Raw genomic sequence first — 52,960 nt, forward strand, 5'->3', positions numbered from 1 at the left:
GCTCATCGGTTGAATTGTCGGCCGCGTAAGACGTTGGGTTTTGCTACTCCTGCGGAGCGGATGGCGGAGCTGTTAGGTTTAGCTGAAAGCTAGGAAATGTTGCAACGACCCCTAGAATCCGCCGACTAGCAGGCACGCGAAAAGCCCCGGCCGGGGCCGGGGCTTCAATCGTCGTTAAGCGGGAAGCGCTTAGGAAGCGTTCTTCTCCTCGACGCGCTTGATGGCCTCGTCAGCCACCATCTCCTGGATGCCCATGTCGAGCTCGGAGGTGAAGCCGACGCAGGAGCAGTTGATCTCGCCGAGGACGTAGGTGTCCTCGCCGGTCTCGTCGTCGTCGGCGAGCATGAAGTCAGCGGTCCAGATCAGCGGGATGTTGTCGCCGCCGAGGTTCTCGGCGATGACCGGGCGGACCTCGGCGAACATGTCGACGAGCTCCTGCCACTCCTCCGGCTTCTGGTAGGTGTACTGCGCACCGGAGAACAGGGTTGCGGAGAATGCGTCGCCGCCGGCGGCCGGCTTCTTGTGCACCACGAAGACCGGGTGCGGGCCGACGAGGAGGATGCGGATCTCGCCCTCGACGATGCGCGGCATGAAGCGCATGTCGACGAGCATGCCGTTGTCACCCACGATGTACTGGTCGCAGAAGTCCATGAACTCGCCCAGCTCGCGGTCCTCGGTGTGGTTGTCCACAGCCTCGGTGCACTTCAGCTTGGTGTCGAGCGGCAGCGCGGTGCCCGGCTCGACGGAGTTGGCCAGCTCCTCGTCGGCGAGGCGGACGCGCCAGATGCCGGAGCCGGTGGAGCCACGGTTCTGCTTCAGCACGCGCTCACCGTAGGAGAGGGAGGTCGGGAAGGTGTTGTGGAAGGTCTCCACGTCGTAGTACGCGGCGGTGTCGGAAGGAACCAGGTCGGTCTGGTTCAGCTTCACCAGGGCGTCCTTGGCACCGTAGGAGACCATCTCCTCCGGGGTGGACATGCCCACAAGCCCTGCCTCGGAAAGGCGGGTGAGCAGGTCGAAGTAGCCCTTCTCGCCGCCCGGGACGTTACCCGGGTTCACGCGGGAGATGTAGCCGTCGAAGTTCTCGGAGACGTACTTGAACAGGTCACCGGCCCACTCCGGGCGGAAGTAAACAACCTCTGCGTGCCAGCCCTTGTCCTTGATCGCGTTGACGATCGGCATGGTGTCCTTGCGGTGGCCGTCGAAGTACTTGTCGGAGCCGCCCTCAACCTCGAAAACAACAATTGCCTTGTGCACTTAAGATCCCTTTCGGTGTAGATCGTTGCAGTGTTCGCCGCGCCTAGCGGCGCCGGGATTCTGCCCGGCGGAACTGCGAAGCAGGCCTTGCGTCAGGCCCGAAAATTCCGGCCGTTCCTTAGAAAAACTGTACGGTGTCCGGCGTGAATCCACCCGGCAAGCAGCACGTAAGTGGTAGAACTCACACACGTTCGGTGGACCCCCAAAACGCCGTCCCCGGAAGGCCTCGCGGCGGTATCGTTGATGGTGATATTTCGCTTGCACGCCAGAAAGATCCCAGGAGGCGCCCACGTGGGAATTGAGCTGGAGAACAACCCGCAATTCAAAAGTTTCGCGCACCCGGAGAAGTTCGTCTCCGCGGCGTGGCTGTCGGCCCGCCTGGGCACGAAGGGGCTGAAGGTTGTCGAGAGCGACGAGGACGCCTACCTCTACGACATCGGCCACATCCCGGGCGCGGTGCGCATTGACTGGACGCGGGACCTCAACGACCCGGTGGTGCGCGACCTGATCGACGGTGAGGCGTTCGCCGCCCTGATGCGGTACCGCGGCATTTCCCGCGATGACACTGTGGTGGTCTACGGCGACCGCGCCAATTGGTGGGCCGCGTACACGGCGTGGGTGTTTGAACTGTTCGGCCACCCGGACGTGCGCCTGCTCGACGGCGGCCGCGATGCCTGGATGGGCGAGGAGCGCGACACCTCGTTTGCGGTGCCGGAGTACCCGGCCAGCGATTACCCCGTCGTCGAGCGCCGGGATGCGCCGCTGCGCACCTTCGCTTCCGAGCTTTTCGACGTCAGCGATATCCAGCTCATCGACGCCCGCGCGCCTGAGTTGTACGCCGGTGAGGAGGTGCCGGCGACGGCCGCCACGCAACGCGCGCCGCAGACGCTGCGCTCCGGCCACATCCCGGGCGCGGTGAACGTGCCGTGGGGCCGCTCGGTGTTCCCGAACGCGCTGTTCAAGGGCATCGACGACATCGCCGCGATTTATGAGGACTTCGATCCGTCGGCACGCACGGTGGTGTACTGCCAGATGGGCGAGAGTTCCGCGCACACGTGGTTTGTGCTGAACCACATCCTCGGCTTCACGGACGTCTCGCTGTACGACGGCTCGTGGGTGGAGTGGGGCAACATGGTGCGCGTCCCGATTGAAACGGGAGCGGGTTCGGCGACGAATTAACCTACGGTGCCGTAAGTTAGGGCGGGTTTGAGTGTCTTCGGGCCCGCCCCGCGCTGTACTATGAACCGACACAACCGATATATGTTGGTGCACCTATCTATCTAGCGAGAGACGGGAAGTATTTGTGGCTACTACCCCACTGACCAAGGTTCTGGTTGCCAACCGCGGGGAGATCGCCGTGCGCGTGATCCGCGCAGCGAAGGACGCTGGCCTGGCCTCCGTCGCGGTCTATGCCGAGCCCGACGCGGACGCGCCGTTCGTGTCGCTTGCCGACGAAGCGTTTGCCCTCGGCGGCACGACGGCAGCCGAGTCCTACCTGGACATGGACAAGATCTTGAAAGCCGCCGCAGACGCAGGCGCTGACGCGATCCACCCGGGCTACGGCTTCCTGTCCGAGAACGCGGAGTTCGCCGCGAAGGTCATCGACGCCGGCCTGACCTGGATCGGCCCCTCCCCTGAGGCGATCGCCGCGCTCGGCGACAAGGTCACCGCCCGCCAGATCGCGGAGAGGGTCGGCGCGCCGATGGCGCCGGGCACCAAGGATCCTGTCTCCACCGCGGATGAGGTCCTCGCGTTCGCCGACGAGCACGGCCTGCCCGTCGCCATCAAGGCGGCGTTCGGCGGCGGCGGCCGCGGCATGAAGGTCGCCCACACCCGCGAGGAGATCCCGGAGCAGTTCGAATCCGCCACCCGCGAAGCTACCGCCGCCTTCGGCCGCGGCGAGTGCTTCGTGGAGCGCTACTTGGACCGCGCGCGCCACGTCGAGGCGCAGGTGCTTGCCGACGCACACGGCAACGTTGTTGTTGTCGGCACGCGTGATTGCTCCCTGCAGCGCCGCTTCCAGAAAGTCATCGAGGAGGCGCCGGCGCCGTTTTTGACCGACGAGCAGCGCGCGCGCATCCACGACAGCGCCCGGGCGATCTGCAAGGAGGCCGGCTACACCGGCGCCGGCACCGTGGAGTACCTCGTGGGCTCCGACGGGCTGATTTCCTTCCTCGAGGTGAACACCCGCCTGCAGGTTGAGCACCCGGTGACTGAGGTAACCGCCGGCGTGGACCTGGTGCGCGAGCAGTTCCGCATCGCCGCAGGAGAACCGCTGCGCTTCACCGAAGATCCGGCGCCGCGCGGCCACGCGATTGAGTTCCGCATCAACGGCGAGGACGCCGCGGCGGGCTTCATGCCGGCCCCGGGCACCATCAAAACGTATGTCGAGCCGGCCGGCCCGGGTGTACGCGTCGATTCCGGCGTGCGCGCCGGTTCCGTGGTCGGCGGCCAGTTCGACTCGATGCTGGCGAAGCTCATCGTCTCCGGCGAGGACCGCACGGAGGCGATCCAGCGGGCGCGCCGCGCGCTGGCGGAGTACACGATCACCGGCCTGCCCACCGCGATCCCCTTCCACAAGGCGATGGTGGAGCACCCGGCGTTTGTCGGCGACGATGAGGGCTTCGACGTGTACACGCGCTGGATCGAGGAAGAGTGGGTCAACGACCTGCCGTCCGCCGAGGACGCCGACTCGGACGAGGATGCCGAGGCAGCCCAGAACCGCATCTTCGCCGTAGAGGTCAACGGCCGCCGCATCGAGGTGGCGCTGCCGCAGTCGCTCGTCTTCGGCGGCACGCAACGCCCGCGCCAGAAGAAGCGCCGCTCCAGCCAGTCTAAGGCGGCGGCCTCCGGCGATACCGTGGCGTCGCCGATGCAGGGCACCGTGATCAAGGTCAACGTCGCCGAGGGCGACGAGGTTGCCGAGGGCGACGTGCTGCTCGTCCTCGAGGCCATGAAGATGGAGAACCCGGTCAAGGCCCACAAAGCCGGCACCGTCACCGGGCTCGCCGCCGAGGCCGGCACCCAGGTGAACAAGGGCGCCCCCCTGCTCGAGCTGAAGTAGTTAGCGCGCCCAGCCGCGCACCGTCTCAATCAGCTGCACCAGCGTCGGCGTGGCGGCCACCAGCACGCCCATCACGATCGCGGCGATGACCGGCAGCGTCCCCGCCTGCCAGTCGCTCTCCGCACCGCGTGCCGACGACCGGTCCATCCACCGCTGCTCCACCCGGCCCGCAATGTTGGCGGCGGCGTCGGTGGCGCTGACGATCGGCGTGCTCACAATGAGCCCCGCGGCTTGGTGGTCGCGGTAGAAGTCGGAGATCAGCGCAATCTCTTCGTCGGCAGTCGGTGCCGGCCTGTTCGTCGGCGCGGCGGCGCGCAGCACCGTGTGCTCCCCGCTCGGGCTGCCGACGACGCTGTGCCCGGACAGCACGCCCATGAAACCGCGGCGCCCGTCGACGAACACGGCCCCGCCGGAATCCCCCACCGTCGCCGGCGACTGGTCCCAGTACACGTTGCCGCCGAGCGTGCCCGCGTACGCCCCGCAGCTTGGGGCGGCCGTCGCTGCGCCGTACGTGCAGATCCGGTCGCCGGCCTTCAGCTCGGAGGGGGAAATCCGAGCGTCGCCAGTAATCCGGTTCTCGCCGAGCGCCACCTCGTCGTCCCAACGGATGAGCGCCCAGTCATTGCCGGACACCGACGCGCCGTACGCCGTCGACGGGTACAGCGTGCCGGCCTCACGGAACTCGCCGCCGACCTCGACCGCCACCCGATCCCCGCCGCGGCCGCAGTGCGCCGCAGTGTAGCCCACACGCGCGTCGCGGTCGTTGAACCCGAGCGTGCAATACGTCGACTCCCCGATCCGGATCCGGTCGCCCTGCCGCGCCTCAACCTCCGCAGCGTGCGCCGGCGCCGCCACCGCCGCCGCGAGCACCACCGCTCCTGCCAGCCCTGTCCATCGCATGCGGGTCAGACTACCCCTTCAGCTACGATCGGCCGCATGTCGCACTTCGCTTTCCGACGAGCAGATGAATCCGACCGCACCTACCTCCAGCGCCTGAATTACCTCGCCGACGTGTTCGGCGACGAGACGGCCGAGGTCGGCCCCAACCAAGTCGCCGATGCCGCGCGCTACGTCGGCGATTGGGACCCGGAGCGCGACGGCGGTGTCATCGCCGTCGACGAGTGGCGCGTGCCGGCCGGCGGCGTGTGGCTGCGTTACTGGTCCGACCCCGCCGACGGCCACGCCAACCTGGACCCCGAGACGCCGGAAATCGCCATCGCCGTGGAGAACCGCTTCGCCGGGCAGCGCCTCGGCGCACAGCTGCTGGAGCAGGTCGTCGAGCTCGCGCGCGAGCAGGGTGCGAAGCGGGTGGCCCTCTACGTCGCACCGGACAACCCGCGGGCGCGCCACCGCTACGAGGAGTTCGGCTTCGTCGACCACCCCGAGATCGATGACGTGATGACGTTCGAGCTTTAAACCGCACGAGACGACGAAAGCGCCGGCGCTCCTGGGTTGGAGGCCGGCGCTTTAAACGTCGTCAAGCAAAGTGCCCTTAGGCGATGACCACCACCAGGTCGCCGCCCTCAACCTTCGTCGCCTGGGACAGCGCGACGCGCTCGACCTTGCCGTCCTTGGTCGCGGAGATGTTCGCCTCCATCTTCATGGCCTCGATGGTGGCGACCGGGTCGCCGGCCTTGACCTCGTCGCCGACCTTCACGGTCACGTTCACCACACCGGCGAACGGCGCCGCGACGTGGCCCGGGTTGGAGGAATCGGCCTTCTCCACCTCGGCAACGGTGGACTCGGCGTTGTTGTCGCGCACCAGCATCGGGCGCACCTGGCCGTTGACGGTCAGGATCACCTGGCGCATGCCCTTCTCGTCCGGCTCACCGACGGCGTCGAGGCGGACCACCAGCGGCGGGATGTTCGCGTCGATCTCGCCGTAGTAGATCATCGTCTCCTCGCCCTCTTCGAGGCCGTAGAAGAAGGTCTTGTCGCCGAGCTGGTCGGTGATGCCGTACATGCGCTCGTGCTCGAGGAACTCGGCGTACTGCTTCGGGAACAGCAGCTTGTCTAGGGCCGTGCGGCGGGTCTCGTGGTCGTCGCTCTCCAGATCCGGCGCGAGCTCGGCCGGCACCTGCACGGTGTGGTCGACCTCGCCGCGGTTCTCCAGCGCCTTCTCGCGCAGCAGCGGCCAGCCGCCCGGAGGCGTACCAAGCTCGCCCTGCAGGAAGCCGATCACGGACTCCGGGATGTCGTACTTGCGCGGGTTCTCGGCGAACTCCTGCGGGGTCACGCCCTGGCCCACGAGCTGCAGCGCCAGGTCGCCGACCACCTTGGAGGACGGGGTCACCTTCGTCGGGCGGCCGAGGATCTCGTTCACGCCGGCGTAGTAGTCCTCCACCAGCTCGAACTGGTTCGCCAGGCCCAGCGCCTTGGCCTGGGTGCGCAGGTTGGACAGCTGGCCGCCCGGGATCTCGTGCTTGTACACGCGGCCGGTCGGGCCCGGGATGCCGGACTCGAACGGGGCGTACACCTGGCGCACAGCCTCCCAGTACGGCTCCATGTCAGAGACGGCCTGGAGGGAGATGCCGGTGTCGCGCTCGGTGTTGGCGAACGCCGCCACCAGTGCGGACATCGACGGCTGGGAGGTGGTGCCCGCCAGCGGCGCGGAGGCAACGTCGACCACGTCGGCACCGGCCTGGGCAGCCGCCAGGTAGGTGGCCAGCTGGCCGCCGGCGGTGTCGTGGGTGTGCACGTGCACCGGCAGGTCGAAGCGCTCGCGCAGCGCTGTGACCAGCTTGGATGCCGCCATCGGGCGCAGTAGGCCAGCCATGTCCTTCACCGCCAGGACGTGCGCGCCAGCCTCGACGATCTCCTCGGCGAGGTTGAGGTAGTAATCCAGCGTGTACAGGTCCTCGGCCGGGTCCAGCAGGTTGCCGGAGTAGGCCATTGCGACCTCGGCGACGGTGGTGTTGGTCTCCAGCACAGCTTCGATGGCCGGGCGCATCTGGGAGACGTCGTTCAGCGCGTCGAAGATGCGGAAGATGTCGATGCCGGAGGTCGCCGCCTCGTTCACGAACGCGCGGGTCACAGACTCCGGGTACGGGATGTAGCCGACGGTGTTGCGGCCGCGCAGCAGCATCTGGATGTTCACGTTCGGCATTGCCTCGCGCAGCTCGTCCAGGCGCATCCACGGGGACTCGTGCAGGAAGCGCATGCCCACGTCGAAGGTCGCGCCGCCCCACGCCTCCACGGAGACCAGCTCCGGGGTCAGGTGGCCGACGTGCTTCGCCGCAGCCACGAGGGTGTTGGTGCGCACGCGGGTAGCCAGCAGGGACTGGTGCGCGTCGCGGAAGGTGGTCTCGGTAACACCCAGCGCGGTCTGGTTGCGCAGCTTCTCCGCCCACTTCTTCGGGCCGAGCTCGAGCAGCTCGTCGCGGGAACCGCGCGGGGTCTCGCCGTACTCCAGCTTCGGCAGCTTCTTCGACGGCTGGATGTTGGTCGGGCGCGGGCCATTCGGCTTGTTGACGGTCACCTCAGCGAGGTAGTTGAGGATCTTACCTGCGTCGTCGGCGGCATCCGGAGCGTCCAGCAGGTGCGGGTGGTCCGCGATGAAGCCGGTGTTGATGCGCTCGTTGCGGAACTCCGGCTCGGAGAGCAACGCGCGCAGGAAGCCGATGTTGGTGGACACGCCGTCGATGGCGAACTCGTTGAGGGCGCGCAGCGCGCGATCCACCGCAACCTGGAAGTTGCGGCCGCGGCAGGACATCTTCACCAGCAGCGAGTCGAAGTTCGGGGTGATGGTGGTACCCACGTGGACGTTGCCGTCAAGGCGCACGCCGGCGCCGCCCGGGGAGCGGTAGCCGGTGACGGTGCCCGCATCGGGGCGGAAGCCGTTCTTCGGGTCCTCGGTGGTGATGCGGCACTGCAGCGCCGCACCGTGCACCTCGATCTGCTCCTGCTGCAGGTTAAGGTCGGCCAGGTTCGCACCGGCAGCGATGTACATCTGGTTCTTCACGATGTCGATGCCGGTGACTTCCTCCGTGATGGTGTGCTCCACCTGCACACGGGGGTTCATCTCGATGAAGACGTGGTTGCCCTGCTCGTCGACGAGGAACTCGACGGTGCCGGCGCCCTCGTAGTTGATCTCCTTGCAGAAGTTCACCGCGTCCTGGCAGATGCGCTGGCGCTGCTCCTCGGTGATGTGCTGCGCCGGGGCGATCTCGACGACCTTCTGGTGGCGGCGCTGCACGGAGCAGTCGCGCTCGTAGAGGTGGACGACGTTGCCGTGGGAGTCAGCCATGATCTGCACCTCGATGTGCTGCGGCTTGATCACGGCGCGCTCGATGTACACGCTCGGGTCGCCGAAGGCTGCCTCCGCCTCGCGGGATGCCTCGGCGGCGAGGCGCTCGACGTCCTCGATCTTCTCGATGAAGCGCATGCCGCGGCCGCCGCCGCCGGCCACCGCCTTGACGAAGATCGGGAACTCGAAGTCCTTGGCGAACTCGGCGAGCTCTTTCGGGTCGGAGGACGGCTTGGAGTCCTTCAGCGTCGGCAGGCCGGCGCGCTCGGCGGCGAGCACGGCCGCGGACTTGTCGCCGGTCAGGTCGAGGGTCTCGGCGGACGGGCCGATGAACTTGATGCCCTCCTCCGCACAGCGGCGGGCCAGCTGCGCACGCTCGGAGAGGAAGCCGTAACCCGGGTAGACAGCGTCCGCGCCGGTCTGCTTCGCAGCGCGGATAATCTCCTCGATGTCGAGGTAGGCCTTCACCGGCTGGCCCTCAACACCAATCTGCACGGCCTCGTCTGCGAACGGGCGGTGGAAGGAGTTGCGGTCCTCGCGGGGGTAAACGGCAACGGTCTTCGCACCGGTTTCAAACGCGGCGCGGAAAGCACGCACGGCAATCTCGCCGCGGTTCGCTACCAAGATTTTCTTGAAAGCAGGAAGTTCAACAAGGCGCTCTTCCACTATTGGTCCTTTCGGAGGAACGTGATTCCGCAGGTCATTATGTGTCCTGGGTTACGTTGGGTGAGTTTGGCGGACAATACAACTTTAACGCACGCAGTGTGCGATATTTCTGGTATTACCTTGGTTGGTTTTTTGGGCAGGTACCCCCTACCCCCGAAGCGCCGAAGCCCGGCCGGCTCGGGGACGAGCAGGCCGGGCTTCGCAAACGTCGGCAAGCGAATTAGCGCTCGACGTGGCGCTCGTCCGGGCCGTTGTAGGCGGACAGCGGGCGGATGAGGGAGTTGTTCTCGAACTGCTCGATGACGTGGGCGGTCCAGCCGGTGATGCGGGACATCACGAACAGCGGGGTGAAGAACTCGATGTCGAAGCCGAGAATGTAGTACGCCGGGCCGGACGGGAAGTCCAGGTTCGGGCGGATGTTGATGGAGGTGTTCTCGTACATGGTCTTCGCCATGATGTCGTACATCTCCACCCACTTCTGGGAGTCCTTCTCCGGGTGCTCGGCGGCGAGCTTCTTGAAGGCCGCTTCCATCGTCGGCACGCGGGAATCGCCCTTCTTGTACACGCGGTGGCCGAAGCCCATCACAAGCTCCTTGTTCTTGAGCTTGTTCAGGCACCACTCCTCAGCCTTCGCCGGGTCGCCGATCTCCTCCATGTGGTGCATGACGAACTCGTTCGCGCCGCCGTGCAGCGGGCCCTTCAGCGCGCCGATGGCGCCGGTGATGGCGGACCAGCCGTCGGACATGGTGGAGGCGATGGTGCGGGCGGTGAAGGTGGAAGCGTTGAAGGAGTGCTCCGCGTAGAGGATCATGGTCTTCTCGAACGCCTCGATGTCGCTCGGGATGTTCGCCGGGGACTTCTCGTCGTCGCCGAAGACCATCCAGAGGAAGTTCTCGGAGAAGCCCTTCTCCTTGGACGGAGCGATGTACTCCTTGCCCTGGCGGCGGCGGATGTCGGTGGCGACGATCGTCGGCAGCTTCGCCAGCAGCTGGCGGCCGATGGACTGCAGGTGATCTGCGCTGGTGGTGAACTTCTCCGGGTCGTGGGTGCCCAGGTAGCTCACGGCGGTGCGCAGCACGTCCATCGGGTGGCAGTCCTTCGGCAGGAAGTTGATCACCTGGACCAGTTCCTCGTCGATGTCGCGGTTGGCCATGCAGCCGCCGCGGAACTCCTCGAGCTGCTCCGGGGTCGGCAGCTCGCCGTTCCACAGGAGGTAGGCGACCTCCTCGAACGTGCAGTGCTCAGCCAGCTCCTGGACCGGGTAGCCGCGGTACAGCAGAGAGTTGGTCTCCGGGTTGACCTTGGAAACGGCGGTGTAGTCGGCGACGACGCCGTTGAGGCCCTTGCGGATGTCCTGCTCAGTCATGTGATGTGCTCCTTGTCTCAAAAATGGGTGGGGTTACTTCACGTCGTCCGAGTTGGCGACGAAGGTCTGCTGGTACGTGTCCTTGGAGTAGGTGAAAACGGACTGGTCGAACTGGTTGTATTCGTCGTAACGCACCAGTTCGTAGAGGCGGGAACGGTGCTGCATCTTCTCCAGCCACGGCTCCTGGGTGCCGGTTTGGGCGATGTCGCGCAGCATCTCTTCCGTCTGGCCCATGGCGAGGCGGAAGGTGGTCACCGGCCAGATCACGGCGTTGTAGCCGAGCTCCTCGAGGCGCGGCGCCGGGATGAGGTCGGTCTTGCCGAACTCGGTCATGTTGGCCAGCAGCGGGGTGTCCACGGCGGCGCGGAACTTCTCGAAGTCCGCCTCGCTGTAGAGCGCCTCGGTGAAGATGAGGTCGGCACCGGCGTCGGCGTACGCCTTAGCGCGCTCGATGGCTTCGTCGATGCCCTCGATGCCGGCGGCGTCGGTGCGTGCGCAGATGACGAACGCGTCGTCGTGGCGCTCGCGGACGGCGGCGGTGATGCGGCGGACCATGAGGTCGCGCGGCACGACTTCCTTGCCGTCGAGGTGGCCGCAGCGCTTCGGGTTGACCTGGTCCTCCAGGTGCAGTGCGGACAGACCGGCTGCCTCGAACTCGGCGACGGTGCGGGCTGCGGACATGGGCTCGCCGAAGCCCGTGTCGGCGTCGATGAGCACCGGCAGGTTGGTGGCGCGGGCGATCTGGCCGCCGCGGTGCGCAACCTCGGTGAGCGTGGTCAGACCGATGTCCGGCAGGCCGAGGTCGTTGGCCAGCACGGCGCCGGAGACGTAGACACCGTCAAACCCGTGAGCCGAATCCCGGCTCACGTCCTCAATGAGGCGCGCGGTCAACGGGTTGAACGCGCCCGGGAGCTTGGTAATGCTTTCCGACGTCAGCGACTCGCGCAGCGCCAAACGGCGCTCGTGCGGGGTCTTCTCGGGTGCGAACATTAGAAGATGCCCCCCGGGATCTCCGGAGCCTGCTCGCGGGCAGCGTCGTTGACCACGATGTTGAGCTCGGAGAGGTCGGTGAGGTTCTCCAGGTTCTGCACGGCCTCGAGGAAGCGGTCCTGCTCAGCCTGGTCGACGATGCCCTCGGCCAGGGTGCGGAACTTCTGGATGTAGTTCTCGCGGACGAACGGGCGGGCGCCGAACGGGTGCGCGTCGGCCACAGCCATCTCGTCCTCGATCACGGTGCCGTCGTTGAAGGTGATGACAGCCTTGGCGCCGAATGCCTTCTCGTTCGGGTCGGTGGAGTGGTAGCGGCGGGTCCACTCCTCGTCCTCAACGGTGGAAATCTTGTGCCACAGCTCCACGGTCTCCGGTCGGCCTGCGCGCTCCGGCAGGTAGGAGTCGACGTGGTGCCAGGAGCCGTCCTCGAGGGCGACGGCGAACATGTACATGATGGAGTGGTCGAGGGTCTCGCGGGAGGCCTTCGGGTCCATCTTCTGCGGGTCGTTCGCGCCGGTGCCGATGACGTAGTGGGTGTGGTGGGAGGTGTGCAGCACGATGGACTCGATGTCCGCGGTGGACTTGCCCATCTCCTCGATGGTGGCCTTAATGCGGCGGGCCAGGTCGATCGGAGCCTGGGCCTGGTACTCGGCGGAGTGCTCCTTGGTGTAGGTGTCCAGGATCGCGCGCTTCTCCTCGCCCTCTGCGGGCAGCGGGACGATGTAGGTGCGGTCCGGGGAGTGCAGCATCCATGCGATGACGCCGTCCTCGCCCTCCCAGATCGGGGCCGGTGCGCCCTCGCCGCGCATGGCGCGGTCAACTGCCTCGATGGCCATCTTGCCGGCGAACGCCGGGGCGGACGCCTTCCAGGAGGAGATCAGGCCCTTGCGGGACTGGCGGGTTGCGGTGGTGGTGTGCAGCGCCTGCCCGACAGCCTGGTAGATGGTGTCCACATCCAGGTCGAGCATGGTGCCGATGCCAGCGGCCGCGGACGGGCCGAGGTGTGCCACGTGGTCAATCTTGAACTCATGCAGCGAGATGCCCTTGACCAGGTTCACCTGGATCTCGTAACCGGTCGCGATGCCGCGGATCAGCGCCTTGCCGTCGAGGCCCTTGTGCTGGGCAACAGCGAGGATCGGCGGGATGTTGTCGCCCGGGTGGGAGTACTCGGCGGCGAGGAAGGTGTCGTGGTAGTCAAGCTCGCGCACGGCGGTGCCGTTGGCGAAGGCGGCCCACTCTGCGGAGTAGGAACCCTCCACGCCGAAGACCTGCGCGCCGTTTTCGGTGACCGGGTGGGCCTGCGCCATGACTCGGGCGGTGGCGACCGGACGGCGGCCGTAGGAAGCGACAGCCACCGACGCGTTGTCGATGATGCGGTTGATGATCATTTCCTTGGTGTCTTCCGGGACCTCAACCGGGTCCGCGGCAACCTTGGCGATCTTGTAGGCCAGGTGCTCCTCGATCGGGAACTCCTCAGCAGACTTCCTGGTGCGTACTTCGTGCTCAATCATGCAGCGTTCAGCTCCTCACATATTCGCTTGTCAACTCCCCGGCCCCATCCGCCGGATGTTGCAGCTCATACTAGGGCCATTTGTGTGCGCTAGGTCTCGATCCAGTTTGTGTAAAAATGTGTCACGCAACGATACACTTTGTAAAAGTTGTAAATCCGCAGCGTGCGGGGTTCCTCACAGGAGGTTCTACGGTGGCTAAGCACTTCGCGGGGGCACAGATCCACACACTTCGTATGAATCGCGGCCTGACGCAAGTGGAGATGGCCCGCAAACTCGGCATCTCCACCAGCTACCTCAACCAGCTCGAGAACGATCAGCGCCCGCTCACCGTCACCGTGCTGCTCCAGCTCACGCGCGTGTTCGGCGTCGACGCCTCCTACTTCTCCCCCGACGCGCAGCAGCGCACCGTCCGCGAGCTCGCCGAGCTGTTGCCGGGCATCGGTGACGATGAGCTCACCGAGTTCGCGCTGCGCTTCCCCGCCGTCGCGCAGGGGGTGCGGGACATTCCCTCGCTTTTCGACGCTTCCTTGGCCAACCCCCACATCAGCGTCCGCGACTTTTTCCAAGACAACGAGAATTACTTCGACGACCTAGACACCGCCGCGGAGCGTTTCGCGCTCCAGGCGCCGTCCCGGCAGTTGCGGTTGACGCGTTTAGCTGCGGCGTTCGACCGCGAGCACGGGTACACCGTGCGGTTCAACCAGCACACGGCGGGTGCGCGGTCGATCGTCGATACGCACACGCGCGAGATCCGGCTGCGAACCGGGCTCACAGAAGCCCAGCAGTGCTTCGAGCTGTCCTACCATTACGGGTTGATCGAGCATGCCAGGTTGATTGAGACGCACGTGCGCCCGCTTGCCGACGCCACCGCGCGCCAGCTCGGCCGCCACGGACTCGGCCAGTATTTCGCGGCCGCGGTGACGATGCCGTACGGCGAGATCCTCGCGGCGGCGGAGGCCACGCGCTACGACATCGACATGATTGCCGCCCGGTTCGGCACCGGCTTCGAGTCGACGTGTCAGCGCTTGGGCACGCTGCAGCGGCCCGGCGAGCGCGCCGTGCCGTTTGTGTTCGTGCGCACCGACCGCGCGGGCAACATTTCGAAGCGGCAGTCCACCACCTCGTTCCACTTCGCCCAGCGCGGCGGCACCTGCCCGCTGTGGGTGGTGCACCGTGCGTTTGAAACCTCCAACCGCGTGACCAGGCAGGTCTCGGTGATGCCGGACGGGCGCACCTACCTGTGGATGGCGCGCATGGTGCAGGGCCCGGCAGTGGGGTTCGGCACCCCGCGCCAGGAGCACGCCGTGGCGTTGGGGTGCGACGCCGCCTACGCCGACCGGCTGGTGTACGCGGACGGCTTGGACCTCTCTCCCGAATCGGCCACGCCAATCGGGCCCGGGTGCGAGACGTGCCCGCGCCTGGAGTGCCCGCAGCGCGCGTTCCCGGCGCTGGTGCCAGCCGCGCGCTTGACCTGATTAGTCCAGGTCGGAGTGGGCAATGAGGCGGCGCGCCGCCTCAGTGATCGAGCCGGAGAGCGACGGGTACACGGCCATCGATTCCGCCAGCTGGCGCACGGTGAGGTTGTTGGTCACCGCGATGGTGATGGAGTGGATGAGCTCGGACGCGGTCGGTGCCACGATCACACCGCCGATGACCTGGCCGGATCCCTTGCGGGCGAAGATCTTCACAAAACCGTGCTGCAGCGAGCGCATCTTGGCGCGCGCGTTGGTGGCCAGCGGCAGTTTGTAGATGTCCGCCTCGATCTCGCCGTCGCGGATCTGCTGCTCGGTGACACCGACCGCCGCAATCTCCGGGCGGGTGAACACGGCGTTGCCCACCGTCTTCAACCGGATCGGTGCGACACCCTCGCCGAGGGCGTGGTCGACGGCGATGCGCCCCTGCTGAGCGGCCACGGAGGCAAGCGGCATGAGGTCTGTGCAGTCACCCGCGGCGTAGATGCCGGCGACGTTGGTGCGGGACACGCGGTCCACGTGGATGTGGCCCGACGGGGTGGTCTCCACACCCGCAGCCTCGAGGTTCAGGTCAGCGGTGTTGGGGATGGAGCCGATGGACATCATGACGTGGGAACCGCGGATCTCGCGGCCGTCGGTGGTGCGGACCACGACGCCATCGCCGGTGTTTTCCACGGAATCCACGCGCGCATCCTTCTCCAGGTGCACGCCCAGGCCCTCGAGCACGGTCTCCAGCACATCGGCCGCATCCGCGTCGTCGTGCGGCAGGATGCGGTCGCGGGAAGCCACCATGGTCACCTCGACACCCAGCTCCGCGAAGGCGGAGACGAACTCGGCGCCGGTCACGCCGGAGCCGACAACGATAAGGTGCGTCGGCATCTCAATCAGGTCATACATCTGGCGCCAGTTGAGGATGCGCTGACCGTCCGGCTCTGCACCCTTGAGCACGCGCGGGCTGGCACCGGTGCACACGAGCACCATGTCGCAGTCGATGCGCTCCTCCTCGCCGCCGGCCAGCTCCGCCACCACGCGGTGAGTGGTGTGGCCGGTCTGCTCGCCCGAGAAACGGGCGCGGCCGTGCAGCACGCGCACGCCGGCGCGATCCAGCTGCGCGTGGATGTCGCGGGACTGCTCGGCAGCCAAGGCGACCACGCGGTTGTTCAGCGCGGTCAGCGCCAGCTGGGCGTTGCCCAGGTTGTGGTTGAGGCCCATCGCGTCCGCGCGGCGCAGGTCAGTCTTGATATTCGCACCCGCGATGAAGCTTTTCGACGGCACAACATCCTTGCGGATCGCCGAACCGCCGGCGCCGTTGTCCTCGATCAGCGTGATGTCCGCCCCGTACTTGGATGCAACCAGCGCGGCCTCGTAGCCTCCGGGGCCGCCGCCCATGATGACAATCTTCTTCGACACGCGGGCCAGTCTACTAGGGAACGCTCAGCTCAGCGTCAGGGCCGTACAGGGCAGAGATGTAGCGTTCCAAAATTGCGCCGAAGAGGCGGACACCGACATCCAACGAACGCTCGTCGATGATGATGTTCCCTTGGTGCAGGTCCGGCTTGTCGCCGGTGCCGCTCCAGGCGCCGAGGCGCACCATCGTGCCTGGCACGTGCTCGAGGTACCAGGAGAAATCCTCGCCGCCGGAGGATTGCGGGGCGGTGACGATTGCGTGCGGGTCGATCGAGCGGCCGGCTTCGACCGCGAGCGCTGTCGCCGCGTCGTCGTTGAGCACCGGCGGCACGCCGCGGATGTAGTTGAGCTGGTGCGTGCAGCCGGTGGGCGCGAGGATGAGGTCGATCAGGTCGGTGAGCAGCTCCTCGAGCGCGCGCCAGGTAGCAATATCCGCGGTGCGCACGGTGCCGTCGAGAAGCCCGCGCTTCGGAATCGCGTTGGCCGCGTCGCCAGCTTCGATGCGGCCGAACGCCAGCACAGTGCCGGTCCGCGGATCCACGCGGCGCGACAGCAGGGCGGGCAATTGCGTGACGACGGCGCCGAGCGCGTACACCACGTCCGCAGTCAGGTGCGGACGCGCGGTGTGGCCTCCCGGGCCTTCGATCTGCAGCTTGATCACGTCGGCCGCGGAGGTGATGGCCCCGGCGCGCACGCCGATCTGGCCGACGCGCAGCTTGGGCTCGACGTGGAGGGCGAAGATGGTGGACACGCCGCTGAGGCCGCCCCATTCGATGACATCGAGCGCGCCGCCGCCCATGACTTCCTCGGCCGGCTGGAAGATGCAGCGCACGCCGATGGGAAGGGTATCGGCGCACTCGCTCAGCGCGCAGGCGAGGGCAAGCACGACGGCGGTGTGCACGTCGTGGCCGCACGCGTGGGAGACACCCGGCACGAGCGAGGCGTATTCAAGCCCGGTCTGCTCGGGCACCCGCAGCGCGTCCATGTCGGCGCGAAACGCGATCCGCTCCCCCTCTGCGGGGCCGAGGTCCACGTAGCAGCCGGTGCCGGGAAAGCGCACAGCCTCGAGCCCGTGCTGCGCCAACACATCGACGAGGAAGTTGGTGGTCTCGATCTCCTCGTTGGAAAGCTCCGGGTGGGAGTGCAGGTGGCGGCGCCAGCGAACGACTGCATCCCGGTTTTCCCGCAACCACCCGTCAACGTGTGCCGAAATCGCGCTTCCCACGCCGTGCAGCCCTCCTGCGTCAATCGTTATTCGAAGCCCCTGTGCTGGGCAGAAGTGTACGCCCCGCTACGGAAGTTCAAAAAGGGTGTGCTGGAATCGCGGCACCTCCGGGGGAGCGCCGGAGCGCAAGTACTCTTCGTCGAAACGCGCAGTGTCCAAGGGGACGTTGGGCCAGCTCATGGCCATGGTGAGGTCGTCCCCGGGGATGGCGAAGGGGCGGTCGACGAGATCCCCGGCGCTCGGCAGCAGCACCGCGGGCGGGACGTAGAGCGCACCCGCCAGGCGGTACACGCTGCTTAGAAGGGGATCGGCGCAGCGTTCCTCGTTGTAGTGGTTGCGCTCGACGTTGGAAACAAGCGAACGCGAGACCCCCGCAATTTCCGCGAGCCGGGCTTGCGTCAGCCCCCGCATCATTCGCATGACTCGGACGCGGTGGCCGAAGCCGAGCGCGTAGCTGACCCAGTAGCCCTGCGGCAGCACTTCCCCCATGGTGAACCCCCTCTTGCACGCCCCCCAGCGTGCGACGAGGCCTTAGCCTAACCGAGGTTTGAACACCCCGCTACAGGTCGATGTTGCGCGGTCCGTAGAGGCGGTCGCCTGCGTCGCCGAGGCCGGGAACGATGTAGGCGTTCTCGTTCAGCGCCGGGTCAATCGTCGCCGTGACCAGCCGCACTGGGCCACCGTGAGCTGCGAGCCTATCGACGCCCGGCTGTGCGCTGACCATGCACACACACGTGATGTCGTCAGCACCGCGCTCCACCAGCAAATCAATTGCGTGGATCAGCGAACCGCCGGTAGCCAGCATCGGGTCGACGAGGAACACCGGCTGGCCCGCGAGGTCATCCGGCAGGGCTTCGAGGTACGGCACCGGCTCGTGCGTTTTCTCGTCGCGCGCCATGCCAATGAAGCCGACTTGCGCGTCCGGGATCATCGACAGCGCCGGGTCAATCATGCCCAGACCAGCGCGGATGATGGGCACGATGATCGGCGGGGCCTGCAGCCGCTTACCGGTGGCGGTGCCGACCGGGGTTTTGGTGTCGAACGTCTCTACCGGCAGGTCGCGGGACGCTTCGTAGATGAGCATCGCGCCCAGGTCGGCGAGTGCGGCGCGGAAGGCGGCGTTGTTGCTGCGCTCGTCGCGCATGATGGTCAGCCTCGAGGCGGCCAGGGGGTGGTTGACAACCGTGATCTCCATGGCCCCCATGGTAAGCGCGGATGGAACCGAACCGCGTTCGCGAGCGTCTAATACGCATGACTGTTTTCACGCTCGACGCTGCCACTGTTTCTGCCCACACCGATGCCCTGCGCGCGGACGCCGCCACGCTCATCCCGCTCGGCCGACCCCCGTTCCCATCCACTGGATTCTTTGCCGCGTATAGCGCCGCGGTCGATGAGGCGCTCGCCTGCGCCAATGAGCGCGCGGAAGGCATCAGCGCCGAGGCGCGCCGGCTTGCGGCTGCGATGGATCTGGCGGTCGCCGCCGCCGATGCCGTCGACGGCTGCACCTCCGAGGCGCTGGAGGCCGTGCTGTGACCGCGCCGCTTGCGTCCGTGGCCGGTGACGTGGCCAAGGTGTACAGCGACGCGATCTTCAGCCCGCGCGTGGACGGCGTCCTCGACCCGGTCACTGCCGCGATGAAGATTCTTGCGGCGCGACCGGAGATCATCCCGACCCTGCCCGCGTACCGGGTCCCGGATTTCGCCGCGTTTGCGCCGCTCGCGCAGCTGGTGGGCAGGGACGCGCAATCCCGGCTCGACGCGGTGGCCGCGTTGGAGTTCCACCGCGGGGCGATTAGCGACGCCATCTCCGCCGGCGCTTTGATCACGCTGGCCACAGCAGTTGAATTGACGACGATCGCGGCCGGCCTCGGCCCCAGCGTTGCGGCCGCGGTTGTTGCCGCGACACCTGCGGGGCCGGCGGCCCAAATGGCCGCTGCGGCCGGCCTGATCGCCATCGCCTTCGGACAGGCACAGCAGGCGCTCGAGGAGATGCGCACCGGCCTCGAGGAGGCGGCCCAGCGGCTCGCAGCGGCGACGGCGCAGGCGATGGCGGTGCCGCTGCCTGGGGCGACCGTCGGCACGCAGGAGGCCGAGGCCGCGCTCGGGGGTTATGCCTCGCAGACTGTGCTCGGTGCCCCTCCTGCCCCGGCGGCCAGCGCCCCGCCCCAGGTCCGGCCGGTCGCGCCGCCGGTGCGGGCGACGCAGCCCGCTGCCGCCGCCCCCGTGCGCGAAGCGCCCGCACCGCCCCCGCCCATGGCAGTGCCTGCGGCTGCCCCGAACCCCTCGGCTGCCGCGGCGGCAGCCGTCGCCGCCGCGAAATCGCAGCTGGGCACGCCGTATGTGTGGGGCGGTTCCCAGCCCGGAGGGTTCGACTGCTCTGGGCTCACCTCGTGGGCGTACCGACAAGCCGGGGTGACTATCCCGCGCATCGCCTCCGACCAAGCCGTCGGACGCCAAGTGAGCTTCGCGGAACTGCAGCCGGGTGACCTGGTGATCTGGTCGGGCCATGCCGCGATGTACGTGGGCGACGGCATGATGATCGAGGCCGGCGACCCAGTCCAGCTCAACCCGGTGCGCACCAGTAACATGGGCATGGCGTTCAAGGGTTTCTGGCGGCCCACGGCATAAACAGGGCCGCGGCGCAGGCGCCTAGTACAGTTAGCCCCCATGAGCACCCGCGCGATTCTCCCCGTCAAACTGTCCCTCACCCAGGGCGATTTCTACACCTTGTGGGCACCGACTTGGAAGGAGAAGGGGTCCGAGTGGCAGGCATTCCTCGGCGACGAGGAATCCGTGCTCGCCTTCACGTCCCCGGAGGACATGCTGGCGTATCTGGAGACCACCCCGCGCCACGATCTCAGCGACCACCCGAAGTGGTCCGCCTTCTCCGCGCAGGGCGAGGACCGCGTGCTGCCCAGCGCCAAGCAGGAGTACGACATCATCGGCGCCCCGAACTTCCTCGCCGGGCGCCCGAGCCACGAGAACGTCTCCGCATTGTCGCGCGTGTTCCAGATTTCGCGCTCGCTTGCCGACGTCGCCGCTGCCGAGCAGGCGCAGATCTTCTTCGCCTCCCACTCGGTGCTGAACAACGTGTCCCGCGGCTCCGACCACTACTCCGGCGACAACGGCTTGGACGAGTGGTCGAGCGTGGGCCACGTGGTGTTGCAGAACTGGGCGTCGGTTGTCGAGTCCCTGGACGGCGCGGTGCGCGTGGTGGAGACCTCCAGCCTGGACGCGAACGCTGTCGCGGCTGCTTCCGCCGCGATCCTCGCGGCGAGCGACAAGCGCGCCGCGGCCGCCGCGCAGGACGAGCAGCGCGAGGCGGCCCGCGCCGCCGCTGCGGACCCGTACGACGCCTCCACGTGGGCGCGGGCCGGCATCGACCCGGTGAAGGTGACTATCCAGGGCAAAACCGTCTACACCCTGCGCACGTACCTGGGCACATCCCCGGTGTTCTTGGGCAAGTACGGCGAAATCTTCACCTTCCCCACCCCGAAGCACCTCAGCCGCTGGATCATTGAGAACGACGACCACGACCTCGCCGGCGTGTCCACCTGGCAGGACCTGATGAACGAGGCGAACGCTGGCGAGCTAAAGGTGGAGGTCCACCCAGATAACGCCTACTCCTTCAACGGCATCGCCGAGGACATTGCGAAGAGCGTCGACGCGGTGGACACGAAGCAGATGGGCAAGGCGTACGAGCTGCTGGCCGACGCCGCCGACTGGGCGGGCGACGATTCTTTGAACTCTATCCTCCTGGCCAACCCGCGGATGCAGGACTACCTGGCCTACATGCTGGGCTCGACCGAGGCCGCCGGCTACGTGCCGTCCGCCCCGTTCACCGACAAGGCACAGGCGTGGAAGGATATGGAGGACCAGCTGATCAAGCGCTTCTCCAAGTTCTAGGCGCACCCCCTCCCCGCCCGGCCGCGCCGCGGGCCGGGCCTTAAACTATCCGCCTATGACAGTGGACCAGGTTGACCCGCTCATCGGTGACATCTACCGGTGGTTCGACGTCTCCGGCGTGCTGCTGATGGGCATCATCGGCGGCACTATTGCGCGCCAGCGCGGCTACGACATCGTGGGCTTCTTCTTCATCGCGATGCTCTCCGCCCTGGGCGGCGGCATGCTGCGCGACATCCTGATCAACGAGGGACAAGTCGCCGCGATGCGGCAGCCGGAATACCTCATTCTCGCGTTCATCGGCGCGCTCATCGCCCGCTTCACCTACTTCAACGGCAAGACCTGGGATTTCGCAGAAAGCCACGGCGACGCCCTCATCTCCGCGCTCTGGGCCGCAACGGGCACCACAAAGGCTGTCGCCTACAACCTGCCGCTGCTGCCCTCCATCCTCATGGGCGTGCTCACCGCCACCGGCGGCGGCATGATCCGCGACGTGGTCACCGGCCGCGAGCCAGCCATCTTCGGCAACAACCGGCCCGCCGTGGTCCCGGCCGTGGCCTGCGCCGTCGTGGTGCTGCTCGGCAACGCCGCCGGGTTGCAGGCGTGGGGGCTGATCCTGGGCCCGATCGTCAGCTATGCCCTCTTCCTGGTCGGCTACTACGGCAATTGGCGCATGTCCACCGCCCAGGTGGCGCCTGTCAACGAGACGGCCGCGCAGGTGACCAAGCTCGCCCGCATCGCGGAACGCCGCTCGCGCGACGTCGCCCGCGGGCTCGAGCCGAAGAGCCTGCGGTCGTGGCGCCACCGCCAGATGGAGAAGGCGCTCCAGCGCCGCATCGAGGCGGAGGTGCGCCGAGGCAAGCGCCGCCAGCAGGCGGAAATTGACGCGGACGAGTTCCTCACCGAGTTCACCGACGACCTGGCTGAGCAGCAGCTTGCGGACGGCAAGGATGCGTCGAAAAGCGACATGCTCGACATGGTGTTGAGCGATGAGGCACTCACTGACGAGCTGATCGAGCGCCTGGTGGCCCGCTACCAGGCGAGGGGGAAGTGACATGAAGTTCGCAGCAGCAGCGGTCGTCGGTGCCGCACTCCTCGCGCAGGCAGGCACAACGGAGGCACCGGTCTTGCCGACGAGCGGATACTACGACGCGAACGGCATGTGGATCCCGCCGAGCCGCGACCGCGCCCCGGACACCGACCACTGCCCGCACTCGCTGGTGCCGCCGGAGCCCGTCTCCACTTCGGAGCGCCGCCCCGACGGCTCGACGCCGACCCCGCTGCCGCTGGTGTACAGCGGCCCCTGCGGCATCACGGCCGCCGACGGCTTTGTCGTGGACCCGGGTGTGGTTGCGTCCGCGTGGGTGGTCGCGGACATCGATTCCGGCGAAGTCATCGCGATGAAGGACCCGCACGGGCGCTACCGCCCGGCCAGCATCATCAAGGTGCTCATCGCGATGGTGGCCATCGACGAGCTGGACCTCGACGCCGTAGTGCCCGTGTCCGAGGAGTCCGCAGGGCAGGAAGGCTCCGCAGCCGGCATCGGCGCCGAGGGCACCTACACGGTGCGCGACCTGCTGCACGGGCTCATTCTGAACTCGGGCAACGATACGGCCCACGCGCTCGCGCAGGCGCTCGGCGGCGACCAGGTCACGCTGGCGAAGGTCAACCGGCTGGCGCAGGAGCTGGGCATGGCGGACACGCGCGCCACCAGCTACTCGGGCCTCGACGCCGCCGGCATGTCCACCTCCGCCTGGGATATGGCCCTGGCGTACAAGGCCGCGTTCGAGAACCCGACCTTCGCCGCGATCGCCGCCACGGAGTACTACGACTTCCCCGGCTTCGGCGACCTGCCGGGTTTCCAGCTGTGGAACGACAACAAGCTGTTCATGTTCGATCCGGACGGCATCGGCGGCAAGACCGGCTACACCGACGACGCAAACCACACCTTCGTCGGCGCCGTGCAGCACGACGGCCGCCGCCTCATGGCCGTCATCCTGGACACCGCCGCGTGGAACCTCGCCCCCTGGCAGCAGGCGCAAGCCCTCCTCCACGCCTCCTACCCGCTCACCCCGGGCACACGCGTGACGACGCTTCAAGCAGCCACCGCTCCGACCACCGCCGCGCCGAGCGCTCCAACAACGACGACGGCCGCGCCGACCACCTCCCCGGGCACCCCGGACGGGGTGGCGGAGCGGGCCGACGCGGCCGAGCGCGAGTTGTGGATTGCCGGAGCAGTTGTCGCCGGCGTGTTGGTGCTCGCCGGCCTGGCAATGTGGCTGAGCCGGCGGTTCAGCCGCCGCAGCTAGCTAGTTGCGGGTGATCAGGGACGCGATGCCCGCACCCACGGCGCCCAGCGCGGCGCCGACGCCGAGGGTCTTGCCCGCGGTGTTGGCGTTGGAGGTTGCCGCGCCAGCGCGGACGTTGATCACGGCCGGCGGCGGCACGTCCGCGGGCTGCATCTTGAGCGATTCCTCGGTGGTAGCCGTCCACGCGGAGACGTACAACACCACTCGCCACACAAGGTAGAGCACGACCATCAACGAGATGATCGGGCCGAAGATCGCACCGGCCGGGTTGCCGGTGGCCGATCCAATAATCAGGCCCGCGAACTGCTGAATCAGCGCGAAGATGATCGCGCCAAGCAGCGCACCCTTCAGGCCGGACTTCACCGGCACCTTGGTACGCGGCATGTACATCACAATCCACACCATGACCAAGAAGGAAGCGAGTACGGAGACCAAGAAGCCCACGAGCCACACCACGCCTCGCGCACCGGGGAAGTTCCCCAGCCCGAGGTACTCCATGACCTGGCTCGTCCAACCCGAGACACCGATCGCGGTGACACCAAAGGCGAGGATGAGCAGTACCAGCAGGCCGATCAGCCCGAGCAGGTCACGCAGCTTCTTCATGACGAAGTTGCCGCCCTCGTTCGCGTCCAGGCCCCACATGGTGGTAACACCCGCACGCAGGTGGTTCATCCAGTTCAGGCCAGACCACAAGGTGGTAAGCAAACCCACACCCGCGACGGCGCCGCGCTGATCAATGGCGGACTCGATCACGCCGTTGACCATGTCACCGAGGTCGCCCTCGAGGTTGGCGGTGATTTGCTCCTGGATCTCGAACATCAGCTCTGGGCGTGCGTTGAGGAAGAAACCCAGACCCGCGAACAGCAGCATGGAGAGCGGGAAAATGGCCAGCACCGAAAAGTACGTGATGCCGGCGGCGAACTGGTTGCCGCCCTGCTCCGCAAAGCGCTCCTGCATGCGCATCACGTGGCCGACGGCCGGTGCCTTGTCTTCGATCTTGTCCAGCGTGCTTTCTTGCTGCTGCTTGGTGGCGCGCTCGATGCCCTGCTGGTCAGTGTAGGCTTTGCGCGGCGATGTCGAGGTTGCCATCGACGTCCCTTCCTCGGTTGATTACGTCCAGCCCCTCATCGTAGAGGAAGTGCTTAGCGGCGGGGTGCCAGGAACCCGACCTTGGAGTACACGTCGGCAAGCAGCGGTGCCGCTACTTCGCGCGCACGCTCGGCGCCACGGGCGAGGATGGACTCCAGTTCGCCGCGGTCCGCCATCAATTCGTCGAAACGCGCGCGCAGCGGCGTGGTGAACGCCTCGAGCGCCTCGGCGGTGTCCACCTTGAGCGCGCCGTAGCCCTGCCCCTCGTAGCCCGCGACGATGTCGTCGATCGGGCGGCCGGTCAGCGCCGATTGGATCACCAGCAAGTTAGACACGCCCGGCTTGTTCTCCTTGTCGTAGGCAATCACGCCGTCAGCGTCCGTCACGGCGGAGCGGATGCGCTTCGCGGACGTCTTCGGCTCGTCGAGCAGGTTGATCAGGCCCTTCGGGTTAGCGCCGGACTTGCTCATCTTCGACGTCGGCTCCTGCAGGTCGTAGATCTTGGACGCGCCCTCCGGGATGAAGCCCTCCGGCACCACAAACGTCTCGCCGTACTTCGCGTTGAAGCGCTCCGCGAGGTTGCGGGTGAGCTCGAGGTGCTGGCGCTGGTCCTCGCCCACCGGCACGAGCTGCGGGGAGTACAGCAGAATGTCCGCCGCCATGAGGATCGGGTAGGTGAACAGGCCCACCGAGGTGCGGTCCTGGCCGTGCTTGGCGGACTTGTCCTTGAACTGCGTCATGCGGCCGGCCTCGCCGAAACCGGTCAGGCACTGCAGTACCCAGGTCAGCTCGGCGTGCTCCGGCACGTGGGATTGCACGAACAGCGTGGACTTCTCCGGGTCGATGCCCAGCGCGATGAGCTGCGCGCAGCCCGCGATAGTGCGGTTGCGCAGCTCCTCCGGATCTTGCTCGACCGTGATGGCGTGCAGGTCTGGGATGAAGTAAAACGCCTCGTAGCCGTCCTGCAGGGCAATCCACTGCTTGAGCGCACCGAGGTAGTTGCCCAGGTGGTAGGAATCCGCGGTGGGTTGAATGCCGGAGAGAACGCGCTGCAAAGCCATGGGGTTAGTGTACGTGCCATGGCCAGCATCACCATCCTCCAGCCGGACCCGATCGTGCCGCCGCAGCGCCTCGCGGGCTGGCTTGCCGATGCCGCCGCGGCGACAACCCTCGTCGACCTCACCAGCGAGCCGGTGCCCACCCTCGCGGGATGCGGTGACGGCATCATCCTGCTCGGCGGTCGCGCCGACGCGCTCGACCACGCCGCCTCCCCGTGGATCCTCCAGGTGCACAGACTCCTCCGCGACGCCCGCGCCGCGCACGTGCCGGTCCTGGGCATCTGCCTCGGCCACCAGATCGTCGCGGACTGCTTCGGCGGCGAGGTCTCCGTCGGCCTCGCGCCGCAAGACGAGGAAGGTGCCACGCGCATCACGCTCACCGACGCCGGTCTCGCCGACCCCGTCCTCAGCGTTCTCGGCCCCTCCCCCGTGGTCGCACAATCGCACCACGATGCAGTGACCAAGCTCCCGCCCGGCGCGACACTCCTCGCGTCCAGTGGGTGCTGCCCTATTCAGGCGATGCGCCTCGGCTCCATCCTCACCGTTCAATTCCATCCCGAGGTGACCCCCGCCGTCGCCGGCGACTGGGCGGCGCGCAGCGGGCACGACGGGAACGAGATCGCCTCAGAGCTTTCGCTTTTCGACGCTTCGTTGCAGCGCGACGGCCGCGCACTCACCACCTCGTTTGTGGAGAAAACTCGCCCAAACAGCCCGCGGGCTGGATTGGTGCAATAGATTCGAGGGATACGTCGTCAAGCTTTAGCCCCGATCGGAGCGAACATGCCACCGTTGCCCAACGTGAACGTCCAGCAGCTCATTGGTGCCGTCATGGCCGTCCTTGCCGCGCTCAGCACGCTGATTGGTGTTCCGCTCTCCCCGGGCAGCAGTGTTCCCGCCCCCGCGGTGGCACCGGCGCACGGTGCCGCCGGCGTTTCGCAGCAGGCGCTCGTTGACGCGACGAACCGCTTCCGCGAGCGCAACGGCCTGCCGGCGCTGGAGCCGATGCCGGAGCTCAACGCCGTGGCGCAGGACTGGTCCAACCGCATGGCCCGCGAGGATCGCCTGTACCACAACCCGCACTTCGTCAACGCCTACCCGGCCGGCTGGCGCTACGCATCTGAGAACGTGCTGCAGAACTGGTCGAACGCGAACGCCGACGTGTTGGTGAACCAGTGGGCGAATTCCCCGGGCCACCGCGCGAACATGCTCGACCCGACAATCACCCACATCGGCGTGGGCGTGGCGGATGCGGCTTCTGGCAAGCGTTACGCCACCCAGAACTTCGCGCGCTACTAGCGAGACATTTTTCAGCGCCGCCCTTGACGGTGGCGCTTTTCTAGCTATATGGTTACCCACATGAGTGGTAAACCCATATACCAAGCGATTGCGGATGAGCTCCGCGACATGATCGGTGCCGGCACCCTGGCACCCGGCGACCGCGTGCCGTCCACCAACGAGCTTTCCGCCTACCACTCTGTGAACCCCACCACCTCGGCCAAAGCACTCACCGAGCTGTTCAACGAGGGCCTGCTGGAAAAGCGTCGCGGGCTCGGCATGTTCGTGCTGGATTCGGCGCGGGAGCAGGTGTTAAGCACTCGTCGTGAAGCGTTTGCCCGGGATTTCGTCGAACCCTTTGTCCACGCCGCCGACCAGCTCGGATTCACCACGGAAGAACTGGCCGTCATGATTGCCAAGGAGCGCAACCGATGAACTTGGAACCCGGTTTCTACGCCCTCGTCGGGCCGAACGCCGCAGGCAAAACCTACTACCTCCATTCGCTGATGGGCCCGCACGCTGCATTCGTCCCCGCGGGTGCGGATGCAAAGTTCGCGGGCACCACGGTGGGCGATCACCTGCGCGCCGCCCGCACCGCCCGCCCCATGTCGCGGGTGGATTTCCCCGACACGCGCATCAAGAACCTTTCCGTAGGTCAGCGCCGACTGCTCACCTTCGAGGTCGCGCTGGCCACGGGCGCAGAGCTTTTGCTTCTCGACGAACCCTTTGACGGCATCGACGTCGCTACGCGCAAACAGGTCCGTCAACGCCTTATCGATTATCTGGCGGAAAGCCCGGAACGCACCGTGATTATGGCATCGCACCGGCCGGAGGACTTCGCGGGCCTGGCCACGCACGTGATTCAGGTGTTCGGCCGTGAGGTCTCGCGCCCGGTGGCGCTGGATGACGCGCGGCTGTGCTTCCCCACGGTCACTGGCCCCACCGCCGAGATAGAGGAGCTGGCCGCTCGCTTCCCCGTCGCCGAATCGTCCAGCCTCGGCCCGACAACGCGCGCCACGTTCGCCAAACCCCTCCGCGATGAGGAGTGCCACCTGCCCATTTCTTACCCGGACGACGCCGAACTGATTGACCTCCTGGCCACCGAAAGGACCGCACGATGAAACTCTTCCTCAGCCCCTTCAAACCGGCGATCTACTTGGGCGGGTTCGTGCTGCTGTGCCTGGTGACTCCCCTCGGCCGCCTCAAGTTCGGCGACGGAGGCCTGTGGACCATGGCGAGCGCCGCCGCCCTGTGCCTGTTCTTCGCGGCCGGCGCAGCGAATTGGCCAGCGTTGAATCAGCTCGGCGCCAGCTTCAACCGCTGGATGAACTCGGCGGTGCTGACGGCGCTGGTGGCGGCGGTTGTGCTCGCACCGCTAACGGCCGCATCCGCGGTGTACCACCAAGCGCACAGTCCGTATTACTTGTGGTACGACCCGTTCATCATCACCAACGGCGAGCCGATGCCCTGGATCGACGGTAACGGCGAGCCGTACTTCATCGACGGCGCAGCGCTGGACGCATCCTCCATCGCGGCTACAGTGCTCCTACACTTCGTCATTTTCCTCACGATGGCCCTGGTCGGCGTAGCGATCGGCCTCGCGCAGGGCACCCGCATGCAGTGGCTCATGATCGGCAGCTTGTTCGTCGGTGCTTTCATCGGCGCCTTAGTCATCGCCGTGACAGCTGCGGGGCCAATCGTCCTGGCAGCCAGCGCGATTGTGTTCGCCCGCACCCGCCGCTTCGTGCGTTGATGGGCCCAGGGTCGCCTAAGCGTGGCAGTAGGATCTGGAGCATGAAACCCGCCGGAGCCGACGAGGGAGTCCACACTCAGGCTTACGACGCTTGTTTCAGTGATCCTGCCTGGATAGAGGAAGCTGAAGTGTGGGAGGCCACAATCGGAGACGGCCTGAACCTAACCTGACTAGCTGCGAGGTGAGTACACCTAGCGCTCCAGCCACTCCGAGCGGAGCAGGCCGTGGCGCGAGCAGCACGCCTCCCACGCCATCGGGCTGATTTTCACCACCATGCGGCGCTCGCAGATCGGGCAGATCCGTGGCGCGTCGTAGGGGCGGGCCGGGTTGATTGGCCAGGCGATCTCGCCGCTGAGGACGGCGTCGGCAAGCTCTGTCGAGTCTGGAACCCGCATTAGAGGGACTTGAGGGTGTCGTAGAGCGCGCCGTGGCCGGAGTTCTGCTTCTGGCCCACCGGGGTGATGGTGAGGTTCAGGTTGGAATCCATCACGCGGTCAACTGCCTCGCGGTCCTTCTCCATCGGGCGGCCGAACGTAGTCAGGTAGTTGCCGCCGATGATGGCGTTGGCGCCGCCGAGGAGGCCGGCTTCGGTGCCGTCGTCGCCAAGCGCGAGCTCCGTGCCACCGGCAAAGCGCAGCTGGGTCGACGGCATGGCCAGGCGGAATGCGGCCACTGCGCGCAGCGCTTCGCCCTGCGGAACCAGCGGACGGTCCGCGAACGGGGTGCCCGGGCGCGGGTCGAGGAAGTTCATCGGCACCTCGTGCGGCGTGATCTCTGCGAGCTGCGCGGCGAACTCGGCGCGCTGCTCAATCGTCTCGCCGAGACCGATGATGCCGCCGCAGCAGGTCTCCATGCCTTCTGCCAGCACGTGCTCGAGCGTGTCCTTGCGCTCCTGCCAGGTGTGGGTGGTGACAACGTTGGGGAAGAAACTCTTCGCGGTTTCGAAGTTGTGGTTGTAGCGCATCACGCCCATCTGGGCGAGGCGGTGGGCCTGTTCGCGGGTGAGGATGCCCAGCGACGCGGAGATGGAAATGTCCACCTCGTCGGTGATCGCGGTGACGGCTTCGGCGACCTGGTCCAGCAGCTCGTCGGTCGGACCCTTCACGGCGGCGACGATGCAGAACTCGCTCGCGCCCATCTTCTCGGACTGCTTGGCAGCCTCCACCAGTTCGGCGATGTTTAGGGTCACGGCGCGCACCGGCGATTCGAAGAGGCCGGACTGGGAGCAGAAGCTGCAGTCTTCCGGGCAGCCGCCGGTTTTCAGCGAGATGATGCCCTCGAGGGAGACATCCACGCCGCAGTGCTTGATGCGCACCTGGTGGGCGAGGTCGAGCAGCTCCTGGAGGCGCTCATCCTCGATCTGCAGGACCTGCAGGATTTCGTCCTGGGTCAGGCCCTCGCCGCGCTCGAGGCACTTTTCGCGCGCGATGTCGAGGATGTCTTTGGTTTCGGTCTGGGGGGCGGTGGTCGCGGTCATGCCCGTTGAGTGTAGCGGGTGAATTGAACGGTGTTCAGGGATTGGAATGAATTGGGAGCTTAAACGGGACGAACTGCCAACATCGCAGGCTCTATGGTTTTCACAGCTTGGCCAATCATTGAGCATGCTCAATGATTCCCTCTCTCCGGGTATTAGGCCCAATGTTCCCTTTGTTCTTTGCAAAGACGGATCATAGTGGGCGCTTGCTTCTGGGAGACTCTTGAACCGATCCGCGCTGGTGCGAGTTGGCTGATAGGCAGAGGCCCGAGCAACACGAAGCGGACCAACTGCGACGGAGCTCATCCCCGCAAGCGCGGGGAGCACGACGGGTTCACGGCCAACGGCGGCGGGTTCGGGGGCTCATCCCCGCTAGCGCGGAGAGCACAGCGGGTACTCGACAGCAGACTGCGGGTTCCAGGGCTCATCCCCGCTAGCGCGGGGAGCACATGCGGGAGTCGCTGAGGGTGACGGACTTCGCGGGCTCATCCCCGCTAGCGCGGGGAGCACTCTGCCACCGCGTCAACCGCGATTCGGTTCAAGGGCTCATCCCCGCTAGCGCGGGGAGCACACCCGGCAACCCCGCGGTCTGCGCGACGGCAACGGCTCATCCCCGCTAGCGCGGGGAGCACTGGGGTTAGCCGAGGTGGAGCCAGTGGCCGGTGGGCTCATCCCCGCTAGCGCGGGGAGCACACGCCAACGGCGAGAAGGAGCGCGCCGACGGCCGGCTCATCCCCGCTAGCGCGGGGAGGACTCCTTAAGCTCCTTGCGCAGCAGGGTGATTTGCGGCTCATCCCCGCTAGCGCGGGGAGCACACCGAGGAGGATGTGGACGTCACGGGCGACTGGGGCTCATCCCCGCTAGCGCGGGGAGCACATCCGATCCTGGCGGGCATCCAACTGCTTCTGGGGCTCATCCCCGCTAGCGCGGGGAGCACAACGTGATCAGCTCGGCCATGCGGGCGGCGGGCGGCGGTGGGCTCATCCCCGCTAGCGCGGGGAGCACCACAAGCCCAGGCGCAATACAACGTCGGTCTGGGGCTCATCCCCGCTAGCGCGGGGAGCACATGGTGGGCTACCCGATGACCTGGCGCGCGAACGGCTCATCCCCGCTAGCGCGGGGAGCACACGTACCTCGTTAGCCGCTTCGGTGTAAACATCGGCTCATCCCCGCTAGCGCGGGGAGCACCCGCCGGAGCAGCGGGAGTTGGTGGAGGAAGTGGGCTCATCCCCGCTAGCGCGGGGAGCACCTACCCGCATGGCGCGAGGGTGGAGCAGTAGTCGGCTCATCCCCGCTAGCGCGGGGAGCACGGCGTGTGTGGAAAGACCGGGGCGACTGGATTGGGCTCATCCCCGCTAGCGCGGGGAGCACTCCTGCGGGTCCGTGTCGCGCTTCTCCCACACCGGCTCATCCCCGCTAGCGCGGGGAGCACCCCGCGCTGGGGCACAATCCACAAGGGGACGGACGGCTCATCCGCGCTAGCGCGGGGAGCACGTCACGGCCCTTACCAGCTTGCCGCCCTTGCCCGGCTCATCCCCGCTAGCGCGGGGAGCACGGCGATGGCAGAGCCAGGTCAACCTCGTAACCGGGCTCATCCCCGCTAGCGCGGGGAGCACCAAGTGGTGGGGGTTGTCTGTGCTTTCTGCACGGGCTCATCCCCGCTAGCGCGGGGAGCACGAACAAGAAGTACCAGTCTGACCCGCAGGCCATGGGCTCATCCCCGCTAGCGCGGGGAGCACTGGCCGCAGCCCTGCTCGTGGATTTTCCCGCCGGGCTCATCCCCGCTATCCCCGCTAGCGCGGGGAGCACTATTGCGACGGGTCGGAACGCGCCCGGTGGGAGGGCTCATCCCCGCTAGCGCGGGGAGCACCTCTGCTGCCCAAAGGGTGCCGTATCGACACGGGGCTCATCCCCGCTAGCGCGGGGAGCACTCATTAGCAATGAGGCCGAACTTGCCGTCCTTGGGCTCATCCCCGCTAGCGCGGGGAGCACTCTGCAGAGTCAGAGGTGTCCTCGGCTAGGCCGGGCTCATCCCCGCTAGCGCGGGGAGCACTATGCGTCGACACTGTTGACGGCTGGTGTCCCGGGCTCATCCCCGCTAGCGCGGGGAGCACGAACGGCACCGCCGATTCGGTGTCCGAGCTGGGGGCTCATCCCCGCTAGCGCGGGGAGCACTTCACGCCTGGCCGTGCCGGTTGCAAGATTGAGGGCTCATCCCCGCTAGCGCGGGGAGCACTGCTACTTCAGTCATTAGTGGTCTCCTTCGAGGGGCTCATCCCCGCTAGCGCGGGGAGCACGCGCTGCACCGCCCCGCCCCACCCGTCACCCCGGGCTCATCCCCGCTAGCGCGGGGAGCACTTCGCCCTGGGGGCCTTTAATGTTGCCTGTTACGGCTCATCCCCGCTAGCGCGGGGAGCACGTGAGCCGTTCTTCCGCGCCGATGGCACCCCGAGGCTCATCCCCGCTAGCGCGGGGAGCACTGTGTCGTCGTCCGGGTCGGGGTCGGTGGGTGGGGCTCATCCCCGCTAGCGCGGGGAGCACTGCCTGCGTGGACTCCCACGCCGCCTTTACCCCGGCTCATCCCCGCTAGCGCGGGGAGCACGAAGCGTCGGACCTCACTTCGATGTTCTTCGGGGGCTCATCCCCGCTAGCGCGGGGAGCACAAACAGGCCGAGAACGTCGTGGAGAACACCCACGGCTCATCCCCGCTAGCGCGGGGAGCGCACGAGGCCCAGCGGGTTGTTCTTCATCGCGGTGGGCTCATCCCCGCTAGCGCGGGGAGCACTACGGTGAGCGCAATCGTGTCGATGCGGCACCCGGCTCATCCCCGCTAGCGCGGGGAGCACATGTGACCACGCAGTGGGACATTCGGTTGCCGTGGCTCATCCCCGCTAGCGCGGGGAGCACGACGTGCGCGACGGAGTCATCTCCAGCCATGACGGCTCATCCCCGCTAGCGCGGGGAGCACTGCAGACCACCGAAGACCTTGTCGACAACGAAGGGCTCATCCCCGCTAGCGCGGGGAGCACGGAGCTTCCGATTCCGCGCCTGATCCGTGACGAGGCTCATCCCCGCTAGCGCGGGGAGCACTCCGTTGGGGACGCAACGACACCCGCGGGTCCTGGGCTCATCCCCGCTAGCGCGGGGAGCACACGCCGAGGCGTGGGACTCGTGGAAAGGGGAGGGGCTCATCCCCGCTAGCGCGGGGAGCACGGGTGAGTGTCCTTTGGTGGGGCGTGCGATCAGGGCTCATCCCCGCTAGCGCGGGGAGCACGAGGATCGGGCGCTTCGGAGCATGACTCGGGCGGGCTCATCCCCGCTAGCGCGGGGAGCACTTCTCCTCTGCGTGTTGGCGTTGCAGCGCCGTTGGCTCATCCCCGCTAGCGCGGGGAGCACGACTGGTACTGCCCCGTCGTCGGCGTCGGACCGGGCTCATCCCCGCTAGCGCGAGGAGCACCCCAGCGACTCCATGAAGTCGTCGTACTCGAACGGCTCATCCCCGCTAGCGCGGGGAGCACCCTATGGCCCCGCAGGACGGGGAGGTGGGCGTGGGCTCATCCCCGCTAGCGCGGGGAGCACACGGGTGAGCCGCTGGAGAAGCTCACGACCCAGGGCTCATCCCCGCTAGCGCGGGGAGCACCAAGTGCGGGAGTGCTTCTTCATCTCCTCGTACGGCTCATCCCCGCTAGCGCGGGGAGCACATGCTGTTCGCGAGGTCGATGGCCTCCATGCTCGGCTCATCCCCGCTAGCGCGGGGAGCACCAACTGACCCGCTTCGCCCCAGTCCACGGTGAAGGCTCATCCCCGCTAGCGCGGGGAGCACAGCCATTACCCACTGCCTCGAACCCGGCCCGGAGGCTCATCCCCGCTAGCGCGGGGAGCACCCATCCACCGCGGCTTTCTGCGTCGGCATGACGGGCTCATCCCCGCTAGCGCGGGGAGCACTGCTCCACGAGCGCAGTGAACTCCGGGCCGCCCGGCTCATCCCCGCTAGCGCGGGGAGCACTGCATGCCGTGGAAACCGCAGTATCCGGGCGAGGGCTCATCCCCGCTAGCGCGGGGAGCACCTGGTGGTTCATGTCGGTGTCCTCCCCCTGGGGGGCTCATCCCCGCTAGCGCGGGGAGCACCGGCGGCCACCCACCACCCACGGTGCACCGCGAGGCTCATCCCCGCTAGCGCGGGGAGCACTGTAGGTCTTGGTCATTTTGTGTTCCTTTCGTGGGCTCATCCCCGCTAGCGCGGGGAGCACCCACCCCTCGCTGCCGATACGATCACTAGCCATGGCTCATCCCCGCTAGCGCGGGGAGCACGCTACCGAGGCGGGTGCTGACGCGGTCCGCGACGGCTCATCCCCGCTAGCGCGGGGAGCACGCAAAGGCGCTCGGGCTGGCTACGGGTCTGGCGGGCTCGTCCCCGCTAGCGCGGGGAGCACTTACCGCCCCGGTATGGGCTCCGTTTCGGAAGCGGCTCATCCCCGCTAGCGCGGGGAGCACCAGGCGAAGGTGGCGCTCGGCGCTATCGGCGGCGGCTCATCCCCGCTAGCGCGGGGAGCACCCCGGCCGTCGGCGTAATCCAAGCCGGGGTGTAGGCTCATCCCCGCTAGCGCGGGGAGCACTGGATGTGAGTTACCCGCACCTGCGGCTCGCCCGGCTCATCCCCGCTAGCGCGGGGAGCACGGCTTGATGCCGAGCTCGGCGCGGTAGTAGACGGGCTCATCCCCGCTAGCGCGGGGAGCACATGGCGTGCGGTCGCCTGGACTTGTGGGAGCGGGGCTCATCCCCGCTAGCGCGGGGAGCACTGCTCTGCAGTGGCTAGATCTAGCGCTGCGGCCGGCTCATCCCCGCTAGCGCGGGGAGCACCCCACCAGCACAGCACCGACGAACTTCGCCAGGGGCTCATCCCCGCTAGCGCGGGGAGCACTTGAAGCGCTGCATGACGTTCGCTGCTGTCTCGGGCTCATCCCCGCTAGCGCGGGGAGCACGCCCCGTAGTCGTAGCCGTACTCGTCCACCTTGGGCTCATCCCCGCTAGCGCGGGGAGCACGGGAGGACGTGACCGCCGATCTGGTGAAGCCGGGGCTCATCCCCGCTAGCGCGGGGAGCACCGTAGGGGACACCCCACCACCTGCGGGCGCAGGGGCTCATCCCCGCTAGCGCGGGGAGCACCATGTTTGGGCTGGTCACCCCCGCCCCTCCCAGGGCTCATCCCCGCTAGCGCGGGGAGCACGTTGGGGTTGATGTAGCCGATGCGCTGGCCCTCGGCTCATCCCCGCTAGCGCGGGGAGCACTAGTTCTTGACCTGGTCGCCCAGAGCCATGTTGGGCTCATCCCCGCTAGCGCGGGGAGCACTTTAAGGGCGAGTTCACTGGCGGGGCGACGCTGGGCTCATCCCCGCTAGCGCGGGGAGCACAGGGTGAACCCGGCCCGCAGGGTGAGCCGGGCGTTAAGGGCTCATCCCCGCTAGCGCGGGGAGCACATCATCTTCGAGTACGAGCACATCGAGAAGACCGGCTCATCCCCGCTAGCGCGGGGAGCACAATCACGCGCAGGCGCGCCCGGCACCCGGCCGGGGCTCATCCCCGCTAGCGCGGGGAGCACGTGACTAGCCACACGGAACGCGCCCTGGCCGGGGGCTCATCCCCGCTAGCGCGGGGAGCACTAGCGTCGCGGGAGAGCGTGGGCGGAAAAAGGAGGCTCATCCCCGCTAGCGCGGGGAGCACTATCGAGGTGGTTCCTGATCTGCCGCACGGTTCGGCTCATCCCCGCTAGCGCGGGGAGCACGGCCAGGCGTGCGGTGCGGTCGTCACGGGTAGGGGCTCATCCCCGCTAGCGCGGGGAGCACATTTTCACCGAATGAAACAGTTGGTTCGCAAGGGGCTCATCCCCGCTAGCGCGGGGAGCACTCCGACAAGGGGCTGCTGCTGATCCTCGGAACCGGCTCATCCCCGCTAGCGCGGGGAGCACTTTCCGGGCAGTCATTCTCCGCGGTCTGGGTGGGGCTCATCCCCGCTAGCGCGGGGAGCACAGTTGCTTGAGCAGCGGCACCGCGAGGGCAACGGGCTCATCCCCGCTAGCGCGGGGAGCACTCAAGCGTGCGAAGCAAGCGGAAGCGCAGGCTGGGCTCATCCCCGCTAGCGCGGGGAGCACGATCTCCGGCTCGGGCAGCTCCGGCTCGGTCGGGGCTCATCCCCGCTAGCGCGGGGAGCACCCGTCCCGCAGCGACGAGCACCCCCAAAACGCCGGCTCATCCCCGCTAGCGCGGGGAGCACGCGGCACACCGATCTTGGCGTTGATCTGCCTCGGGCTCATCCCCGCTAGCGCGGGGAGCACCTCGGCGATCTGGGGCTGAAGCACAGCGCCGAGGGCTCATCCCCGCTAGCGCGGGGAGCACTCGCGCGTGCACATGCATTCGCTGCGTCACTTCGGCTCATCCCCGCTAGCGCGGGGAGCACGCCAACCCAGCCCTGCAAAGTGTCGAGGCCCGAGGCTCATCCCCGCTAGCGCGGGGAGCACGCGGCACACCGATCTTGGCGTTGATCTGCCTCGGGCTCATCCCCGCTAGCGCGGGGAGCACGGACTTTCCTGTCCTTTCCTCCTGCACGGCACCGGCTCATCCCCGCTAGCGCGGGGAGCACTGAACTGCTCGGCTTTGCGGACAGTGCCCGATCGGCTCATCCCCGCTAGCGCGGGGAGCACCGGTCGTGTCTCGCTACCTCGGGCACGAAAACAGGCTCATCCCCGCTAGCGCGGGGAGCACTTCCGGCTTCTTCTTCCAGCGCCAGCCACGCACGGCTCATCCCCGCTAGCGCGGGGAGCACCACCCAGTCCTGGTACTCCCACCCGAGTGTCAGGGCTCATCCCCGCTAGCGCGGGGAGCACCGCTGGTCGCGCGAAGGGCACAATCGAGGTGCGGGCTCATCCCCGCTAGCGCGGGGAGCACCCGCGGGCGAACATCTCGCGTTCTGCGCGCAGTGGCTCATCCCCGCTAGCGCGGGGAGCACAAGACGTTCCTGCCGTACTCAGGCCTGCCCAGGGGCTCATCCCCGCTAGCGCGGGGAGCACTCCCTGTCGTGGACGTGCTGGCTGATCTTGCCGGGCTCATCCCCGCTAGCGCGGGGAGCACTTGGACGTGTCAACATGGGGCACCGCCACCAAGGGCTCATCCCCGCTAGCGCGGGGAGCACTCGGAGCCAACACCGATCGAGTCGCGGGCGACGGGCTCATCCCCGCTAGCGCGGGGAGCACTCAAGCGTGCGAAGGAAGCGGAAGCGCAGGCTGGGCTCATCCCCGCTAGCGCGGGGAGCACTCTCGAACCCCGCGGTGAGGGCGATCTGCGCGGGGCTCATCCCCGCTAGCGCGGGGAGCACCGCAGCTCCCATGAACTAGGTGAACTGTGCGGGGGCTCATCCCCGCTAGCGCGGGGAGCACTCTACGGAGCAGCCAGCCCACTCCGCCGCCTGCGGCTCATCCCCGCTAGCGCGGGGAGCACGAAATTGTTGACGTTCTTCGCGCCCCGGGCCGCGGCTCATCCCCGCTAGCGCGGGGAGCACACCATTTTAGTGGCCTGACCTGCGGGTTTCCAGGGCTCATCCCCGCTAGCGCGGGGAGCACGTAGTCGGTCTTTTCGGTGTAGCCCTTGCCTGCGGCTCATCCCCGCTAGCGCGGGGAGCACTCTCAGTGAGCAGCCCTTTTGCCAATCTAACACGGTCTAGAGATTCAACTTCTTGTCAGACGTAACTGTCGGGTTGAAGCCATTCCGATGGCACCTTGTCGCAGTTCAATGCTCAACGAGCCTCGTACGCTGCGCGTTGACGCCTTGCCTTGCTCCAACCCTTCCTGCGTTTGGCTTCCGAGGGCGGGTGCTTTCGCATCATCAGCGTAATCCCATCGAAATCGGTGGGCACCCAGCTATGCCGATGAGTCCGAAACTCCATTCCCTGCTCTGAATTGGATGAGTACACCAGTAGTGCGCGCCCGTCGTTGCACAGAGCTACTGTGCGATCCCATAGGAGATCACGTATTCGCGCACTCGGCGTTCCCACAAAAACACCAGGGGTAACCTCTAGGAGCCACTTTGTTAGGTCACCCCTTAATCCAGCCGGGCAAGCTGTGACGACGAGGACGATCACTGTTTCAGCTCCTCTTCGGACCAGTTGACTCCGGCCGCAATCAGCTCGAGTTCGCTCCATAGGAATAGTTCTGCATCAGATGGCAAAACCTCGTCGTCAACCTCCATCACGTGCTTGATGTCTTTCACCATTCGAGGCATGAGCCGGGTGCTCACAACCGCGTCGCGAACCAGCCGTCTGACTTCATTAGAGGGTTGGCCGCAATTTGCAGCGACAGCATCAAACGCTGCGGGTATCGCAATCTCAGCCTTATAGAGGTCCGCGATGTCATACACAAAAGAACGGTCAGTTCCGGTGTGCACCACCCCAAGCGCGGGTACGAATCCGAGACCCGCAACAACAGCATGCGCTACCCCGTACAGCGCAGCGCTCGCTGCAGTCAGTGCTTGATTAATCGGGTTCGAGGATTCGAAGTCATTCGGGTCATAGCTTCTTCGATCCCAATACACACCGGTTCGTTGCGCTTCAGCTGCGTAAACGCGCTTCATCCTCGCACCCTCCCGGCCACGCAGCTGCGCCATCGAAAGACCCTCGAGATTCTCGCCGGGAAAACGCAACGCGTACATCCGCTTTGCACAATCCAAACGCTTTCTCTGGTGCGTCACTATCTCGGCCTGCTTTTCAGCGCATCGAGATGACTTCGCGGGCGGTCGGCCCTGAGCGTAAAAGCGCACACCGCGTTCCCCAACCCACACAACGCTTGCCCCAGCGTCGCCCAGCAGCGCCATTGCCGCGTAGGTAACGCGTGTGCCTGGCCCTAGCAGAAGCGCTGCCAGAGCGGTTGCGGGTACGTGGGCGGTGCCTCTGTTGTCCGTGATGGTCAGCGCATTGCCGTCCCGGTTTACCGTTGCTCGCTCGACGTAAAGAAATGAGATCCGGTCTTCTAAGCGCGAGAGAGCTAGTCGGGTAACGGGGACTTCACTTGGAGTGCTCACTGGATTTGGCCTAACGGCGCCAGTGTCAACAATCCGCAGCCATACCCTTTCGCACGCCCGATCCCCTGCTGGAGACTCGTCCGCAGCAACGCTGCATCTGAGACCTCGAGCGTCCCAGTGAAGCGTGCCTTCGCCACGCGCACGGGTTGTTTACGTGAACCTGCAGCCCTTTCTCGTTGGAACACATCAGTCCAGCGCTCGGTGATCTGCGGGATCTCGCCCGAGGTGTCGGAGTCGTCTCGCTGGGCGAGAGCGAACCCGCACCCCGGAGCCTTCTTGTACAACCAATCGAGTTGGTGCGCCGGAGACACATGAGCTTTCACCTTCCCGCGCTTTCCCTTTTCAAAAACGGAATACGTAGGGTTTGCCACAAGTTCGAAGTGCCACCGTTGGCCTTTCATCAGGCTGCCGAGAAGGCGATCGTAGTTTGCCGTCTCTCCCGGTCGTTCCGGCCAACCTGCCTGATCGACAATGTGGTCCACAGCAGGAATTTCAGGTCCCACAATATAGAGAACACTGTGATGCTCATGCGGATCCACTCGCCACAGCACCCGGGAGTCCGTCTCGTCAAGGTCCGGGGGAAACGCGCTGCGAACTGCGGCGTGCATCGACTGAGCGTCGGTAAGCAAACGAGCTCCACCGCGCCGCGTTGTATTAATGAGAACCCTGGTCATCGTTGTCATGCCCACACCACCGCATCAAAGAAAGGATCTGAGGCTTCTCCGCCCTCGGGATTGTTCATGTCGACGTAGCTCGACTGGATTACATTGCGCCACCCGTACTGGCGGTGACGGGGGTCGAACGAAAGCGGCACGTCTTGCCTTGCCATCCCACCGCCTTCTCCAGGCAGCGCATCCCGGTAGATGGGGAGGCGCACTTGGCGGGGCGACCGGGACTTGTGCGCTGTGGTGGCGTGCCACGATTTGTGCTCATGGAGTGCCTCTTCTGCAGGCTTATTAACGACTCCGAGCACCAAGCCGGGGTGCACGGGGCACGACCGACGGCCCATGAACAGCGGGTAGGCAGGCTGCCGAAGCGCGAGTTCAAGGCCTTCGACGACCTCCCGGTGCTCGGATTCCACAGCGGCGACAAACGCGGCGTCTGCCAGGTAGTACCGCGTGACCAGGGACGCAGAACTTCCGGGCTTTCTGATCCAGTCCTGCGCTGTCTGGTAATCACGCAGGAGGCTCCCGGATTGGTCTACCCGCACCGCGAGGGTCAGCGCTGCCAGGTCTTCGACGGGATCACTGCGACGCCTGCCCTCGGCTGCGGCGAGTAAGCCGACAATGCCAGATTTGGAGGGGGTGGGAGCGGTCGCGCGGACTTTGAACCTCGATTCGTCGCCCCACGACTGCATTGGCCCCTTGAGGAGTAGTAGCAGAGAATGAGCCATTACTTTGCCTCTGCCGCAACGAGATCAGCACGGACCTTTTCAGCGAGTTCCGGAAGCGTGACGCGATCCGCAAGCCCATCAAAGGCATCAGCGGACGTTCCGAGACCGACTACGTACGACGCTAGCGGCTGGAAGCCGTATGCCTCGCGCACGTTGGTAGCCTCCTCCGCGAGGCGGCGAGTGGCAACCTCGCGGCGGCCAACCCCGTCTTCCGCTTCCACCGCGTGCTCAAACGCGGTAACGAGGGAGATCGGACGGGTATCACGGACCGTGACGTAGAGCAGCTCCGGCACCGTCTGGTTTGCGAAGGTGTTGATCTTGCCGGTCGGCATGGAGCAGGCAAACGCTTCGATGAAGCGCGACGCCGCTTCATACGCGGCCTCGGTCGATCCGAGGTTCTTCGCGAGACCCTCAACGTTGATGGTTGCGTAACGATAGAGGGTCGACGACATCATCTGGGTGGTGCCGATCATGCCTGCGCCAGTTTCATGTCCATCGGCCGCAAGGTCGTCGACGGCAGTGAAGTAGTCGAATTCCGGTGCGCTCGTGTGAACGCCAATGGCGTGTGCAACCTGAACGGCCGCGTCGATGTTGAACGATGCGTCATCTGCGACCATGCGGCCGAACATTGCCATATCCACTGAAGCGTCGGAGTTAAGAATTTCTTTCGCGGTGTTCTTATCCACCTTCTCCCCCTCCTCCAGGGCAGCAAGCGTGGCTACAGCGCGATCAATCTGCTGCTGACTGAAGAAGAAGAGGTATCCGGTTTCGGGGTACTTCGTTTCAGCGTTTTCGTTCTGGGGCTCAGCCTCGGCCTTTTTCTTCGGCTTCTTTTCCTCTACAAGCCCGATCTTTGCTGCGGCAAACAGCTCGCGGACACGCTGCAGTGCGGTTGCCTCATCCCAGCCGGTTGCCTCAACGAGCTGTTTCGTGATCTTTTCGGGAAGGCGCTTCGACCGCGCACCGATTGCTTCAGCTCCAAAGTTTTCACGGTAGTAGCTGCGAATCGCCCGCTTCCATGCCTGCGAGGAGACGCGCTGGCGCGGGGTGCCACCGTAGATTGCGGACTTCGGCGAGCCAGTGTCATCACGGTTGATCAGTGACGGGGGCACGGTCTGCAGGGCGTGGATATCGATGGTGAGGGTCATGGTGTGTTCCTTTCAAAGAAGCGGGTGGTTAGTTGGTGTTGGTGGTGGTGTCGAGGTCTTCTGGGGGCTGTGCGTCGTAAAGCTGACGTGCGCCTCGAGCAAAGTCACGGCCCCATCGAAGGAGCACGCCCGGCTTCCGGTTCGGGTTCACCAGTGCTCGCAGGTCCTCGGAAAATCGGCCGTAATCAAATGCCAGCTCGTAGCTGCGCAGCAGCGAAACGAGTGAGCGCAAGTGGACTGCGCGAGAAGCATCGTCCGTCGCCAGCTGAAGTGCGTCGAAACGGTGCTTGAACGATTTCGAATCAGTTCGGGGCATAAGCTGACCACAAGCTTGGGCGAACGAGACGTCACTCGTATGCATCGGCTTCTTGGCACTCTGCATGTGCACCCCAAAGAGCGAGAGCGATCGGTAGAGAGCAACTTCAGAGGCTGAAGGCTTTTCGCCCCGGCCCATGAAATCCTCGTTGAGCGGCGGGTTCAGCAGGCCGATGATCTTCTGCAACCCCATGGGGTTGTCCGCAGGTTCAAACGCCGAGGCCTTGCGGAGTTCCGCCAACGCCGCCCGGGCATCCGAGCCATCGCGCCCATACGGGTTGTTTAGGTAGTCGCGCTGCAGCTTGTCGACAGTTCGGGCAACGCTCTTCCATAACGGTCCACCGCTCGGTGGCACTGATGGTTGTGTCATTCGTTCATTCCTTTCTCGGTTTGGATGACGGAGTCTTTCTGCACGCTCAACGGGAGGTCTTTATCAAGACGTCGACGCAGCTGACGCGCAGCGGTGCCGGCATTCAGGATTCGTCCGTCTCCCCCGTCCTGACCCGCCCCCTCCAGACGTCCGATAAGTGCTCTCGGACCTGCACCGGCGATCAGTTCGTGAGCTGTCTCAAGCACTACCTGGCGGACCGTACGCTGCCAGTCGACTGATTTCGCCTCTATGTTTTCCGCCGTCACTCCCCTGAGCCACGCAACAAACTGCGGCTCCAACTCAGCGAAAAGCCTGTCTGCGGGCTCTTGGCCAAATGCATACTCACCGCCCGCCGCCTGCAGGAGCTGACCAGCGAAACGACCGAGGGAATATCTGGCCGCTGCAGTGGCGGCCGCCGCGTTGCGTACGTCGCGGCGTACCTCGGCGCCAAGGTCGTCCCCTCGCAGTACCGCAAGCGGAAGGCCGATACTTGCACTCATCGTCACGGCGACTGAAGACGACTGGGCCCCGTACTCCATGGACACAAGTGCGACATCGAAGACTTCATCCTGGCCGGTGTCGGCTGCAATCTCCGCGAGGTTCGTAAGCGTCTGGGGACGCTGCGGCGCAGTCTCGGCCCCGTCGTACTGAGCGTCCTTGTCCACGGCGATCAAGGGGTCAAGTGAACGCCACATCGTCTGGCGCATATCGTACGGACGCGGGTAGTAGGCCGGCTTCCCCTTTTTCGACTTGTTCGGACTGTAGCGATACGGGGTCATTGGGTCGCCGAAAGCATTGAGGCCAGCATCTGGGATGCCATCCCCGTTGCTCACAAGCACCCTGGTTACCAGCCCGTCTTCTTCGTAAAGACGGATACGTCGTGCCTGCCAGGTGGCAAACTCCGCAGCGCCGCTGGGCGGGACTAAACGAGGGGCCGCAGTGTCTTGGTCTCGCTCCCACACGGGCAAGCTGTCCTCCAACACCGAGCTGGCCGTGGTGTTGAGAATCAGTGTTTCCAGCAACGTTGAGCCCACGATGACGGTACCGCCCGTCATGCCGCTCCAGCCGGTTCCGATTGGGTAGCCTCTGCCGCCCTTGACGCGGGGGTCACCGACGGCACCCGTCTTGATCCCGGAATAGTCGTAGGCCTGGCAGTGGATAAGCCACCGAGCCGCCTCAGCGAGGCCGAGCGCTTCGCGTCCGTCACCGGTACGCATAGTGAAGTAATCGTGCTCCGCCTCTGGAACTATGCGAGAAACCGATTGCGTCGTCCCGTTGCACGCAACTAGGTCTGCTACCTGCATGAATGGTTGTTCCGAGTCAAGCAGATCAAACCTGTCGAAGTACTTATCCAGGTAGCTGAGGACAGCTTCGTCCCTCCCCGTGGCAAGCAGCGCGGTTCGCGTATCGACGAACCATTCTTCCCACTCAAAGTCATCGCGGGCGCGTTTCGATGTCAGATTTTCAGCGAGCTCAGCATGATGAGCCCTCCAAAACACCGCAAGCAGCACTCGCAGGACCGCGTAGTCCTGCGTCGGTGAATCACCCATGACCGCCGTCGCGGGAGTCGATCCGTCGAACAGCTCGCGCAAGCTCGCAATCCGTTTCTCGCCATTGACGTGGCACGCTACCCATTCGTGGTCAACAAGATTGAATGTCATGGCATATCTCCTTTCTATTTCCGAGTAGCAATTTGGACACTATCCGCCGCCTCCGACAGCACGAGCGGTGTTGTCGCTCAAGGTTTCGAGTCCGAGCTCTGACGAATACCTCACCTGGAACCTGCCCACCCGCGCTACCCAATCGGCGTTGAGCGGCAGGGCCAGCTGTCCGCGGAGGAGATAATTGTCGTCCCAGGTTTTCGGCGTAGATTCTTCCAGCTGGCCAACGACGGCCTCGAAGTCAGCGAGCGCGCGCGTCATGCGGGCAGGCAGGCGAACAGTGCTCGCCGCAAGGTGGCGCGCAACCCGCGGCTCGAGTTCCGAATCCCACAGGACCTCCCCGTTCGGCTGCCCGAGAGGGGAATAACCGAATTCCGTGAGCTCGATGGGGATGACCTCGACCGTTGGTTCGGCATCGCGAACCTGAGCGGCGCCGCGCTCCTCCCCCTTATCCAGAGACCGCAGGGCGTGATCAGTCAGCTTGAAAAGCTCGCGGAGATGCTTCGCGTCCTCTGGGGCCGCGATTCGATAGTCGCTAGACCGTTTAATTGCACTCTCTTCCCGTAGCCTCGACGCTTCCTTCGCTTCCTCATAGACCGAAAGCCACGCTGGAGGCACCTCGACCTCCCGTCGGTAGGTTGCGTGAACCAGCGGGGCAATATCGCCGGGGCGCCGAAACGTATCAGGCAGCAGAGCTGCGGTGTGGAGCAGGATCTTGGGGTCGTAGATTGCCGCGGTGCCGGAATCGAAAATCGGGCTAGGTTCCCGCTGCACGAACCCTCGGATGTAGATCCGCGGCGAACTAACTTTGCTCGGGCGATCGGCGGCAGGACGCGTATGGCGGTGCAGACGCCCCGCACGTTGGATAACAAGATCCATTGGCGCAATGTCCGAGTACAACACGTCCACGTCGATGTCGAGGCTCTGCTCAGCGACTTGCGTCGCGACGACCACTTTGCGCAGCGGGCGGCCTGCGCCCCTGCGGGCATCTGGACCAAGCTCGGCGCGCAACTCATCCTCTCTCTCGACTCGCTCCCAGGACATGAATCCGGCGTGATGCAGGGTGACCTCTCCGGGGAAGGCGTCGCTCAGGACCCGATACGCGTCTTGGGCGCGGGAGATCGTGTTGCAGAGGACGAGCGCGCAGCCGCCATCAGCCAGATTGTCCTCCAGGCTGGCACGCAGCGTGTCAGTATCGTCCGCGATCACCTCGATCGTGGCTGTCAGCGTGGTCGGGGACGGTTCCGGGGTGTAGAACCGAACGTGCTCATCAGTTGCAACCGTGACCAGTGGGTACGCATCTCCAGGGTCATCGTTTGGCCTCGCATCCGTATAGGCCGAGATCATGGCGTTGCGCCGGTCTGGTGGCAGCGTTGCGCTCATCACAATGGTGCTCGCACCGTAATAGTGCAGCCATTCGAGGGTGGTCAGCAGGTACGCGGAGGTGTACGCGTCGTACGCGTGCACCTCATCGAAAATCACCACTTTGCCTGCTAGCGCCGCATGCCGCAGCATCGAGTACCGCTGTGTCAGCGCAAGCATCAGTACTTGGTCGACGGTGCCAACCACGATGTTGGAAAGCAGGCCCTTTCGCCTCCCGCTCATCCACTCCTTCGCCACAACACTGCCGTGTTCAAGGTCCTCCCCAATTCCTTGAAATCGTAGAGACTGATACGGCTCAACCAGGGAGTTCTTTGAGTGGGCAAGGTACATAGAAGCAACGCCTCCACGTTCCCCTGCCCGTGAGGCCCAGTCGAGGGTGCGCTCCAGCAGCCCATTCGCAGTGGCCATTGTCGGGGCCGCGAAATACACACCTTGCGCATCGTTTCTCGCGACCATGAGTCCCGCACCGGCCAGGGCCGCTTCTGTCTTACCGACTCCGGTTTCCGCCTCGACAATCACCAGGCAGGGGCCGTCAACTTCGCGTACCGCATCGACAACCGCACGTTGCACTGCGCGCGGCGTGCGGTCACTTCCCCACCCGAAGAATTCAGCAAATACCTGATCAACGCTGTCTTCGACCGCCCTGGGGCGCAACGGCCCAGTAAGTTCGATCGCCGCAAGACCGCGAATAGTACGGTCGACCTGCGATCCGCCACTGCCCATCGGAAATGCATCCGCGTTGGAGGCGATCCAGTCAGCCATCACGACAAGCCCGGAAAGGACTTGCGCGGACGCGGTTCGCATCCTGCGAAGGCGAGGCGCCACCGATACAAACCCAGTCAGCTGCGCCATAGCGTCGACTAGCTCTTCCTGAACTTTGCCCCAAGCCGACGAATACATCGTTGCCGCGTGCGCCGCCGCGTTGCTGGCCTCTTCTTCGGACGCAATTCCGTGGTGCGCATCCACCGTTGCTGCGAGCCTCTTGGCAACGGACCGGGGCACCCCGCACCCCACAAGCCAGTTAGAGAGAATTACCCCCGAAGCGACACCGTGGGGAATCTTCTGCTCTTGCTGCTCACGGTTGCGAGCATCGAGTGGGAGACCTGCATCGCGCACTCCGGAAACAATGTGCGCATACTGCTCGCGATCAATCTGCCGCTGGAACTGGGGGATCGCCTTCCCCACATCGTGAACCCCGGCCAAGAAGATATAGAGCGCCCTGACTTCATCATGGGAGAGGCGAAGGTTATCTGCAAGGAACCGCACCATTGCCCCGGAAACCCAGATATCGAAAACACCGGCGGCAGCGCAAGCCGTGTCGACGAGGTGTTGAGGTAAAGAAAGATGACCGGAGTCATCTCCAGACTTCGCCCACAGCGCTCTCGCTTGCGCCGAACGCGCCGCAACCCATCCTTCGGCACTTGACGCAAACTCAAGGGTAGAGGGCGGAAGTGCAGTGATGTTCACGCTGAACCACTCCTTCCCGCCAATCCGTCGTTCCGGCCCAAGAATAATAGCGTTAGTAGATTCTCGCCAGAGATAGCGGGAAAATCCTGAATACCCCGCGACTCCGGTTGATTTGTAAAGTCAATCCGGAGATCCCAGGCTGGCTCCCCGCGCCCGCGGGGATGAGCCCGCTATCATTCTGGGATCCTCATCCTCCCCGCGCTAGCGGGGTTCCAGGGCTGGCCATCGTTTTCAAGGCCAGCCTCTTTTTAGCGCTCCCCCCTCCCCAGAAAAAGCCTCTGAGTTAGCGGTACTCCACCACCACCGGCGAGTGGTCCGACCAGTTTCGGTGCTACGCTCGTAGCATGACCATGGCGGAGCACATCTCTCAGCGGGAATTGCGAAACGAAAGCGGGAAAATTCTGCGCGCGGTTGAGGCGGGCGAAGAGTTTGTGATTACGAACCGGGGGCGCCCAGTCGCGCGGCTCGTCGGCGTGGAAGACGGTGCCGAAAGGCGCTGCATCCTTCCTGCGCAGAAGCCGAGTCGCCCGCTCCGGATTGGGAAGCAGTACCGCCGGAAACTCTCGGCTTCCACAGATGAACTCCTCGAGGGCTACCGTGACGAGCGCATTTGAGCCTGCGCACCGCTGGTACCTGGATACCTCGGCTGCCCTTAAGCTCTTCGCGGACGAGGCCGAATCGGATGCCTTAGAGCAGGCGATTCTTGAGAGCTCTCCACAGATCTTTTCCTCGACGTTGCTCGAGACTGAACTGCGCCGCGTTGCCGTCCGGCATCCGGAGATTGCGCAAAGCGAGATCTCCGACTTTCTCCAGTCAATCGAGTTGGTCACGTTGACCCAGGCGGCGTTTCGCCTAGCGGGGCAATTGCCCGGCGCGACGCTGAGGTCCCTCGACGCACTGCACTTAACCGCGGCCCTCCTCGGCGGAGCATCTGCAATAGTCACCTACGATCGCCGGCTCCAAGCTGCCGCAAGGAACATGGGGCTCACCGCACTCGCCCCCGGCCAGACGCAGCTCCCCTAGCGGTACTCCACCACCACCGGCGAGTGGTCCGACCAGCGCTCTTCCACCGTAGCGGCCTTTTCCACCCACGCGCGCTGCGCCCGCTCGAGCATGTTGGCCGTCGCAGCCTGCACATCGATGCGCCAGCCGGCGTCGTTGTTGAACGCCTGGCCGCGGAACGTCCACCACGTGTACCCCGCGTCCTCCGGGTTCAAACGCCGCGCCACGTCGAACCATCCAGGGTCAGCGCATGCTTGCCGACGTTTCTCAGACACGTACTCGACAGCCCCCGCCCAGCCGGGCAGATCCTTGAGCTGCAGGTCTTGCGCCTCCTCGTCCGGGAAGCAGCCGAAGACCGCATCCATGAACGCGCGCTCGTGCGGCAGAAAGCCCGACTTCTTGTGGTTTGTCTTCCAGTTCTTCAGGTCTTCGCGGCGGTGGCAGATGTTCCAATCGCCGCCGATCACCATGTCGGGTTCCTCCTCGGCCCACTGGGCAAGTAGCGGCTCGAACTCATCGAGGAAGCGATACTTCTCGTCCTGTTTCGCGGTGCCGGCCGAACCGCTGGGGAGATACAAGGAGGCCACAACGGTGCCGTCGGAAAGCGTGGCCCTGATGAAGCGGCCGGCGTCTTCGAAGGTGGGGATGCCGATGCGGACGTCGGCAAGCGGGGTGCGCGAGAGAATGCCCACCCCGGCGCGGCCCTTTGCCCCGGGTGCGGTGGCGGGGGCGACGGCGAGGTGCCAGCCCGCCTCGAGTGCGGGGGCGAGCGCGGCGGTAGCTTCGGCCTCGGTGGCGCGGACCTCCTGCATGAGGACGACGCCCGCCGTCGTCTCGCGGAGCCACGCCAGCATGCCGGGGTTGACCTCGCTGCGGATCTTGGTGGCGGCGCGGATGCCGTTGACGTTGACGCTGGCGATGGTGAGGCTCATGGGTTTGCACCATACCGGTGCCTCTCACGCGGTACGCTGGGAGGTTGAAGTCTGACACCTTAGCATTAAGGAGCACTATGTCTACGATCATCTGGACCCGCACCGATGAGGCGCCGCTGCTGGCGACGTACTCCCTCAAGCCGATCGTCGAGGCGTTTGCCTCCCAGGCCGGCATCAACGTGGAAACGGCCGACATTTCCCTGGCTGGCCGCATTCTCGCGCAGTTCCCGGAGCGCCTGAACGACGACCAGAAGATGGATGACGCGCTGGCGCAGCTCGGCGAGCTGGCGAAGACGCCGGAAGCCAACATCATCAAGCTGCCGAACATCTCCGCTTCCCTGGTGCAGCTGAAGAAGGCGATCGCAGAGCTGCAGGCCGCCGGCTTCGACATCCCGGATTATGAGGATGCGCAGGAAAAGTACGACGCGGTGAAGGGCTCCGCCGTGAACCCGGTGCTGCGCGAGGGCAACTCCGACCGCCGCGCGCCGGAGGCCGTGAAGAACTACACCAAGAAGCACCCGCACTCCATGGGCGTGTGGTCCACCGATTCCAAGACCAACGTGGCCACCATGGACGCGAACGACTTCCGCCACAACGAGAAGTCCGTGATCATGCCGTCCGAGGACACCCTGACCATCAAGCTGGTCAAGGCCGACGGCACCGAGGAGGTGCTCAAGGACGGCCTCAAGGTGCTCGAGGGCGAGGTCGTGGATGGCACCTTCATGTCCGCCAAGGCACTTGACGCGTTCCTGCTCGACGCCGTGCAGCGCGCCAAGGAGGAGGGCGTGCTCTTCTCCGCGCACCTGAAGGCCACCATGATGAAGGTCTCCGACCCGATCATCTTCGGCCACGTCGTGCGCGCCTACTTCAAGGATGTCTACGACAAGTACGGGCAGGAGCTTATCGACGCCGGCTTGAACGGCGAGAACGGCCTCGGCGCAATCCTGGACGGCCTGTCCGAGCTGGGCAACGGCGAGGAGATCCGCGCAGCCTTCGAGCAGGCGCTCGCCGACGGTCCGGACCTGGCCATGGTGAACTCCCACAAGGGCATCACCAACCTGCACGTGCCGTCCGACGTGATCATCGACGCCTCCATGCCGGCCATGATCCGCACCTCCGGCCACATGTGGAACGCGGACGACCAGGAGCAGGACACCCTCGCGGTGATCCCGGATTCCTCCTACGCCGGCGTGTACCAGACCGTGATCGATGACTGCCGCGCAAACGGCGCGTACGACCCGACCACCATGGGCACCGTGCCGAACGTGGGCCTGATGGCGAAGAAGGCTGAAGAGTACGGCTCCCACGACAAGACCTTCAAGATCCCGGCCGACGGCACCGTGCAAGTGGTCAACTCCGCCGGCGATGTGCTGATTGAGCACCACGTGGAGGAGGGCGACATCTGGCGCGCTTGCCAGACCAAGGACGCCCCGATCCAGGACTGGGTCAAGCTGGCTGTGAACCGCGCCCGCCTGTCCGGCATGAAGACCATCTTCTGGCTGGATGAGGAGCGCGCGCACGACCGCAACCTGATCGAGCTGGTGAACAAGTACCTGGCTGAGTACGACACCGAGGGCCTGGACATCTCCATCGCGTCCCCGGTCGAGGCCACCCGCACCTCCGTCGAGCGCATCCGCCGCGGCGAGGACACCATCTCCGTGACCGGCAACGTGCTGCGCGACTACAACACCGACCTCTTCCCGATCCTCGAGCTGGGCACCTCCGCGAAGATGCTCTCCGTCGTGCCGCTGATGGCTGGTGGCGGCCTGTTCGAGACCGGTGCGGGCGGCTCCGCCCCGAAGCACGTGCAGCAGGTACAGGAGGAGAACCACCTCCGCTGGGATTCCCTGGGCGAGTACCTGGCGCTTGCCGAGTCCTTCCGCCACGAGAAGAACGCCAACGGCAACGAGCGCGCCGGGGTCCTGGGCGATACCCTCGACCGCGCGACCGAGACCTTGCTGAACGAGGGCAAGTCCCCGTCCCGCAAGGTCGGCGAGATTGATGACCGCGGTTCCCACTTCTGGCTCTCCCTCTACTGGGCCGAGGAGCTGGCGAAGCAGACCGAGGATGCCGAGCTGGCCGAGAAGTTCGCCCCGGTTGCCGAGGCCCTGCGCGCCAACGCAGAGCAGATCGACCAGGAGCTCATCGACGCCCAGGGCGGCGCTGCCGACCTCGGCGGCTACTACTGGCCGAACGAGGAGAAGACCAACGCCGTCATGCGCCCGTCCGCGAAGTTCAACGAGATCATCGACGCACTGGAGAAGTAGCTCGCTGATCTGAGATCGGCCGGTGTCGGGGTTTCGCGACCCGGCACCGGCCGGTTTTTGTTTGGTCAGACTGGGCAGCGCTGTGCCCAGCCCGGTACCTCCGCCCCACTTACCGCAAACGCTTACCCGACGAACTAGACCACCTAGATCAGATCAGAAGAGCGATTTTTTCTTGCTTCGTAACCAGAAAAAGATGCCAAAACAGCCCTTAAACTCTTCAAAAAACTCCCTTACCTGCGGAATCTGTGAGCGCTCTTCGAAATGTAGCCCACTGGCGCTCTTTGAAAAGTAGCCCAGTGTGGTCGTTGGTTATTGTGCCTGATGTGGTTGCGGGGCGGGGGTTGTTGCGGGGATTTCCCTGCCTTTGATGCGGTGGCTGGTGCCGCGGTGTTGGAAGATTTTGGCGTGGTGGACGATGCGGTCAACCATGGCGGTAGCCACGGTGACGTCGCCGAAGCATTGTGCCCATTGGGAAAATGCCAGGTTGGACGTGACGATGATGGAGCCGTGTTCGTACCGGCGGGACACGAGCTGGAAGAACAGGTTCGCGGCGTCGGCCTCCACTGGGATGTAGCCGAGTTCGTCGATGATGAGCAGGTGGTAGCCGCTTAAGCGTTTCAAGGTTGGTTCCAACCTGCCCATCGCGTGGGCTTCGGTCAGCGTGTTGACCCACCCGGCGGCGGTGTCGAACAAGACCCGGTAGCCTTGCTGGGCTGCCGTGACGCCGAGTGCTGTGGCGAGGTGTGTTTTGCCGGTGCCGGGCGGGCCGAGGAGGACGACGTTTTCGGCGGTGGCGACCCACGCGCCCGTTTCAAGACGGGCGATCTCTGCCCGGTCGATTGCGGGTTGGGCGGTGAAGTCGAAATCGGCGATGGTTTTCACTGAGGGGAAACCGGCGCGTTTGACGCGTTGGTTTGCGCCGGATTCTGCTCTGGCGGTGGCTTCAACCGATAACACGGCTGCGAGGTACTCCTCGTGCGTCCAGGATTCGGCGCGGGCTTGTTCAGCAATGGTTGCGTGGATGTTTGCGATGCGGGGTGCTTTGAGCTCTCTGGCGTAGCGGTTAATTGTTGCGGTGGTGTCGTGTGCTGGGGTGCGGGTCATGCGGTGGTCCTTTTCGCAGGGCTTGAGGTGATGCGGTCATAGACGGTGAGGTCGGCGGCGGCGATGTCGAAGCTGGGTTTCGGTGCAGGCGTGGTTGCGCGCTGCTGGCGCATTGCTTTTGCCGCGGCCTGGTGGGCGGGGTCGGTGATTGTGCGGCCTTTCGCCCAGATTCTTTGGTGGGTGGCGATTGTTTCCCCGCCTGGGCCGGTCACGGTGACGTGGTGCAAGGTGGTGTGCACCGTGACGAGTCGGTCGACGTAGGCGGGGTCGACGCTGTAGTGGTTGGTGTCGACGGTGACGAAAGTAGTTGCGGGGCAGCCGCACCGCGGGGCGGGTGCCGAAGGTCGGTGTGTATGGCGGCAGGGGCCGCATCCCGGCCCGGTCTGTGGTGAAGGCTTCAGCTGGCGAGGTTTTCAACACCGCGTGTGTTCTCACGTTGGCAACGGTGGTGAACCAGTCGTCGAGCTGGGTTTGCACATCCTTTGGGTTGGTGAAGCGCCGAGCCGGGAAGAACGAGGTTTTCATGTACCCGTTGGTGCGCTCAACGATGCCCTTGGATTCCGGGTCCCTGGGTGGGGTTTGCACGATTTTGCAGCCCAACGCGCCGGCGAACGCGATTACCGGTTCGCACAGTCTGGCTCTGCCGATGCCGGATTCGCGGTCCCACACCAGCCGGGTGGGAACTGCGGTGAAAGTGTGCTCGAGGAGATCCCACATCCCGGCCAAAAGGTCGTCGGTGGTGCGCGACGGCAAGATCCGCGCCCCGGCGAAGCGGGAATGGGAAGCAACCATCA

The 52,960-nt window shown here is 65.7% G+C and carries 43 protein-coding genes, 1 pseudogene and 1 CRISPR repeat array; of the genes and pseudogenes, 18 read left to right on the top strand and 26 right to left on the bottom strand.

The genetic code is table 11. From position 1 onward, the window contains the following. Positions 1-189 precede the first annotated feature (189 nt). On the bottom strand, positions 190-1,254 hold the full coding sequence (locus M5J20_RS08720; protein ID WP_253578607.1) for a Cj0069 family protein: 1,065 nt from the start codon (positions 1,252-1,254) through the stop codon (positions 190-192). Between the two features lie 291 nt (positions 1,255-1,545). On the opposite strand from M5J20_RS08720, the gene M5J20_RS08725 reads away from it, so the two are divergent. Continuing rightward, positions 1,546-2,433, top strand: a complete 888-nt coding sequence (locus M5J20_RS08725) for a sulfurtransferase (RefSeq protein ID WP_253578610.1) — start codon at positions 1,546-1,548, stop codon at positions 2,431-2,433. 124 nt (positions 2,434-2,557) lie between these two features. Further along, positions 2,558-4,318, top strand: coding sequence for an acetyl/propionyl/methylcrotonyl-CoA carboxylase subunit alpha (locus M5J20_RS08730; protein ID WP_253578613.1), 1,761 nt, complete (start codon positions 2,558-2,560; stop codon positions 4,316-4,318). On the opposite strand, the gene M5J20_RS08735 is transcribed toward M5J20_RS08730, so the two are convergent. Continuing rightward, entirely contained in the window at positions 4,319-5,218 is a 900-nt protein-coding gene (locus M5J20_RS08735; RefSeq protein WP_253578615.1) for a chymotrypsin family serine protease, read from the bottom strand. A 36-nt stretch (positions 5,219-5,254) separates the two neighbouring features. Between M5J20_RS08735 and M5J20_RS08740 the strand changes: the two genes are divergently transcribed. Then, positions 5,255-5,734, top strand: a complete 480-nt coding sequence (locus tag M5J20_RS08740) for a GNAT family N-acetyltransferase (protein ID WP_253578618.1) — start codon at positions 5,255-5,257, stop codon at positions 5,732-5,734. 76 nt (positions 5,735-5,810) lie between these two features. On the opposite strand, the gene M5J20_RS08745 is transcribed toward M5J20_RS08740, so the two are convergent. The 4 genes from M5J20_RS08745 to prpD form a co-directional block, all read right to left on the bottom strand. Next, positions 5,811-9,230, bottom strand: coding sequence for a pyruvate carboxylase (locus M5J20_RS08745; protein WP_253578621.1), 3,420 nt, complete (start codon positions 9,228-9,230; stop codon positions 5,811-5,813). A 220-nt stretch (positions 9,231-9,450) separates the two neighbouring features. Beyond that, positions 9,451-10,596: a bifunctional 2-methylcitrate synthase/citrate synthase gene (locus tag M5J20_RS08750; RefSeq protein ID WP_253578624.1), complete on the bottom strand. Its 1,146-nt coding sequence runs from the start codon at positions 10,594-10,596 to the stop codon at positions 9,451-9,453. Between the two features lie 33 nt (positions 10,597-10,629). Next, on the bottom strand, positions 10,630-11,586 hold the full coding sequence (gene prpB, locus M5J20_RS08755) for a methylisocitrate lyase (protein WP_253578627.1): 957 nt from the start codon (positions 11,584-11,586) through the stop codon (positions 10,630-10,632). After that, entirely contained in the window at positions 11,586-13,097 is a 1,512-nt protein-coding gene (gene prpD, locus M5J20_RS08760; RefSeq protein ID WP_253578630.1) for a 2-methylcitrate dehydratase PrpD, read from the bottom strand. The genes prpB and prpD overlap by 1 nt, the downstream gene beginning before the upstream one ends. 233 nt (positions 13,098-13,330) lie before the next feature. Between prpD and M5J20_RS08765 the strand changes: the two genes are divergently transcribed. Then, on the top strand, positions 13,331-14,572 hold the full coding sequence (locus tag M5J20_RS08765) for a helix-turn-helix domain-containing protein (protein WP_253578632.1): 1,242 nt from the start codon (positions 13,331-13,333) through the stop codon (positions 14,570-14,572). Here M5J20_RS08765 and M5J20_RS08770 read toward each other — a convergent pair whose 3' ends face one another. The 4 genes from M5J20_RS08770 to upp all read right to left on the bottom strand — a co-directional run bounded on the left by M5J20_RS08770 (position 14,573) and on the right by upp (position 18,396). Beyond that, the gene (locus M5J20_RS08770) at positions 14,573-15,979 is read right to left on the bottom strand and encodes an NAD(P)H-quinone dehydrogenase (protein ID WP_253578635.1); all 1,407 of its coding nucleotides are present in this window, start codon (positions 15,977-15,979) and stop codon (positions 14,573-14,575) included. It abuts the gene before it with no gap. A gap of 13 nt (positions 15,980-15,992) precedes the next feature. Further along, positions 15,993-17,201 (bottom strand): amidohydrolase, encoded by a 1,209-nt coding sequence (locus tag M5J20_RS08775; RefSeq protein ID WP_437177636.1) that lies wholly within the window; start codon positions 17,199-17,201, stop codon positions 15,993-15,995. Positions 17,202-17,267: 66 nt separating this feature from the next. Then, entirely contained in the window at positions 17,268-17,690 is a 423-nt protein-coding gene (locus tag M5J20_RS08780; RefSeq protein WP_253578638.1) for a helix-turn-helix domain-containing protein, read from the bottom strand. Between the two features lie 70 nt (positions 17,691-17,760). After that, complete coding sequence (gene upp / locus M5J20_RS08785) at positions 17,761-18,396, bottom strand: uracil phosphoribosyltransferase (protein WP_253578641.1); 636 nt, start codon at positions 18,394-18,396, stop codon at positions 17,761-17,763. Between the two features lie 56 nt (positions 18,397-18,452). Between upp and M5J20_RS08790 the strand changes: the two genes are divergently transcribed. From M5J20_RS08790 to M5J20_RS08810, 5 genes are read left to right on the top strand one after another with little or no spacing between them, the layout of a single operon-like run. Then, positions 18,453-18,734: a hypothetical protein gene (locus M5J20_RS08790; RefSeq protein WP_253578644.1), complete on the top strand. Its 282-nt coding sequence runs from the start codon at positions 18,453-18,455 to the stop codon at positions 18,732-18,734. Then, positions 18,731-19,828, top strand: coding sequence for a C40 family peptidase (locus M5J20_RS08795; protein ID WP_253578647.1), 1,098 nt, complete (start codon positions 18,731-18,733; stop codon positions 19,826-19,828). The genes M5J20_RS08790 and M5J20_RS08795 overlap by 4 nt, the downstream gene beginning before the upstream one ends. 39 nt (positions 19,829-19,867) lie before the next feature. Further along, entirely contained in the window at positions 19,868-21,106 is a 1,239-nt protein-coding gene (locus M5J20_RS08800; RefSeq protein ID WP_253578650.1) for a SatS C-terminal domain-containing protein, read from the top strand. 55 nt (positions 21,107-21,161) lie between these two features. Further along, complete coding sequence (locus M5J20_RS08805) at positions 21,162-22,157, top strand: trimeric intracellular cation channel family protein (protein ID WP_253578652.1); 996 nt, start codon at positions 21,162-21,164, stop codon at positions 22,155-22,157. Position 22,158: 1 nt separating this feature from the next. Continuing rightward, entirely contained in the window at positions 22,159-23,412 is a 1,254-nt protein-coding gene (locus M5J20_RS08810) for a D-alanyl-D-alanine carboxypeptidase family protein (protein ID WP_253578654.1), read from the top strand. Here the strand turns inward: M5J20_RS08810 and M5J20_RS08815 are convergent, their stop codons facing one another. Both M5J20_RS08815 and trpS read right to left on the bottom strand, forming a co-directional pair. After that, the gene (locus M5J20_RS08815; RefSeq protein ID WP_253578656.1) at positions 23,413-24,501 is read right to left on the bottom strand and encodes a YhjD/YihY/BrkB family envelope integrity protein; all 1,089 of its coding nucleotides are present in this window, start codon (positions 24,499-24,501) and stop codon (positions 23,413-23,415) included. It abuts the gene before it with no gap. 53 nt (positions 24,502-24,554) lie between these two features. Beyond that, positions 24,555-25,562: a tryptophan--tRNA ligase gene (trpS, locus tag M5J20_RS08820; RefSeq protein WP_253578659.1), complete on the bottom strand. Its 1,008-nt coding sequence runs from the start codon at positions 25,560-25,562 to the stop codon at positions 24,555-24,557. A gap of 18 nt (positions 25,563-25,580) precedes the next feature. Here trpS and M5J20_RS08825 point away from each other — a divergent pair, with 18 nt between their 5' ends. From M5J20_RS08825 to M5J20_RS08845, 5 genes are read left to right on the top strand one after another with little or no spacing between them, the layout of a single operon-like run. Further along, positions 25,581-26,294 carry a type 1 glutamine amidotransferase gene (locus tag M5J20_RS08825; RefSeq protein WP_253578661.1) on the top strand — a complete coding sequence of 238 codons (714 nt, stop codon included), beginning with the start codon at positions 25,581-25,583 and terminating at the stop codon, positions 26,292-26,294. A 45-nt stretch (positions 26,295-26,339) separates the two neighbouring features. Further along, positions 26,340-26,855: a CAP domain-containing protein gene (locus M5J20_RS08830; RefSeq protein ID WP_253578664.1), complete on the top strand. Its 516-nt coding sequence runs from the start codon at positions 26,340-26,342 to the stop codon at positions 26,853-26,855. A gap of 60 nt (positions 26,856-26,915) precedes the next feature. Beyond that, positions 26,916-27,269 (top strand): GntR family transcriptional regulator, encoded by a 354-nt coding sequence (locus M5J20_RS08835; RefSeq protein ID WP_253578667.1) that lies wholly within the window; start codon positions 26,916-26,918, stop codon positions 27,267-27,269. Further along, positions 27,266-27,955, top strand: coding sequence for an ATP-binding cassette domain-containing protein (locus tag M5J20_RS08840; RefSeq protein WP_253578669.1), 690 nt, complete (start codon positions 27,266-27,268; stop codon positions 27,953-27,955). Before M5J20_RS08835 ends, M5J20_RS08840 begins: the two co-directional genes overlap by 4 nt. Then, positions 27,952-28,587 (top strand): hypothetical protein, encoded by a 636-nt coding sequence (locus M5J20_RS08845; protein WP_253578672.1) that lies wholly within the window; start codon positions 27,952-27,954, stop codon positions 28,585-28,587. Before M5J20_RS08840 ends, M5J20_RS08845 begins: the two co-directional genes overlap by 4 nt. 191 nt (positions 28,588-28,778) lie before the next feature. Here M5J20_RS08845 and bsaP read toward each other — a convergent pair whose 3' ends face one another. From bsaP to cas3, 10 genes are all read right to left on the bottom strand, one after another. Beyond that, the gene (gene bsaP, locus M5J20_RS08850) at positions 28,779-28,982 is read right to left on the bottom strand and encodes a biotin synthase auxiliary protein BsaP (protein WP_253578674.1); all 204 of its coding nucleotides are present in this window, start codon (positions 28,980-28,982) and stop codon (positions 28,779-28,781) included. Beyond that, complete coding sequence (bioB, locus tag M5J20_RS08855; protein ID WP_253578677.1) at positions 28,982-30,064, bottom strand: biotin synthase BioB; 1,083 nt, start codon at positions 30,062-30,064, stop codon at positions 28,982-28,984. Before bioB ends, bsaP begins: the two co-directional genes overlap by 1 nt. A gap of 296 nt (positions 30,065-30,360) precedes the next feature. Then, positions 30,361-37,732: direct repeats of the CRISPR family, unit length 28 nt; unit sequence GGCTCATCCCCGCTAGCGCGGGGAGCAC. 112 nt (positions 37,733-37,844) lie between these two features. Beyond that, complete coding sequence (gene cas2e, locus M5J20_RS08860; protein ID WP_253578680.1) at positions 37,845-38,189, bottom strand: type I-E CRISPR-associated endoribonuclease Cas2e; 345 nt, start codon at positions 38,187-38,189, stop codon at positions 37,845-37,847. After that, on the bottom strand, positions 38,186-39,124 hold the full coding sequence (gene cas1e / locus M5J20_RS08865; protein WP_253578683.1) for a type I-E CRISPR-associated endonuclease Cas1e: 939 nt from the start codon (positions 39,122-39,124) through the stop codon (positions 38,186-38,188). The genes cas2e and cas1e overlap by 4 nt, the downstream gene beginning before the upstream one ends. Beyond that, positions 39,121-39,807 (bottom strand): type I-E CRISPR-associated protein Cas6/Cse3/CasE, encoded by a 687-nt coding sequence (gene cas6e, locus M5J20_RS08870; RefSeq protein WP_253578685.1) that lies wholly within the window; start codon positions 39,805-39,807, stop codon positions 39,121-39,123. Before cas6e ends, cas1e begins: the two co-directional genes overlap by 4 nt. Then, positions 39,804-40,517 carry a type I-E CRISPR-associated protein Cas5/CasD gene (gene cas5e / locus M5J20_RS08875; RefSeq protein ID WP_253578688.1) on the bottom strand — a complete coding sequence of 238 codons (714 nt, stop codon included), beginning with the start codon at positions 40,515-40,517 and terminating at the stop codon, positions 39,804-39,806. The genes cas6e and cas5e overlap by 4 nt, the downstream gene beginning before the upstream one ends. Then, positions 40,517-41,665 carry a type I-E CRISPR-associated protein Cas7/Cse4/CasC gene (cas7e, locus tag M5J20_RS08880; protein ID WP_253578691.1) on the bottom strand — a complete coding sequence of 383 codons (1,149 nt, stop codon included), beginning with the start codon at positions 41,663-41,665 and terminating at the stop codon, positions 40,517-40,519. Before cas7e ends, cas5e begins: the two co-directional genes overlap by 1 nt. Before the next feature lie 28 nt (positions 41,666-41,693). Then, on the bottom strand, positions 41,694-42,350 hold the full coding sequence (casB, locus tag M5J20_RS08885) for a type I-E CRISPR-associated protein Cse2/CasB (protein ID WP_253578694.1): 657 nt from the start codon (positions 42,348-42,350) through the stop codon (positions 41,694-41,696). Then, positions 42,347-44,011 (bottom strand): type I-E CRISPR-associated protein Cse1/CasA, encoded by a 1,665-nt coding sequence (gene casA / locus M5J20_RS08890; RefSeq protein WP_253578696.1) that lies wholly within the window; start codon positions 44,009-44,011, stop codon positions 42,347-42,349. Before casA ends, casB begins: the two co-directional genes overlap by 4 nt. Before the next feature lie 39 nt (positions 44,012-44,050). Next, on the bottom strand, positions 44,051-46,861 hold the full coding sequence (cas3, locus tag M5J20_RS08895) for a CRISPR-associated helicase Cas3' (protein ID WP_253578699.1): 2,811 nt from the start codon (positions 46,859-46,861) through the stop codon (positions 44,051-44,053). Between the two features lie 344 nt (positions 46,862-47,205). Here cas3 and M5J20_RS08900 point away from each other — a divergent pair, with 344 nt between their 5' ends. After that, positions 47,206-47,475 carry a type II toxin-antitoxin system Phd/YefM family antitoxin gene (locus tag M5J20_RS08900; protein WP_253578702.1) on the top strand — a complete coding sequence of 90 codons (270 nt, stop codon included), beginning with the start codon at positions 47,206-47,208 and terminating at the stop codon, positions 47,473-47,475. Then, positions 47,459-47,884, top strand: coding sequence for a type II toxin-antitoxin system VapC family toxin (locus tag M5J20_RS08905; protein ID WP_253578705.1), 426 nt, complete (start codon positions 47,459-47,461; stop codon positions 47,882-47,884). The genes M5J20_RS08900 and M5J20_RS08905 overlap by 17 nt, the downstream gene beginning before the upstream one ends. Here M5J20_RS08905 and M5J20_RS08910 read toward each other — a convergent pair. Further along, the gene (locus M5J20_RS08910) at positions 47,881-48,795 is read right to left on the bottom strand and encodes an exodeoxyribonuclease III (protein WP_253578708.1); all 915 of its coding nucleotides are present in this window, start codon (positions 48,793-48,795) and stop codon (positions 47,881-47,883) included. The genes M5J20_RS08905 and M5J20_RS08910 overlap by 4 nt on opposite strands. Positions 48,796-48,872: 77 nt before the next feature. On the opposite strand from M5J20_RS08910, the gene M5J20_RS08915 reads away from it, so the two are divergent. Further along, positions 48,873-51,062, top strand: a complete 2,190-nt coding sequence (locus M5J20_RS08915; RefSeq protein ID WP_253578711.1) for an NADP-dependent isocitrate dehydrogenase — start codon at positions 48,873-48,875, stop codon at positions 51,060-51,062. 309 nt (positions 51,063-51,371) lie between these two features. Here the strand turns inward: M5J20_RS08915 and istB are convergent, their stop codons facing one another. From istB to M5J20_RS11525, 3 genes and pseudogenes are all read right to left on the bottom strand, one after another. Beyond that, complete coding sequence (gene istB, locus M5J20_RS08920) at positions 51,372-52,166, bottom strand: IS21-like element helper ATPase IstB (protein WP_253578714.1); 795 nt, start codon at positions 52,164-52,166, stop codon at positions 51,372-51,374. Continuing rightward, positions 52,163-52,567: a Mu transposase domain-containing protein gene (locus M5J20_RS11550; RefSeq protein ID WP_437177637.1), complete on the bottom strand. Its 405-nt coding sequence runs from the start codon at positions 52,565-52,567 to the stop codon at positions 52,163-52,165. The genes istB and M5J20_RS11550 overlap by 4 nt, the downstream gene beginning before the upstream one ends. Positions 52,568-52,637: 70 nt before the next feature. Beyond that, positions 52,638-52,715: pseudogene (locus M5J20_RS11525) on the bottom strand (hypothetical protein); the annotation flags it as partial. Between M5J20_RS11525 and M5J20_RS08930 the strand changes: the two are divergent. Continuing rightward, a partial coding sequence (locus M5J20_RS08930) for a hypothetical protein (RefSeq protein ID WP_253578721.1) occupies positions 52,690-52,960 on the top strand: 271 nt, incomplete at its 3' end. The pseudogene M5J20_RS11525 and the gene M5J20_RS08930 sit on opposite strands and share 26 nt — an antisense overlap.

The sequence above is a fragment of the Corynebacterium stercoris genome (genome assembly GCF_024160105.1).
GTDB lineage: Bacteria > Actinomycetota > Actinomycetes > Mycobacteriales > Mycobacteriaceae > Corynebacterium > Corynebacterium stercoris.

What these genes read in the sequence shown, in the direction of transcription:
- M5J20_RS08735 (WP_253578615.1), bottom strand. Translation starts at nt 5,218, where the DNA reads ATGCGATGGACAGGGCTGGCAGGAGCGGTGGTGCTCGCGGCGGCGGTG.
- M5J20_RS08740 (WP_253578618.1), top strand. Translation starts at nt 5,255, where the DNA reads ATGTCGCACTTCGCTTTCCGACGAGCAGATGAATCCGACCGCACCTAC.
- M5J20_RS08750 (WP_253578624.1), bottom strand. Translation starts at nt 10,596, where the DNA reads ATGACTGAGCAGGACATCCGCAAGGGCCTCAACGGCGTCGTCGCCGAC.
- prpB (WP_253578627.1), bottom strand. Translation starts at nt 11,586, where the DNA reads ATGTTCGCACCCGAGAAGACCCCGCACGAGCGCCGTTTGGCGCTGCGC.
- prpD (WP_253578630.1), bottom strand. Translation starts at nt 13,097, where the DNA reads ATGATTGAGCACGAAGTACGCACCAGGAAGTCTGCTGAGGAGTTCCCG.
- M5J20_RS08765 (WP_253578632.1), top strand. Translation starts at nt 13,331, where the DNA reads ATGAATCGCGGCCTGACGCAAGTGGAGATGGCCCGCAAACTCGGCATC.
- M5J20_RS08780 (WP_253578638.1), bottom strand. Translation starts at nt 17,690, where the DNA reads ATGGGGGAAGTGCTGCCGCAGGGCTACTGGGTCAGCTACGCGCTCGGC.
- upp (WP_253578641.1), bottom strand. Translation starts at nt 18,396, where the DNA reads ATGGAGATCACGGTTGTCAACCACCCCCTGGCCGCCTCGAGGCTGACC.
- M5J20_RS08790 (WP_253578644.1), top strand. Translation starts at nt 18,453, where the DNA reads ATGACTGTTTTCACGCTCGACGCTGCCACTGTTTCTGCCCACACCGAT.
- M5J20_RS08800 (WP_253578650.1), top strand. Translation starts at nt 19,868, where the DNA reads ATGAGCACCCGCGCGATTCTCCCCGTCAAACTGTCCCTCACCCAGGGC.
- M5J20_RS08805 (WP_253578652.1), top strand. Translation starts at nt 21,162, where the DNA reads ATGACAGTGGACCAGGTTGACCCGCTCATCGGTGACATCTACCGGTGG.
- M5J20_RS08810 (WP_253578654.1), top strand. Translation starts at nt 22,159, where the DNA reads ATGAAGTTCGCAGCAGCAGCGGTCGTCGGTGCCGCACTCCTCGCGCAG.
- M5J20_RS08815 (WP_253578656.1), bottom strand. Translation starts at nt 24,501, where the DNA reads ATGGCAACCTCGACATCGCCGCGCAAAGCCTACACTGACCAGCAGGGC.
- trpS (WP_253578659.1), bottom strand. Translation starts at nt 25,562, where the DNA reads ATGGCTTTGCAGCGCGTTCTCTCCGGCATTCAACCCACCGCGGATTCC.
- M5J20_RS08825 (WP_253578661.1), top strand. Translation starts at nt 25,581, where the DNA reads ATGGCCAGCATCACCATCCTCCAGCCGGACCCGATCGTGCCGCCGCAG.
- M5J20_RS08830 (WP_253578664.1), top strand. Translation starts at nt 26,340, where the DNA reads ATGCCACCGTTGCCCAACGTGAACGTCCAGCAGCTCATTGGTGCCGTC.
- M5J20_RS08835 (WP_253578667.1), top strand. Translation starts at nt 26,916, where the DNA reads ATGAGTGGTAAACCCATATACCAAGCGATTGCGGATGAGCTCCGCGAC.
- M5J20_RS08840 (WP_253578669.1), top strand. Translation starts at nt 27,266, where the DNA reads ATGAACTTGGAACCCGGTTTCTACGCCCTCGTCGGGCCGAACGCCGCA.
- M5J20_RS08845 (WP_253578672.1), top strand. Translation starts at nt 27,952, where the DNA reads ATGAAACTCTTCCTCAGCCCCTTCAAACCGGCGATCTACTTGGGCGGG.
- bsaP (WP_253578674.1), bottom strand. Translation starts at nt 28,982, where the DNA reads ATGCGGGTTCCAGACTCGACAGAGCTTGCCGACGCCGTCCTCAGCGGC.
- bioB (WP_253578677.1), bottom strand. Translation starts at nt 30,064, where the DNA reads ATGACCGCGACCACCGCCCCCCAGACCGAAACCAAAGACATCCTCGAC.
- cas6e (WP_253578685.1), bottom strand. Translation starts at nt 39,807, where the DNA reads ATGACAACGATGACCAGGGTTCTCATTAATACAACGCGGCGCGGTGGA.
- cas5e (WP_253578688.1), bottom strand. Translation starts at nt 40,517, where the DNA reads ATGGCTCATTCTCTGCTACTACTCCTCAAGGGGCCAATGCAGTCGTGG.
- cas7e (WP_253578691.1), bottom strand. Translation starts at nt 41,665, where the DNA reads ATGACCCTCACCATCGATATCCACGCCCTGCAGACCGTGCCCCCGTCA.
- casB (WP_253578694.1), bottom strand. Translation starts at nt 42,350, where the DNA reads ATGACACAACCATCAGTGCCACCGAGCGGTGGACCGTTATGGAAGAGC.
- casA (WP_253578696.1), bottom strand. Translation starts at nt 44,011, where the DNA reads ATGACATTCAATCTTGTTGACCACGAATGGGTAGCGTGCCACGTCAAT.
- M5J20_RS08900 (WP_253578702.1), top strand. Translation starts at nt 47,206, where the DNA reads ATGACCATGGCGGAGCACATCTCTCAGCGGGAATTGCGAAACGAAAGC.
- M5J20_RS08910 (WP_253578708.1), bottom strand. Translation starts at nt 48,795, where the DNA reads ATGAGCCTCACCATCGCCAGCGTCAACGTCAACGGCATCCGCGCCGCC.
- M5J20_RS08915 (WP_253578711.1), top strand. Translation starts at nt 48,873, where the DNA reads ATGTCTACGATCATCTGGACCCGCACCGATGAGGCGCCGCTGCTGGCG.
- istB (WP_253578714.1), bottom strand. Translation starts at nt 52,166, where the DNA reads ATGACCCGCACCCCAGCACACGACACCACCGCAACAATTAACCGCTAC.